Here is a 56795-nt window from a genome sequence, read left to right on the forward strand (position 1 = left end):
CTGTGGGACGCTCCTGTCTGATCGGCAGCAAATCACTGCGTAGCCAGGCCTGAATCTCCCGGGCGCGCGCGCGTTTCTCGCGATCTTTAGGATAGAGCCGTTCAAATTCTGGCGCGGCAAAGCGCTCTTCAAGGTATTCACAAATGGCTGAGGACTCACTCAGCATAAACTCATCAACCTGTAACGTTGGCACACGGCAGGTCAGTGACAGGCTACGGTAGGTGTCGTCAAGCTGCTGGTTTTGGGATAAATCAATGCGCCTGACGCTAAAAGGGATCCCCTTTTCCGTCAGCGCAACGTAAACCGACATCACATAAGGACTGAAAAACGATGAATCTGACCATAGGGTAATGGAGGGGTAATTCATCTGCTACCTCGATATCGCTGACAGGGGTGCATCATGTTTACCGATTTTTATTTCTGAAAACAACCCGGTGCTGGTCCGATGTTTGCCGCCACCGCACGAAATTACGAAGCGGCTCACGCCAGCCGGGAACGACTCTTCTATGATGAAGTAAGCAAAAAATAAAAAATCAGACGGAGCCGCACTATGCATATCTTAATGACCGGTGGAACCGGGCTTATTGGCCGCCATCTTATTCCGCAGTTACAGGCGCGTGGTCACACGATCAGCGTGGTGACCCGCGATGTCGTAGCCGCACGGGAAACGCTGGGCGAAAATATCGCCTTCTGGTCTGGCCTCGCACAGCAGCATTCGCTGGATGGGGTGGATGCCGTGATCAACCTGGCCGGTGAACCGATTGCCGATAAACGCTGGACCGAGCCGCATAAGCAGCAACTGTGCGAGAGCCGCTGGCAAATCACAGAACGTATTGCCTCACTCATCAATGCCAGCACCACGCCGCCGCGCGTGTTGATTTCGGGGTCGGCGACCGGCTTTTACGGCAACAGTGGTGAAGTAGTCCTGACCGAAGAGGATCCCGGCCAGAATGAATTTACGCATACGCTCTGTGCCCGTTGGGAACAGCTGGCACTGACGGCACAAAGTGACCGGACGCGCGTCTGCCTGCTGCGCACCGGCGTGGTGCTGGCGCGTGAGGGCGGCGCCCTGAGCAAAATGAAACTGCCGTTCAGGCTCGGCGTCGGTGGCCCGCTCGGCAGCGGTAAACAGTATATGCCGTGGATCCACATCGATGACATGGTCAACGGCATCCTGTGGCTTCTGGATCATGACGACTGCCAGGGCCCGTATAACATGGTCGCGCCCTATGCGGTGCGCAACGAGCAGTTTGCCGCCACGCTGGGCGAGGTCATGCACCGCCCGGCTTTCATGCGCACGCCCGCCAGCGCCATTAAGCTGATGATGGGCGAATCCTCGGTGCTGGTGCTCGGTGGACAACATGTGCTGCCTAAACGGCTGGAGGCCGCAGGGTTTCGCTTCCGCTGGTATGACCTGCATGATGCCTTAAAGGACGTGGTTAAGGGGTAATGCCGGGGGAGCCTGTGGCTCCCCTTCTTCTATTGCGATGTTACTGCGGACCCTGACTTGCGCGCTGTACGTTGCGCGCCATGATGAGGCTGCGGCACACGGATAATAAACGTCAGCACCCCGGCAAACAGATACAAGCCGGTATAAGCCCACACCACCCCGACGATATCAAAAAACGGCAACAGCATAGAGGCGATGGCCGGCGCGACAAAATTGCTCATCCCCGCTGACAGGTTATAAACCGAGACCGCCGCGCCCTGATGATGCGGCTCCAGCGTGGGAAAGACGGCTGTCATCGGCACAAACGCCGCGACGAAAATCCCCAACATGACGGCCGGAATAAGGGCGACCATGAAGTTATGACCGGCATAAACGGGCAGATAGTAGAATGCCAGACTGGAGAGCGCCATGCCCAGACAGCCAAACCAGCGCACCTGACGGATCCAGCCAATCCGCTCGCCCATGATGCCCCAGAAGATATTGGTGAAGATGGTGACAAAGAAAAACACCGCCCAGATTTGTAACCATTCCGACAAGGTGAAACCCAGCCGATCCACAAACAGCAGCGGCATGATGATGGCAAAACCAAACAGCGACAGCGTATTAATAATGCGGATCAGGCAGGCGTAAAACACATGCTGATTAGTAAACAGGATGGTCACCGCCCGGGACATTTCCGTCATTTTCTCGCGCATCGGTAAGTTCACGCGTGAGCGGTCGACCGGCACATGGCGCAGGCTAAAAAACGCCAGTACGCCACCGCAGGCCACCCAGGCAATCGCCAGCCATAATGTCCCGGTTTCACCAAGAGAGGGAATAATCAGGCTGGGCAGATAGCTCCCTACCACACCAATCCCTACCGAATACATTGCCCAGAACCAGCCCGTCGCCGCCGCGAGGCGTTCACGCGGTAACACCTGGACCAGCAGCATCATAAAAGAATAGATAAACAGCGGATAAGCCAGGCCGCGAATGCCGTAGAACAGCAGCATAAGGGGATAATTACGCAGTCCCAGCCCCAGGCTCATGAACAGGGCATGCATGACAATCCACAAGACAAAACCGATTAACATGGCGCGCTGAGGCGTAATCAGTTCCGCCACCACGCCGGAGGCCCAGGCGGCCAGCGCGACCGCTAAACCGTAACAGGTAAACACCAGCGCCGACTGGCCCGGCGTGAAGCCCATATCGGTGATATGGCGTGACAGAAATGCCATTTCGAAACCGTCTCCTGCCATAAAAATCGCAATGGCGACGAATCCCCAGATCAGCTGTTTAGGCAAGCCAAACCAGTACGCAGTTGCATGCATAACGATGGTCCTTCTCTGTTCGGTTACAGGTGAATCAGGCCAGTGAACGGGTCTGAACTTGTTGGTGATATAGCGCGCGGAATCGTGCCAGACGTTGTTGCAGCACCGCGCGAAATTCGGGGTCCGGCAGATAGCGCGCCTGCACGGACGGTTTGCGGCATACGGTCGCTTCATCACCGCCCGTCGCCAGCCAGGCCAGTCGCGCCGCCCCCAGCGCGCCGGACGCGCTGGCCGGATGCGTCACCACCGGAGAGTCCAGCACATCGGCAATCAGCTGCGCCCACAGGCTGCTGCGCGCGCCGCCACCGGTCAGGCTGAACTGCGTGATGTCCTGCCGTCCGTCGCCCAGAACGGCCAGACCGTCGGCCAGGCCAAACGCGACACCTTCCAGCACCGCGTACCCCATGAGGGCGCGCTGGGTTTCATGGCGCAGGTCATAAAACGCGCCCGTGGCATCAGGGTCGTTATGCGGCGTGCGCTCGCCAGAGAGATAGGGCAGGAAAAGTGGGGCCCGCTGTTTCTGTGTTGGGCTCAGCTCAGCCACGTCCTCAAGCAGTTGATTTTCACTGACCGACAGCAGCTGACATACCCAGCGCAGGCAGCTTGCAGCACTGAGCATGACGCTCATCTGGTGCCAGCGACCAGGCAGCGCATGGCAGAACGCATGCACACCGGACTGCGGATCGGCCCGTAGCCGCTCGTTAACCACAAAAATCACGCCGGAGGTCCCAAGGGAAATAAACGCATCGCCTGGGTGAATGGCACCGACGCCGACCGCTGACGTGGCGTTATCGCCACCGCCGCCGGCAACGATCACCGCTGTCGACAGGCCCCATTCGCGGGCAAGGTCAGGTCGCAACGTGCCGCTGACCGCATTGCCCTCCACGATTTCAGGCAGCTGCTCGCGACGCAGCCCTGTCGCGGCCAGTAGCGCGTCTGACCAGTCGCGCGTCGCCACGTCCAGCCATAATGTTCCGGCGGCATCGGAGGGATCCGTCACCCACCGTCCGGTTAAGCGCCAGCGCAGGTAATCTTTCGGCAATAACACTTTGCTGATGCGGCTAAAGCAGGCGGGCTCATGCTGCGCAACCCAGCGCAGTTTGGGTGCCGTAAAGCCCGGCATGATCATGTTGCCGCTGATTTGCATCATCTCGGGATGGTGCTGATGTAGCCAGTTACATTCCGCCGCGCTGCGCGTGTCGTTCCACAAAATACAGGGCCGCAAAATGTCGCCCTGTTCATCCAGCAGCACCGCACCGTGCATCTGGCCGGACAGGCCTATCGCCGTGACAGCCGACCAGGCCTGAGGCGCCTGCTGGCGCAGACGCGCCATCACCTGTTGGCAGGCGTGCCACCAGTCATGCGGATGCTGCTCTGCCCAGTGCGGATGCGGCCGCTGCACCTGCAAGGTGGCATGTTCAGATGCCACAATGTCGCCCTGCGCATTCAGGATCAGCGCTTTCAGCTCGGATGTGCCAATATCGATACCCAGGTACATGTCGTTCCCCTATGCCACAGCCAGTTTCTGTTCCGGCTGGGCCAGCCATGTCGTGAGCCCGGCCACGGTAGCGGTGAGGCGTGCATGAAAATCGGCGGAAGTCGCCAGCGCCCCAAACAGGGAAGGCTGCGTCATATAGGTCCGCAACGGATCGGGCTGGGTGAACCACTGCTGAATCACGTCGGGTTGCAGAACACCATCCTGATAGTCGTAAGGCAGTTCGCCCAGCGCCCAGCGCTGCAAAAACAGATAAAACAGGGCCGGTAACACCACGCTGGCCGCAGGTGGCGTTCCGCGCTGATAGCACGCCTGCAAAGTGGGCGTGACCATCGCCGGGATTTTCGACAGGCCATCCGCCGCCACACGCTGGTTGGTGTCTTTGATCCAGGGGTTACTGAAGCGCGACAGTACGACATCGCGGTATTCAGCCAGATTTAAGGGACTGGGGGACAACGACGGGATGACATCCCGCGAAACATACTCCCGGGCCATCTGATGAATCGCTTTCTGCCGGGTACTTTCGTCGATGTAGCGCAAGCCGATCAGCGTGCCCGCCCAGGCAATCGCGCTATGGGTGGCGTTGAGGATGCGGATCTTGGCTTCTTCCCAGGGCAACACCGACTCCACCAGCTCAACGCCGACCTGCTCCAGCGCCGGACGCCCGGCAATAAAGTCATCCTCAATCACCCACTGGATAAAGGATTCCGCCATCACCGGCACCGCGTCATCTTTACCCGTGGCCGCCAGCACACGTCCGGCAATATCCGCCGTAGGACGCGGTGTGATCCTGTCCACCATGGTATTCGGCGAGGTGGTGTGAGTCCGCACCCAGTCAGCCAGCGCCTCGTTCCCTTGTGCGTTAAGAAACGCCAAAAAGCCCTGGCGGAAACGCTCACCGTTATGGCGCAGATTATCGCAGTTCAGCAAGGTAACGGGGCCGCCGCCGTTCGCGACGCGCGCTGCCAGGATCCGCGCCAGCGCACCGTAAAGGGTGCGCGCCTCGCCCTGCAGATCCGCGCGAATATCGGGCTGCTGTAGATCCAGCGCATGTTCCGTCGTCAGGTAGTAACCGGCTTCCGTCACGGTAAAAGAAAGGATCCGGGTGGCAGGATCGGCGCCCTGATGCACCAGGGCGCGAAGCGCCTTATCCCAGGGCAGAATCTTGCGAATCGAGGTAATCGTTTCATAGTCGCGTTCGCCCTGCGGCGTGACCGTTTCCAGCACATACTCGCCGTGCTGCGCAGCCAACTGGGTCAACAGCGGTGACGCATCCTCACGGATGTTTCCCAGCGCAATGTGCCACCGACTGTCCCCTTGCTGCATCAGCCGGTGCAGATACCATGCCTGATGAGCGCGATGAAAAGAGCCTGCCCCAATATGCATCCACACGGATGTTGTCATAGTCACCTCAATAAGCATTTGTCATAACAGAGGGCAATTGCCCGAACGCTGTATGTTAATCAGAGGTTACGAGTATTATCTGTGACAGATCTCACGATAAAAGCAATTGCCCAATACCTGAGCTTTTGCCCTGATAGGTTTTTGCCGGCCATACGCGATAAACTAGCGATTCGCTGAGAAGGGAATGCCGTGATGAACAAAGAAGAGAAAAAGCAGGAACTGGCTGCACGCGCCGCCTGGATGTATTACGTGGCCGGGTTAACACAGCAAGAGATTGCCCGGGCGCTGGGACTCTCCAGGCAGGTTGCCCAGCGCCTGATTTCAGGCGCACGCGAAATGGGTATGGTCAGCGTCAAGATTGACCATCCTGTCACGCACTGCCTGCGCCTGGCACACGCGGTGCAGGAAGCCTTTGGCCTGCAGCACTGTCGTGTCGTCCCTTCTGCCGGGCTGGATGACGACGCTATTCAGCAAATGCTGGCGGTCGAAGGCGCAGAGGTTATGTCGCAGTTTATCAACGATGACCAGCCGCAGGTGTTTGGTATCGGTTCGGGTAAAACTCTGCGGGCGATTATTGATGCCCTGCCCTGGGTGGAGCGGCCCCAGCACCAGTGCGTTTCCATGATTGGTGCTATTGCGCGAGACGACTCCGGCACCCGCTATGACGTGCCGCTCAAGCTGTCTGAAAAAATGCAGGGCAAGTATTTCTTTATTCCTGCGCCGCTGTATGCCGACAGTCCGGAAGATAAACAGATGTGGTGCCAGCATCAGGTCTATCAACGCGTGGTCAGTCGGGCCTTACAGGCCAGTATGACCTTTCTCGGCATCGGCGAAGTCACACCCGGCTGTCCGCTCCATGCTGAAGGGTTTATCACCGACAGCCAGGTTCAGGCACTCAACGCGCGCGGCGTCGTTGGCGAAATGCTTGGCCACTTTTTCAATCAACAGGGTGAACGTGTGATGGGCGAGACCGATGCGCTGCTCACCAGCGTCACGCTGGAAAGCCGGACAACGCGTCCGATCATCGGTTTTGCAGGCGGCGAGCGCAAATTTGCCGCCATTCGGGCGGCATTAACAGGCGGCTGGATCTCGGGTCTGGTCACGGACGAATCTACCGCCACGCGCCTGTTAAGCAATGGCTCAACAGGCGCGGATCGGCTTACTTAAGAGAACCTTTCAGGAACTGCTGAAGGCGCGGGCTTTTGGGATTGCCGAACAACTCTGTCGGCGGCCCCTGCTCTTCAATCTTACCCTGATGCAGGAAAATCACATGGCTGGAAACGTGACGGGCAAACTCCATTTCATGCGTCACCACCACCATGGTTTTGCCCTCTTCGGCCAGCTTCTGCATGATGCGCAGCACTTCCCCGACCAGTTCCGGGTCAAGGGCAGAAGTTGGCTCATCAAACAACAGCACCTCGGGCTCCATCGCCAGCGCGCGGGCAATCGACACACGTTGCTGCTGGCCGCCTGACAGGTGCACCGGATACTTTGACTGCGCCCGCTCATCAATGCCGACTTTATTCAAATAGGTGACAGCGCGTTCGCGCGCCTGGGCTTTGCTCAGGCCCAGCACCTGAATCGGCGCTTCCATGACATTTTCCAGCACCGTCATGTGGCTCCATAAATTAAAGTGCTGAAACACCATCGTCAGGCGGGTGCGCAGCAGGCGCAACTGCTCTTTGTCGGCCACCTTTAGCTGACCGTCGGTATCACGGACCAGCGAAATGGCGGTGTTATTGACCGTAATGGTGCCTTCGCTCGGTTTTTCGAGGAAGTTAATACAGCGCAAAAAGGTACTTTTCCCTGAGCCGGACGATCCAATAATACTGATGACATCGCCCGCATTAGCATGTAAAGACACGCCTTTTAATACTTCATGTTCACCGTAACGTTTATGCAGTTCGGTGACGCTTAATTTGTTATCAGCCATAGTCTTACTCAATGCGATGAAGAAGGTTTCACATGGGCCAGCCAGCGACGCTCCGCCAGGCGGAACAGGCTAATCAGTGTGTAGGAAATAATCAGGTACAGGACGGCCGCAATGCCAAACGCGGTAAAGGGCTGATACGTTGCCGCGTTGATGTCCCGGGCGATTTTGAGCAAATCAGGCACGGTTGCCGTAAAGGCCAGCGCAGTCGAGTGCAGCATCAATATCACCTCATTGCTGTAAACCGGCAAGGCGGTGCGCAGCGCAGAAGGCAAAATAATACAGCGATACAGTTTAAACGTTGAGAAACCATACGCGCGCGCGGCTTCAATTTCCCCGTGAGGCACAGCACGAATCGCACCGGCGAAAATCTCCGTCGTATAGGCGCAGGTATTCAGGGTAAACGCCAGTAAGGTACAGTTCAGTCCGCTGCGGAAAAACGCATTCAGCAACTCGGTGCCTTTCACGATCTCCAGCGTATACATGCCGGAATAGAATACCAGCAGTTGAACATACAGCGGCGTACCGCGAAAAACATAGGTAAAGAGCCAGACCGGCAGGCTGATAAAGCGATTCGGCGACACGCGTGCAATCGCCAGCAGTACCGCCATACAGCCGCCCAGCACCACCGAAACAATCAGCAGCCATAGCGTAATCGCCACGCCGGTGAAGCGGTAACCGTCAGTCCAGAGCAATGATTTCCAGTACTCGTGGATAATCTCAATCATAGCTCTGCCCTCTTCACGCCAACCGTGTAGCGGCGATTGAGCCACCACAGCACGCCGTTAGACAGCGTGGTAAACACCAGATAGATCACACCCGCGACGATGGCGAAATAAAACGGCTGCCAGGTGCTCTTGCCCGCCAGCTGCGTGGCTTTAACCACATCTTCCAGCCCCAGCAGCGAGACCAGCGCGGTCGCTTTCAGGATCACCTGCCAGTTATTACCAATCCCGGGCAGCGCATAACGCATCATCGCCGGAAAGAGGATGCGACGGAAAACCTGGGAACCGGTAAAACCAAACGCGGTCGCGGCTTCGATTTGCCCTTTGGGCACGGCCATGAAGGCCCCGCGAAACGTCTCGGTAAAATAGGCCCCGTAGATGAAGCCCAGGGTGATAATGCCCGCGACCATAGGATCGATATCGAACTGCGCCAGACCCAGCGCATCGGTGATGTGGTTCAGCACTATCTGCAGACCGTAGAAGATCAAGAGCATCAGGACGAGATCGGGCACGCCACGAATCAGCGTCGTGTAGCCCTCAAAAATAAGCGACAGCAGGCGATGACGTGACAGCTTCGCGCCTGCGCCAATCAGCCCGAGAATCACCGCCAGCAGCACGGAACTCAGTGCCAGCTCCAGCGTGACCAACGTGCCTTTTAAAATGACATCAGAATAGCCATACAACATGGAAAAGATCCTGTCGTGGGGTTGAAACGGCGCTGAACCCGCCACGTGGGCGGGCAGCGTTGCTTCTGGTAAGGCATCAACCACAACGCAGAGGTTGCCGGGACCAGTGCGGCCAGGGCAACCAGGCGTTATCCGGTCAGGCGATTACCAGAGGCAAAGTCGACAGGTTAGTCACCGTACACGTTGAAATTAAAGTATTTCTTCGCAATTTTGTCGTACGTACCGTCTTTGCGCATGGATTCAAACGCTTTATCAATGGCCGCTTTCAGCTCGGTGTCATCTTTACGTAATCCTATACCGGTACCGACGCCAAAAATCTTGTCATCTTTCACGGCCGGACCGGCAAAAGCGTAGTCTTTACCGACAGGCTGCTTCAGGAAGCCTTCAGCCGCCTGCACTTCATCCTGGAATGCGGCATCAATACGGCCCGCAGTCAGATCCTGGTACACCAGATCCTGGTTCGCATAAGGCGTAACGGTCACACCTTTTGGACGCCAGTACTGGTTAGCATAGGTTTCCTGCGTGGTACCTTGCAGCACACCGACGTTTTTGCCTTTCAGCGATTCAACCGTCGGCAGAATTTTCGAACCTTTAGGCGCGACTAAACGGGCGTTGGCCGCATAGAGTTTGTCAGAGAAAGCAATCTCTTCCTGACGTTTCGCGGTGATAGAGAGCGAGGAGATGATAGCGTCAATTTTTTTAGCTTTCAGCGACGGAATCAGCGCATCAAAGTCGCTTTCCACATAGGTACATTTGGTCTGAATACGTTTACAGATTTCGTTAGCCAGATCGATATCAAAACCGACTAACTGTCCTTGCGCGTTTTTTGACTCAAACGGCGGGTATGTTGGGTCAGTGCCGACACGAATCGAGGCCGGTACGGCTGCAAATACGCTGGCCACACTGGACAGGCCCAACATTAAAGAAAGAGCCAGAACACGCTTCTTCATAGATTACCCTCAGCAAATTATTGTTATGTGATGCATGATGTGTGTTTGCAACGAACACTGCCAGTAACCTGTGCACGTTTCGTGCCAGTTATGCAGGTCTGCCGCGCACCCAGCCCGCCGTTTTTGCCACATAAAGGCTGGGTTTGTGAAAGGAATATATCAGTGAAGTCACAGAGAAAAAGCGATGTTGTGAACTTTTAGTTCATCAAATGCAGGAACAGTGATCGCTCCCGCGCTTTTGCACTAAATAAGTGCACAAGCTGAACCTTATGCACCTTGCCAGCGCACAAACAAATCCTGAGGCAGTTCAATGTCGAACTGATCGATAACCCGGTTAATTGTTTGATCGACCAGTTCGTCAATGGTTGTCGGACGATGATAAAACGCCGGTACCGGCGGCATGATAATCGCCCCTAATTCAGCGGCAGTCGTCATCATCCGCAGGTGGCCAATATGCAGCGGCGTTTCACGCACGCAGAGTACCAGCTTGCGCTGCTCTTTAAGCACCACGTCCGCCGCGCGCGTCAGCAGGGAATCGCTGTAGCTGTGCACAATGCCCGACAGGGTTTTCATTGAACACGGTAAAATCACCATGCCCAGGGTTTTAAACGACCCGGAGGAAATGCTGGCGGCAATGTCGCGCACATCATGAACCACATCGGCCAGCGCCTGAACATCGCGCAGACTGTAGTCACTTTCCAGGCTCAGCGTCTGACGCGCCGCGTGACTGATGACCAGATGGGTTTCCACGTCGCTGACCTGCTGCAAGACCTGCAGTAACCGCACGCCGTAAATCACACCGCTTGCGCCGGAAATACCAATAATGAGTCGTTTCATCGTTCAACCTTGCAGTGGCAAAGTGCACCATAATAGCGCAGCGCGACAAAAAACACAGAGGGCGGGATAAGTCCCGCCCTCTTTTTTTGCATCAGGCCTGATTAGCCTTCGTTATGCAGTTCAAGATTTTCGACTTCGTTCTGCCGCGCAATGGCTTTCGCGTCGTCGTTACGCAGGGATTCCAGATATTCAAGGTAGCCCTGATCCACATCTTTAGTAACGTAAACCCCGTTAAAAACGGAGCACTCGAACTGAACGATATCGGGATTCTCTTCGCGTACGGCTTCGATGAGGTCATTGAGATCCTGGAAAATCAGCGCATCTGCTTTGATAATCTGACGAATCTCTTCGACTTCGCGGCCATGGGCAATCAGCTCAGTGGCGCTCGGCATATCAATGCCGTAGACGTTAGGGAAGCGCACTTCCGGAGCCGCAGAGGCGAGATAAACCTTTTTAGCCCCTGCTTCGCGTGCCATTTCAATAATCTGCTCAGACGTGGTGCCACGCACGATAGAGTCATCGATCAGCAAGACGTTTTTATCGCGGAATTCGGCGCGGTTAGCATTGAGTTTGCGGCGCACGGCGCTGCGGCGCAGCTGCTGACCCGGCATGATAAAGGTACGACCGACATAGCGGTTTTTCACAAATCCCTGGCGGTAAGGCTTATCAAGGATGCGGGCGATTTCCAGTGCCGTATCCATGGAGGTTTCCGGAATCGGAATCACCACATCGATATCCAGATCTTCCCATTCACGGGCAATCTTCTGGCCCAGCTTGGTGCCCATGCGGACGCGCGCGCTGTAGACCGAAATTTTGTCCAGGAAGGAGTCCGGTCGGGCAAAATAGACGTATTCGAACAGGCACGGATTGTTTTTGGGGTTCTCGGCACACTGGCGGGTCGAAAGCTGGCCCTGCTCCGTGATGTAAACCGCTTCACCCGGCGCGACGTCACGGATGAATTCAAAACCCAGTGTATCCAGCGCGACGCTTTCTGAGGCCACCATATACTCGGTACGGCCATCCGCAATGACGCGTTTGCCCAGCACCAGCGGACGAATCCCGTTAGGATCGCGGAAGGCGACCATGCCGTGACCGATAATCATTGAGACCACCGCATACGCGCCGCGAACCTGCTGATGCACGGCGGCGATAGCGGCAAAAATGTTGTCGGCTTCCAGCGGATAGTGCTGAAAACGATCCAGTTCCTGCGCGAAGATATTCAGCAGGATCTCTGAGTCTGACGTGGTGTTCACATGACGGCGGCCTTTTTCGAACAGCTGCTTACGCAGTTCATGTGCGTTGGTCAGGTTACCGTTGTGTGCAAGAGAAATCCCGTACGGCGAGTTGACGTAGAACGGTTGCGCTTCAGAAGCGCTGGAGCTGCCCGCTGTAGGATAGCGTGCATGACCAATCCCCATGTTGCCTTGTAAACGCTGCATATGACGGGCTTCGAAAACATCGCTGACCAGGCCGTTGGCCTTACGCAGGCGAAAGCAGTTGAGCGCATCAATCGTACAAATGCCTGCGGCATCCTGCCCACGATGCTGGAGCACCGTTAACGCGTCATAGATCGACTGGTTTACCGGCATGAAACCGGTGATACCGACAATACCGCACATGTTGTCATTTCCTCATTAAGCCGTACGCCCGATGGTCTCACCGGGGCAAAAAACTCGACGTGCTTTTCAGGTAGTCAAAAAACCACCTGATTATAGAACTGAACTCGGGAATAAGTTGAGACTGCTGCCAGTCCGGGCTTTTTGAAAAACCCGTGAATGTATCCAGGAAGAACAGCAAAGCGGCTACAATAAGCACACCACGCAAGGCCCCGAAACAAACGCCTAATACCCGATCGGTTCCCGACAGGCCGGTTTTTTCTACCAGCGAGCCGATAACGTAGTTCACTATCGCCCCCACAATCAGGGTCGCAATGAACAGCACCGCAATGGCGATTCCGTTCCGAACCAGTTCGTCGTCAAAACCTGTAAACCAGACAGCAAGGTAGGCATAGTAATGACTGGCGACAAAAAACGCGCATCCCCAGGTAACAAGAGATAAGGCTTCGCGGACAAACCCTCGAACCAGGCTGACCAAAGCCGAAAAACCAACTACCGCAATAATGACGTAATCAATCCAGATCATGAACTCTTCCAGCGCCAGTGCCATTGCACCCCTGCATCCAGTTCGGGGCGCATTCTAACAGAAAAAGAAAACGTTTGCGTAGGGGTTTTCAGGTTCTGCATCCATAAAAAAGGCGAAGAAAAAAACGAACTCCGCCTGTGAGATTGTTATCCGGTTAACCCGTTGAAAAGCCGGGATAACCGTTGCCCGCCCCGCTTAGCCAGGGCTGATTGTCGCTGCCTGTTATTCTTATCGGCAGCGCCAATCACGGGTTTAACGCGCGCTGTAGGGTTTAACCACACCGCTTAGACCCGAGACGTTTTTCAGCTCGCCCACTGCCGCCTGCATTTTCGCTTTAGACGCATCCGGTCCCACATAAATGCGGGTGATTTGTCCCTGCACCGGCGTTGACGGCACCGTATAGGCCCGGTAACCCGACAGGCGCAGCTTCGCGACAATCTCGTTGACCTTGCTGGCGTTCTTCAACGCGCCCAACTGGACAACATACGCCTGTCCCGAGGGTTGCGTCTCTTTCGGTTGCTCTGCCGGGGCCGCTTCCTCGGTACGCGCTGCCTGCTCGGCCGGCCTGGTTTTTTCAACGGGCTTCGCTTGCTCAACCGGTTTGGTTTTCTCGACCGGTTTGCTCTGCGTCTGTTCTACCGGCTTCGGTTTAGCCTGCTCGGTATGTTTCGGTTTTGTCGTCTCAGCTGGTTTCTCTTTCGCTGTCGTCGCGTGTACAGGCGGCGGTGATACGACACTCGGCGCACTGTTTTGCCCGGGCTGCGTGCTGCCCTCTTGCGCCTGTGAGTTGCCCCCGTCAGGATGACTTACCGCACTGCCCGCGCCGGCAGGCGGATGGGCTGGCAGCGACTGGGTGACCGGCGGCACCATTTCGCTGTCCTGCTGGTCGTCCGGTTTCGGGACCAGTGGAATCGCCGCAAACTCTTCTTTGTAGTGTTTTTTCTTACCATCCAGCAGCCCCGGCAACACAATCACGCCGATGGCCACCAGAATAACGGTACCGACTAAACGGTTTTGAAACTTACTCGCCACGTCCTCTCTCCGTTTCAATCGATTCCATCACCTGCGCGACGGTCAGGAAAGAGCCGCATACCAGGATGATGTCCTGCGGTTCAGCCTGCTGCCGCGCCTGTTGCCAGGCCTGTTCGACATCTGCGAATGCCCGGGCAGACGTTACGTGTGCCATGAGTTGTTCTGCACTGGCACCGCGCGGGCCGGACAGCGGCGCGCAGTACCAGAAGTCGACCTGCGGAGCCAGCGCGGACAGCGTCCCGGCGATATCTTTATCATGCAGCATCCCGACCACGGCGTGAACGTGCCCCCGCGTCGGCAAGGCAGCCAGGCGCGATGCCAGGTAGCCTGCTGCATGCGGGTTATGCGCCACATCCAGAATCACGCGAGGCGACTCACTGACGGTCTGAAAGCGCCCGGGTAGCACCGCTAGCGGCAGGCTGGCGCGGATATGTGCGTCGCTGACGTTGAGCCCCGAGGCACGCAGCGCCACCAGCGCCGTTGCCGCATTCGGCAGGGGCACCTGCGGCAGCGGTAGATCGCTCAGTTCACCGTGCGCATCGCGCAGAGACCAGCTTTCTGCCTGCGCATGATAGTGCCAGTCACGGCCAAGCTGAATGAGCTGAGCGCCCTTTTCCCTGGCGACATCGGCAATCGTCACCGGCATAGCAGGTTCACCCACCACCGCAGGTTTACCCTGACGGAATACGCCCGCTTTTTCCCGACCAATACTGTCGCGATCCGGGCCAAGCCAGTCGGTATGGTCCAGCGCAATACTGGTCACCACCGCGACATCGGCATCCACAATATTCGTTGCGTCCAGCCGCCCACCCAGCCCGACTTCCAGAATGACCACGTCAAGCTTCGCCTGCTGAAACAGGTTAAGCGCCGACAGCGTGCCGAATTCAAAATAGGTCAGGGAGATAGTACCGCGTCCCGCTTCAATATCAGCGAAACTGGCGCTGTGTTGCGCTTCACTCAGCTCCTGTCCCTGCACCCGGACACGCTCCGTGTAACGCACCAGATGCGGCGAGCTGTAAACGCCCACGCGATAGCCCGCGGCCATCAACAGGGTTTCAAGCGTCCGACAGGTAGTGCCTTTACCATTGGTACCGGCAACGGTGAAAACAAAAGGGGCAGGCTTCAGCAGGTCCAGACGTTGCGCCACCTGGCGAATACGGTCCAGGCCCAGTTCAATTGCCTGAGTGTGGAGGTGCTCAAGATAATAAAGCCACGTGGCCAAAGGCGACGTGGCTTGAGGGAGGTGAAGATTGTCCATATGTCCCGTTTTGCAAATTTATACCCGGTGAAAGCAACAAGGTATAGGGTGCATGGGTGGAAGGCGCGACCGGCGCGCCTTCGGTCTCCTGTCAGGCCTCGTTACTCTCCGGGTGGGACGTCGCAGGTGCGAACTCTTCACCATCGTGCAACGGTGCCGGCAGGTTCATCATTTTTGCCAGCAGACTTGCCAGTTTAAAGCGCATTTCCGGACGACGAATGATCATGTCAATCGCGCCTTTTTCAATCAGAAATTCACTTCGCTGGAAGCCCGGTGGCAGTTTTTCACGCACGGTCTGCTCAATAACGCGTGGACCCGCAAAGCCAATCAGCGCTTTCGGTTCGGCCACGTTCAGATCGCCCAGCATCGCGAAGCTGGCGGAAACACCGCCCATGGTTGGGTCAGTCAGCACCGAAATATACGGCAGACCGCGTTCCTGCATTTTCGCCAGCGCCGCAGAAGTTTTCGCCATCTGCATCAGTGACATTAACGCTTCCTGCATACGGGCACCGCCGCTGGCGGAGAAGCAGATAAGCGGACAGTTGTCTTCCAGCGCCTGCTCGACCGCGCGAACAAAACGCGCCCCGACAACAGAGCCCATTGAACCGCCCATAAACGCGAACTCAAAGGCCGCCGCGACAACCGGCATACCGTGCAGTTGGCCTTTCATGACGATCAGCGCATCTTTTTCATCTGTCGCTTTTTGTGCCGCAACCAGACGATCTTTGTACTTTTTGGAATCCCTGAACTTCAGCAGATCTTTGGGTTCCAGCTCACTGCCCAGTTCAACCAGCGTGCCCTGATCGAGCAGGCTCGCCAGACGCTCACGGGCGTGCATGCGCATGTGGTGGTCGCACTTCGGGCAGACCTCAAGATTACGCTCCAGCTCGGCACGGTAAAGTACCTGGCCACAGCTGTCGCATTTCGTCCACACTCCTTCCGGAATGTTGGCACGACGTGCAGGCGTAATATTGCTTTTATTAAGAATGCGTTCAATCCAGCTCATTGATGACCTTTCTGTTAAAAACTGACCTGGTCCAGTCGTCTTGATGCTGCTGAAAACCGCTTCAGCAGACGGTAAATGTCGCTCATTAAACCACAACCAGTTAAGACTGTGGATAAAAATCTGGTCTTACCCCTGAGCGGTAAGCCTGCTCAGGGTTAATTTTGCTGCTTAGCCTGGCGGCGATGACGCCAGATTTCGATAATGCCCGGCAGAACCGATACCACGATAATGCCCAGGATGAGCAGCTTAAGATTTTCCTGCACCACAGGCAAATCGCCGAACAGATAGCCTGCATAGGAAAACAGCAGCACCCATGCCAGCGCACCGGTAACGTTAAACAGGGCAAAATGCCGATAGGACATGTGGCCCATGCCGGCGACAAAAGGGGCAAAGGTACGCACAATCGGCACGAAACGGGCAAGAATAATGGTTTTTCCACCATGACGGGCATAAAACGCATGGGTTTTATCCAGATAGCTGCGGCGGAAAATTTTCGAGTTCGGGTTGCTGAACAGGCGTTCACCGAACAGTTTACCGATGGTGTAGTTCACCGCATCACCCAGGATCGCCGCGATAACCAGCAGCGCGACCATCAGGTGGACGTTCAGATCGTTACCGGGCAATGCCGCCAGTGCCCCCGCGACAAACAGCAGCGAGTCGCCTGGCAAAAACGGCGTGACCACTAAGCCGGTTTCGCAGAATAAAATCAGGAACAAAATGGCGTAAATCCAGATGCCATACTGCGCGACTAATTCGGCCAGATGCACATCAATGTGCAAAATAAAATCGACCACAAAATGGATGAACTCCATAACGATCCCTTTAGCTAAGGTTGATTAATCCGCGAGGAACAACGGCCCCATCGGCGGCTGAGGTAAAGCAAAGTGCGCGGGATAATCCACCGCCACCAGATAAAGCCCTTCGGCTTTTGCCGTGGCCGCCGCCAGCGTGCGATCTTTGGCGGCCAGCAGTTCTGCCATCCAGGATTCTGGCTGATTACCACAGCCAATTTCCATCAGGCTACCGACAATGTTGCGCACCATATGGTGCACAAAAGCGTTGGCTTTAATGTCCACAATGACATAGGGCCCGTGACGACTGACGTTCAGGTGCATCACGTTGCGCCATGGCGTACGTGACTGGCACTGTACGGCGCGAAACGAGGTGAAATCGTTCTCGCCCAGCAGGCTCTGCCCGGCGCGCTGCATCTTTTCCACATCCAGCGGATAGTAAAAGTGCGTCACGCCCTTGCCCAGGATAGCCGGACGTAAGCGCTGGTTGTAAATCAGGTAACGGTAACGCCGGGCTGTGGCGCTGAACCGTGCATGAAACTCGTCCGGCACGGCTTTCACCCAACGTACAGCGATATCGTCCGGCAGATTGGCATTGACACCCAATGTCCAGGCGGCATCCGCTCGCTGCGCCACGGTCTCAAAATGCACCACCTGTCCGGTGCTGTGCACGCCAGCATCGGTACGCCCGGCGCAAAATACGCTCACCGGATGGTCCGCGACCTTCGACAGCGCCCGCTCCAGCTTTTCCTGCACGCTGCGCACTTCCTGCTGCCGTTGCCAGCCGTAGTATCGGCTGCCGTCGTACTCGATGCCCAGTGCCAGCTTTCTTGTCTGACCTTCCGACATCAGTACATATACTCCTGCACCAGCTTCTCTGCGGTTTTCACCGCCATCAGCGCGCCACCGAAACGAACGTTGTCCGCCACGGACCAGAACTGCAACAGCTCCGGAATACCGTAGTCATTACGTACACTGCCGATACTCAGCTCATTGCTACCTGAGGCATCCGTTACCGGCGTGGGAACGTCCTCTTCGTCGCTCAGGCGAATATCGGCGGCCAGGGCCAGCTCTGCTCTGGCTTCGTCTGCTGACAGCGGGCGCAGATTTTCAATGTGGACGATCTGGGCATTGCCATAAAACACTGGTGCCTGAACGCTGCTGACCGCCACGGGCAAACCGTCGTCCTGCAACACTTTACGCACCTGATCAACCAGGCGACGCTCACTCTCCACGCTGCCCTCTGCATCGGCCTGTTGTGGCAGCAGGTTAAAAGCCAGCTGACGACCAAAATGGTGGTCATCCGCCGGTACGCCGTTCAGCAGGCGGGCGCTCTCCCCGGCCAGCGCATCCACAGCCACTTTGCCGTGCGTGGAGACGGAGATCAGATTGGTGACCTGCAAACGGCCTAAACCAGCGGCATCGACCAGCGGTTTGATAGCCGTCAGCAGCTGGCTCACCAGATTATCGGCCACGCTGATGATATTGCGATTACGGTAATCGGCCAGCACCTGCGGATTCACATCCGGCACCACCAGCGGCACATCCGGCGACAGGGCAAACAGCTCACTGCTGTCGATAACCAGGCAACCCGCACTCGCCGCCTCTTCCGCATAACGCGCCGAGGCGTCACGACCGGCAACAAAGAAGGCCAGCTGCGCCTGTGACCAGTCAAACTCCGCGGCGTTTTCAACCCGTAAAGAGCGCCCTTCAAAACGTTTACTTTCACCGGCGCTGTTATCGCTTGCCAGCAAATACAATTCACCAACCGGGAACTGGCGTTGAGCCAGCAGTTCCAGTACAGCGTTCCCTACTGCGCCTGTTGCGCCAAGAAGCGCAATATTCCAGCCGTCAGACATGTTGGTTTACCTCAGACAATGACATAAAAACAGAAGGCGGTGATGTCACCGCCCAGGGATTCAGATTTATCCCTGCACCTCTACCCGCGTTTTACGCAGGCTGACAATCAGGTGGAGGATAATACGGCGTTAAAGCCCAACTGAGTGAGCATTTCTGCGGTCGCGGCCTCATCGCAGTTCACCTGCAATGATGACCACTCGCGACGCTCTTCATACTGCTTGCGCAGGCGGTCAAATTCACCCGGTTTTGCCGCCACTTTTCGCAGGGGCGCATCATCGCGGCGCACATCATACACCAGATGCACAAGACGTTTCAGCGTTGACTGATCGAGCGGCCCATTCAGGCTGATCTGGCTGAACTCTGGCGTAGGCAACAGGCTGCTCAGGGGCACCTGCTGCGGCTGACCAATAAAGTCGCACCAGGCTTCGAACACCTGGGTGGTGCCGCGCGCCTTGCCCTCAAGGGTGTAACCGGCAATGTGCGCCGTGGCAATATCAACCCGATCCAGCAACGCGAGGGAGAGATCCGGCTCCGGTTCCCAGACGTCCAGCACCACGCTCAGATCGTGACGCAGGTTCAGCACCTCAAGCAGTGCGGCATTGTCGACCACCGGGCCACGGCAGGCGTTAATCAAAATCGTCTTCGGTTTCAGGGCCATCAGCAGCGCGGCATCGGCCAGATGCCAGCTTTTATAGGGGCCCGATTTAAACAGCGGCGTGTGAAAGGTCAGAATATCGGCCTGCTGCACCAGCGCATCAAGCGAAAGAAACTCGCCGTCGTCACCCCGATCGGCACGCGGGGGATCGCATAACAGGGTTTTCACGCCCCAGGCTTCCAGCCGCTTCTGCAGACGTCCGCCCACATTTCCCACGCCCACGATGCCGACAGTACGATCGCGCAACTGGAAACCGTCCCGCTCTGCCAGCAGCAGCAAGGCAGAAAACACATATTCAACCACCGCAATCGCGTTACAGCCGGGGGCCGCAGAGAAGGCGATGCCCGCCTGCTGCAGCCACGCTTCGTCAATATGATCCGTGCCCGCCGTGGCGGTGCCGACAAACTTAACGGGTTTGTCCTGCAACAACGCGGCGTTGACCTGGGTGACGGAACGCACCATCAGACCATCGGCATCCGCCAGTTCGGCTTCAGGAAGCGGTCGGCCAGGTACGGCGACCACATCGCCCGTACGACTAAAGAGTTCACGGGCATACGGCATATTTTCATCGACGAGAATTTTCACCACGGCTTTCCTGTCTGTGTATTGAAGGGCGCTATTCTGGCACAAAAGCCTGACATTCGCCTAACCACGCAGTGCAGGGGCGGGTAAGGCTGGCAGAAAGGGGCATCACAGGCGTACACTGCCGCGGGTCTGAGACGGGAGCCTTGTTATGGTCTTTTTATTTCCGCTGTTTGCGGTGTTGATTTGGTCGGTTAACGCTATCGTGAATAAATTATCGGCAGGTGCCATTGAGCCTGCCGCAATTTCATTCTATCGCTGGCTGCTGGCGTTGCTGGTGCTGACGCCTTTTGTCCTGCCGGGCGTGCTGCGGCAATGGCAGACGATCCGGCCGCATCTGGGACGACTGATGATTCTGGGCCTGCTGGGCATGGCGCTGTATCAGAGTCTGGCCTATTACGCCGCCCATAGCGTGAGCGCCCTGTTTATGGGCATTATCGCCGCGCTGATCCCGCTACTCACCGTGCTGCTCAGTGTCCTTATTCTGCGGATTGCCCCGACCGTGGGGATTCTGGCCGGCAGTCTGATCTCCTTCTGTGGCTTAATCTGGCTGGTCAGTGAAGGCAATCCTGACCAGTTGCTGCATCACGGCATCGGTACGGGCGAAGCTCTGATGCTGGCGGCCTCAGCCTGCTATGCGCTTTACGGCGTGATGACAAAACGCTGGTCGATTCCCCTGCCCGTCTGGCAGAGTCTGTATGTGCAAATTGCCGCTGGCGTGATGCTGTTGCTGCCCGGTTTTCTGATGACACCGGATGTCTCGCTCACGCCACGGAATCTTCCCCTGGTGGCCTTTGCCGGCCTGTTCGCCTCCATTCTGGCCCCCTGGCTGTGGATTCATGGCGTACAAAAGTTGGGGGCCAGCATCACCAGTATTTTTATGAATCTGACACCGCTCTTTACCGCCCTGATTGCGGTGCTGTTTTTGCATGAACATCTGCACAGCTATCACTGGATTGGCGGCGGTCTGACGCTGGCGGGCGTTCTGCTGGCACAGCGTCTGCGCAGGCCGTTAACGCGACGGGAATCGCTTAAGGCCGATCCGCATTAAACCGGATAGTGACACGCAGCCCACCGAGTGACGGGCTGCTATCCAGCGTGACGGTTGCGCCATGCCAGGCGCAAATATCGTGCACCAGCGCCAGCCCGATACCTGCTCCCGTCTGCATCGCGGCGTTATCCAGCCGGATAAATGGCCGTAAAGCGCTTTGCTGCTCTTCCGGGCGAATGCCCGGCCCTGAATCCTCAATGTATAATCTGCCGCTCTCCAGGCGCGCCGTCACCGTACCCTGCACCGGCGTATAGGTAATAGCGTTATCCAGCAGGTTGGCGCACAGCTCGCCCAGCAGCAGCGCATCGCCTTTGACGTCGCCGTGCGCATCACCTTCGTAACCAAGATCAATCTGTTTCGCACGCGCAGCCGCATAGCGGCTCAGGCACGCCTCGCGCACCACCGTCGCCAGATCCACTTTCACCATGGGTTTATCTTCGCCGTGTCGGGCTTTGATACGCGCCAGTTGCAGCAGCCGGTCGGTAAGCAGGATGGTGTCATCCAGCGTGTAGCGCATGCTCTGCAGGCTTTCCCGCCACTGTTCGGGCTGATGGCTGTCCAGCGCTGTGCCGATCTGGGTTTTCAGAATGGTGAGCGGCGTGCGAAGCTGATGAGCGGCGTCGGCGCTGAACCGATCCTGACGCGCCAGCAATCCCCGCAGCCGTTCCAGATAGCGGTTAAATGCCACGATAAGCGGCTGTAGCTCCGACCACGGCAGGGACGGCAGCGGCGTCAGTTCAGCACCATCGCGACGCAGCACAATGCGGGACAGACGGCGTAAAGGCCGCAACACCCGGCGTAGCATCAGGCTTGCCAGCAACACGGCAATTAACACCAGCGCGCTCTGGCTGAGCAAAGCCGTGCGCATCAGCCCTTTCGCGAAAGCCTCACGGGAATGGATGGTTTCCGCGACCAGCACCAGCGCCATACCTTCCGCGCCCGTCTCGCTGACGGGCTGCCACAAGGCCGCCACCCGGATGCGCTGCTTTTGATAATAGCCGTCATAGAAATGGACCAGCGCGGGATAGGTCTCTGACATCGCGCTGGTGACGGGGATCGGGGGAAGCCCGTCATAGCCGGACAGCGTTTTCCCCTGCGGCGAAATCACCTGATAAAACAGGCGATCATTCATGTTGCGCTCAAAGCTGTCGAGCACCACCCAGGGCACGTCGACCTCCAGGTGTTGGTTACGCACCACCAGCCGTTCAGCGACTGTGCGCGCAGAGGCCAGCAGAGAGCGATCGTAGGCCTGATTCGCCGCCGCCAGTCCGCTCTGATAGTGCGTGTAAACAGAAAGCACCCACAGCAGGGAAAGCGGCAGCCCCAGCCAGGCCAGTAACTCGCCCCGTAGCGAGGTGATCAGTCGCATGCCAGGGTTTCCAGGCTGTAGCCCAGTCCGCGCAGCGTCACAATGCCCACGTTACTGCCCGCCAGCTTTTTGCGTACCCGGTGTACATACAGCTCGATGCTTTCCGGGCTGGCGTCATCCGCCAGGGTGAAGGTTTGTTCATACAAATGCTGCCGCGAGACCGGGCGGCCCCGACGCTGCATCAGCGTGGTCAGTACGCTGGATTCACGCGGTGTCAGCGCCAGCGGTTTCTCTGCCAGCAAAAAGTAGCCTTCGCCGTTCAGCACCAACTGGCCCAGCGTCTGGTGCCGGGCCGAGTGTCCCTGCGCACGACGCAGCAACGCACGCAGGCGCGCATCCAGCTCATCCAGTTCGAAGGGTTTGGTCAGATAGTCATCCGCGCCGGTATTCAGGCCGCGCACGCGGTCGTCCAGCGTCGTGCGTGCGGTCAGCAGCAGCACCGGAACATTTTGTCCACGCCGACGTAACCGGGTTAACACCTCAATGCCGTCCAGACGCGGCAGGGAAACATCCAGCACAACCAGCGCGTAATCTTCACTTTGCAGGCTGTGATCCGCCGAAACGCCGTCCGCGACCCAGTCCACAGCAAACCCTTTTTGCGTTAACGCCTTCTGTAACCATCGCGCCAGCTCGGCCGTGTCTTCCACCAGTAAGAGACGCATATCACATCCTTTCACTAAACCTGATGGCTGAAAGGTAAATGAAAGGTTACCGATTTAACAATTCAATAACGCCGAATTGTCGGTAGTAATCACACTCTGAAAGAAAGATGGAGCGCACGATGAAAAAAATAATCCACACCGCCCTCGCCTCTGCCCTGTTGGCTCTCATGTTGCCGTCGCCAGGTAATGCCGCTGCCCCCGACAGGACCGAATGCATTGCCCCCGCCAAACCGGGTGGCGGTTTCGATCTGACCTGTAAGCTGATTCAGGTTTCACTAATGGAAACCAAACAGATCGAAAAACCGATGCGCATTACCTACATGCCTGGCGGCGTGGGTGCTGTGGCCTATAACGCTATTGTGGCTCAGCGCCCGGCTGAAGCAGGCACCGTGGTCGCCTTTTCGGGCGGCTCACTGCTGAATCTGTCGCAGGGAAAATTTGGCCGTTACTCGGTCGATGATGTGAAGTGGTTAGCGGCCATCGGCACAGATTACGGCATGATCGCCGTGCGGGAAGACGCGCCGTGGAAAAATCTGGGCGAATTAATGGCGGCCATGAAGGCAGATCCGACCAAGGTGGTGGTCGGTGCGGGTGCCTCCATCGGCAGTCAGGACTGGATGAAAACCGCGCTGGTGGCGAAAGAAGCCGGTATCGATCCGCGTAAAATGCGCTATGTCGCCTTTGAAGGCGGGGGCGAAGTCGTCACCGCGTTATTGGGCAATCATATTCAGGTGATGTCGGGCGATCTCAGCGAAATGGTGCCGCACCTGCAAGGCGGTAAACTGCGCGTCCTGGCGGTGATGGCCGACAAGCGTCTGCCCGATCAGCTGGCCACGATTCCGACGGCGAAAGAGCAAGGGTTTAACGTGGAATGGCCCATTATTCGTGGCTTCTATCTGGGGCCGAAGGTCAGCGACGCGGATTACCAGTGGTGGCAGAGCGCGTTCGAAAAAATGGTGCAAACGCCCGAATTCAGGCAACAGCGCGAACTGCGTGGCCTGTTTGAGTTCAATCTCTTTGGCGCAGAACTGGATAAATACGTGAAGAATCAGGTGGCCGCTTACCGTGAGCAGGCGAAATCCTTTGGTCTGGCTAAGTAACCGGAGCGCATCATGAGCGATCGTATTTTTGCCACGCTGTGGCTGGTGTTATGTCTGGCAGGGTTGGTTGTCGCCTGGCAAATCCAGAGTGAATACAGTTATGAACCCGTCGGCCCGCGGCCTTTTCCGTTGGCGCTGCTCACCCTGATGGCGCTGTGTGCCGTCATGCTGCTGCTGAGAAAGCCCGATGCTATCCAGTGGCCCGCACCGCAGACGATGAAACGTCTGGTGGCGCTGGCCGTCATGCTGTTCGTGTATGGCTGGCTGTTTGAACGTCTGGGGTTCCCGTTATCCACCGCGCTCCTGACCTTCGGCATCGGCATGCTGTTTGGCGCGCGCTGGTGGGCCGCCGTCCTGTCCGGCGCGGTTATGGGGTGGGCGCTGTTTTACGCCTTTGACCATCTGCTGGATGTCACCCTGCCGGCTGGCAGCCTGATGAGCTAAGGAGAGAAAAATGGATATCTGGTCTTTTCTCATGCAGGGTTTTGCCGTTGCCATGACACCGCAAAACCTGCTGATTGCCTTAACTGGCTGCTTTATCGGAACGATTGTTGGCCTGCTGCCCGGTCTGGGTCCGATCAACGGCGTGGCCATTCTGATGCCGCTGGCCTTTGCGCTGCACCTGCCTGCGGAGTCTGCCCTGATTTTACTGGCAACGGTGTATCTGGGCTGTGAATACGGCGGACGCATCTCGTCGATACTGCTCAATGTGCCGGGCGACGCTGGCGCGATTATGACCGCGCTGGATGGCTACCCCATGGCACAGCAGGGAAAAGCGGGCGTAGCGCTGTCTGTCTCTGCCGTGAGTTCGTTTGTCGGCTCCACCATTGCGATTATCGGCATCATCCTGTTCGCCCCGCTGCTGGCGCGCTGGTCGCTGGCGTTTGGCCCGGCGGAGTATTTTGCGCTGATGGTGTTTGCCATTGCCTGCCTGGGCAGCATGATGAGCCAGAATCCGCTCAAGTCATTTCTGTCCGCCCTGATTGGCTTAAGCATGGCGACCGTCGGCGTGGATGCCAACACCGGCGTTTATCGCTTTACCTTTGACAGCGTTCACCTCTCCGACGGCATTCAGTTTGTCGTGGTGGTCATTGGCCTGTTCTCGGTGAGCGAAATTTTGCTGATGCTGGAATCCACCCATACGGGACAAAAGGTGGTGCGCGCCAGTGGCCGCATGATGTTCAACATGAAAGAAGCCGCCCAGTCGACCGGGGCTACGCTGCGATCATCGTTTATTGGTTTCTTTGTCGGTGTCTTGCCCGGAGCCGGTGCCACCATCGCCAGCGCAATCGCCTACATGACAGAGAAAAAAATCAGCGGCAGCGACCAGTTTGGTAAGGGCGATATTCGTGGTGTTGCTGCGCCGGAAGCCGCCAACAACGCTTCGGCGTGCGGATCGTTTATTCCGATGCTGACGCTGGGCATTCCGGGCTCTGGCACCACCGCGGTGATGGTCGGCGCGTTGACGCTATATAACATCACGCCCGGTCCGGCGATGTTTACCGAACAGCCGGATATCGTCTGGGGGCTCATTGCGGCGCTGTTAATTGGCAACGTGATGCTGCTGATTATGAACATCCCGATGATCAACGTGTTCGCGCGTATGCTGACCATTCCGCTGTGGTTTCTGGTACCGGCCATTGCCGCCATTTCTGCGGTTGGCGTTTACGCCGTACACAGCACCACCTTTGACCTGCTGTTGATGGTCGGGCTTGGTGTTTTTGGCTATATCCTGCGAAAAATGGACTTTCCGATGTCACCGCTGATCTTAGGTTTCGTGTTGGGCGAAATGCTGGAGCAGAACCTGCGCCGTGCGCTGTCTATCAGCAATGGTGAAATGGCGATTTTGTGGGAGAGCCCGATTGCCAAAGTGCTGCTGATCCTGGCCGTGGCGGTATTGATTGTTCCGTTTGTATGGAAACGTCTGCGCCGTAAAGCCACGCCTGCGCATCAGTAAGTAAATCTTTGGTTGAAACACATCAGCCCCGTGGATTTCCAAGGGGCTTTTGTTATCATAGCGTATTCTGTTTCCGGCGCACCCCACGCTAGTCTGTTTTCCAAGGAATCCGCCATGCAACCTGTCAGCGGCCCCGGTGTGCCGGTCGGCGATCGTTCATCTGTTAATCCCCAAACTGACACTTCACGTCCGGGCAGCGTTGCCGGTGAACAACCGCTGTCGCCTGCCCAGCGTACGACGCTTGAGCGTTTGATTGTGCGCATCATGTCCCTCAGCACGTTAAAAGCGCCGGAGCTCTGGGCTGGGCTGCGCCATGAAGTGGGTGTGAAGAGTGAAGCGGAACTGCAGTCGCGCCACTTCCCGGCTGCCGAGCAGTTTCTCAACGCCCGCCTGGCGCAGGTGCAAAATGGCCATGCCACACGTCAGCTGATGACGCAACTGACCGAATTGCTGCCGAAAGGAAACAATCGTCAGGCTGTCAGTGATTTTATCCGTCAGCAGTTTGGTCAGACGGTGCTGAGTGCCCTGACGCAGGACCAGCTGCGTCAGGTGTTAACCATGCTGCAAAATGGTCAGATGGCAATCCCCCAGCCGCAACAGAGTCGCACCAGCGATCGCTCTCTGCTGCCCGCCGAACACCAGGCGCTGAATCAGCAGATCGTCCGCCTGGCGGCCGCCACTGGCGAATCCAGCGGCAAAATCTGGACGGCGGCGCTGAAGCTGGTGAACCTGACCAGTGGCGATCCGATTCCTTCACGCCATTACCCGTTACTGACTCAGTATCTCCAGGTGCGTCAGACGCTGAGCCAGCACAGCGCGCCAACGCTGCAGCTGATTGAAAGCTCACTGAAACATCCTCTGGACAAGCGTGAGCAGCAGATGCTGGAGGATTACAGCCAGCAACGGTTCCAGGCTACCCCGCAGACGGTGTTGACGCCGACCCAGACGCAGGACCTGCTTAACTTCCTGTTTTCACGGCGCGCAGAGCGAGCCCATGAGCAGGCGCTGGCCGACAGTGAGTTGAATCCGCACCCCATCTGGGCACCGATTTCCGCCTCGCTGCCGCCCGCGCTGAAACCGCTGGCTGAGCGCCCCTTACTGGCCGCGGTCGTCGGGCTGATCGTACTGGCCTTTCTGCTCTGGCTGGTGCTGTAAGTCAGCAACCACAGGATGCCGCAGCCGTTGTCTGCGGCCATTCGCCCGCCTCATCGCCCCATGCCATGGGGTGACCATCCCGCTTCCAGAAATCCAGCCCCCCAGTCAGCTCTTTCACCTGAAAGCCCAACAAGGCTAACTGATGCGCCGCTTTGGTTGAGCCATTGCAGCCAATCCCATCGCAGTAGGTGACGTACACTTTATTGCGATCCAGGCGGGCCGTGCTGGCTTCGTTCATTTCCCGGTGTGGGAAAGAGATCGCGCCACAGATATGACCGCCGCGATATGCCTCTGCCTGGCGCGCATCCACGACCACAATCCCCTGAACCTGACGGGAAAGATCCTCAGCCAGATCCCAGGCATCGGTGTAATACGCCAGTTTAGCCTGCAGATACGCCACGCTTTGCGACGGTGAGGCGGGAGGGAAACGTAAAACGGATGACATCGGCATTTCTCCTGTTGTGTGATGACGGCAGTGTACGGCAAAGTGGATGCCTGACTAAGACCCATCTGAACCTGTTGATAAGACCATTATGTCGTCACCGCTTCTGCAACTGTTTCATCATCAGACCACGGGCGGTCTGCGTGACCGCCTGTGCGCCACGCTGCGTCAGTGGATAGAAACCGCGCACCTTCAGGCCGGACAGAAACTGCCCTCTACACGTCAGCTGGCCACGGATTTAACGCTGTCACGCGTGACGGTGGAAGCGGCTTACGCCCAGCTCGAAAGCGAGGGTTATCTGCGGCGGGAAACAGGCCGGGGCAGTTTTGTTGCCATCACTCTCCCTGACAAAGCTCCCCGCATTCGCGCCAGCCGCATGGCCCGGTTGTCACGACGCGGCCAGCAGGTCCTGGCGACAGGCGGCTGCCAGGACGCGCCGTTTCCCTGTGCGTTTGCAGCGGGTTCTCCGGAGTTGCGGGCGTTTCCTCATGCGGTCTGGCGGCGGTTAACCGCACGTATCCAGCACAGCGAAGGCCAGAGCGTGATGGGCTATGGCGATCCGTCAGGCTATATGCCACTGCGCCACGCGCTGGCTGATTACCTTGCGTTGTCGCGCGGCATTCACTGCCAGCCTGAGCAGGTCGTGATTCTGACCAGCTCGCAGCAGGCCCTTCAGCTACTGGCGCTGATGCTGGTCGACCCTGGCGATAACGTGTGGATGGAGGAGCCGGGTTATGCGGGCGCACGCAACGCCTTTCTGGCTGCGGGTGCCCGCGTGAGCGGAATAAGTGTGGATGGCCAGGGCGCCGTCCCTCAGCCTGGCGCGGCAAAGCTGATGTACCTGACGCCCTCCCATCAGTATCCGACAGGTGTTGCCTTGAGTCTGCCACGTCGTCTCGCCTGGCTCGACTGGGCACGCCGCAACGGTAGCTGGCTCATCGAAGACGATTATGACAGTGAGTTTCACTATGATGAGCGCCCCGCTCCCGCGCTGCACGCACTCGACAGGGATCAGCGGGTGATAACCTTAGGCACGTTTTCAAAATCCCTGTTCCCGTCCCTGCGCCTGGCATGGATGGTCGTGCCCGAGGCGCTGGTGGAACCCTCGGGTCGCGTACGCAGCATTCTGGATGGTCACAGCGCCCTGCTTCCCCAGGCGGTGACCGCCGCGTTTATGCAGCAGGGGCACTTCGCCAGTCATCTGCGCCTCATGCGTCAGCTTTACCAGAGCCGTCGCGATCGCTTACTGGAACAGATTGAACAGCGTCTGACGCCGTGGCTCACCCCCTTTCCCTGTCCGGGCGGACTGCAACTGGCTGTTAACCTGTTACAGGGGGATGAAGGCGCTTTGACCGTACAGGCGGCAAACGCGGGCTTACTGTTACCCCGGCTCAGCCCGCTGTATAGCGAAAAAACAAACCGGCAAGGCTGGCTATTAGGTTTTGCGGCGCTCACGCCGGATGAAATTGTGGCGGGATGTGACAGTCTGGTCAGGCTGCTGTCACGCAGCGCATCCCGTCAACGTGACTAATGGACCGAAACAAACAAGGCCGGCAATCGCCGACCTTTTGGATGTGTGTGCGTCATGCTGCGCGCAACATGACGCTTCGCCACACTTATGCCTGGTATTTACGCATGGTCAGGGTGGCGTTGGTGCCGCCGAAACCAAAGCTGTTAGACATCACGGTGGTAAGGGCTTTTTCCGTCGGCTCTGTCACGATGTTCATGCCTTCTGCCGCGGCGTCCAGCGAGCTGATGTTAATGCTTGGGGCGATAAAGCCGTGCTCCAGCATCAGCAGTGAGTAAATCGCTTCCTGCACACCCGCCGCTCCTAAGGAGTGGCCGGTCATGGCTTTGGTCGCAGAGATGTACGGTGTGTTTTCGCCAAACACTTCACGAATAGCACCCAGCTCTTTGACATCGCCCACTGGCGTAGAGGTACCATGGCTGTTCAGATAGTCGATTGGCGTGTCCACGCCCTGCATCGCCATCTTCATGCAGCGTACAGCGCCTTCACCTGACGGTGCGACCATATCAGCACCATCAGAGGTGGCACCGTAGCCCACGATTTCAGCATAGATGTGCGCGCCACGAGCCAGCGCATGTTCCAGCTCTTCCACCACGACCATACCGCCGCCGCCTGCGATAACGAAGCCGTCGCGCTCGTTGTCATAGGTACGTGACGCTTTTTCTGGCGTGTCGTTGTAACGGGTCGACAGGGCGCCCATCGCATCGAACTCACAGGCCATTTCCCAGCACAGCTCTTCGCCGCCGCCGGCAAAAACGATATCCTGCTTGCCCAGTTGAATCTGCTCAACCGCGTTACCAATACAGTGTGCAGAGGTCGCACAGGCTGAACTGATAGAGTAGTTTACGCCGTGGATTTTAAACGGTGTGGCCAGGCAGGCAGAAACACCGGATGCCATCGCCTTGGTCACCACATAAGGGCCAACGGCTTTCAGGCCGCGTGGGCTGCGCATCGCATCCGCGCCAAAAACCTGAAAACGTGGAGAACCGCCGCCGGAACCTGCAATCAAACCTACGCGAGGGTTGTTCTGGTAGGCTTCGTTGCTCAGGCCAGAATCTTTGATAGCTTCTTCCATTGACAGGTAAGCATAGATGGACGCATCACTCATGAACCGCACAATTTTGCGATCAATGAGGCCGGTGGTATCGAGTTTAACGTTACCCCAGACGTGACTACGCATGCCGGAATCTTTCATCTCCTGGGAAAAAGTGATGCCTGAGCGGCCTTCACGCAGAGATGCCAGCACCTCTTGCTGGTTATTACCAATACTGGAAACGATCCCTAAGCCAGTAATCACAGCACGTTTCATTCAATCTTCCTCAACACTTCTGTTATTTGACGAGCACTCTAGCTTACACTTGTACGCCGAACAAGTCCGATCAGCCAATTCCTTTGTAAATTTGCGTCATCTTCCCCCGGCCGATAAACTCCTGCCATTCCCTGAAAAATGAGCCTTTACTGTGAAACTGTCTCCGGTTGAACATGCCCAACTGAGCTGGAATGAACAGGGTACACCTGTTTCCCGAGCCTTCGGCGACGTCTACTTTTCCAACGACAATGGTCTGGAAGAGACGCGCTACGTGTTTCTGGGTGGCAATGATTTCCCCCAACGATTTCACCACCATCCACGCGACCTGCTGATTGTGGCCGAGAGCGGCTTCGGCACTGGCCTTAACTTTCTTACGCTCTGGCAGGCGTTTGACCAGTTCCAGCGTCATCATCCCGATGCGGCGCTGAAGCGACTGCATTTCATCAGCTTTGAAAAATTTCCGTTGACCCAGGCCGATCTGATGGCGGCCCATCAGCACTGGCCTGAACTTGCGCCCTGGGCCGACCAACTCCAGCGTCAGTGGCCATTGGCCCTGCCCGGCTGCCAGCGGCTGTTATTCGATGCCGGCCGCATCACGCTGGATCTGTGGTTAGGCGATATTAATGCGCTAATTAATAATTTTGATGACAGTCTGCATCGTCAGGTCGACGCGTGGTTTTTAGATGGCTTTGCGCCGTCGAAAAATCCCGATATGTGGACGCCGGAACTGTTTCAGTCGATGGCGGCGCTGGCCCGGCCAGGGGGCACATTTGCCACCTTTACGGCCGCCGGTTTCGTACGTCGTGGCTTGCAGGAAGCGGGCTTTGCGGTCACGCGCCGTAAAGGATTTGGTCCAAAACGGGAAATGCTGTGCGGCTCGCTTGAACAGGCACCAGCACAGTACCCGCGCCAACCCTGGTATGCCCGGCCTGCGCCGTCTGAAAAAGAGGTCGCTCTGGTGGGCGGCGGTATCGCCAGTGCGACGCTGGCCCTGGCTTTACTGCGCCGCGGCTGGCGCGTTACGCTGTATTGCGCCGACGAAGCCCCCGCGCTGGGCGCATCCAGCAATCGTCAGGGCGCACTATACCCTTTGCTTAATCAGCACGATCCGGCGCTTGCCACCTTTTTCCCCGCCGCCTTCACGTTTGCCCGTCGCCTGTATGACGCGCTGGATCTGCCGTTCGAACACGACTGGAGCGGCGTCCTGCAGCTCGGCTGGGACGATAAAAGTGCCAGCAAGATTGAACAGATGCTGGCGATGGGATTACCTGAAGAAATTGCCCATGGCGTGACGCAACAGGAAGCCGAGGCGCTGGCGAAGGTTGCGCTGCACTGCGGCGGCATCTATTACCCGATGGGCGGCTGGTTAGCCCCGGCCGAACTGACCTCTTCCCTGCTGTCCAGGGGCGAGCAACTGGGATTGCGTGTACACTGGCTGCATCGCGTCACCGCGCTCAGTCAGAATGCGCAGGGCTGGACGTTAACCTTTAGCGAGCAGCCCGATGTGCATCACGCTGCCGTGGTGTTGGCGAACGGCCATCACCTCACCGACCTGCCCCAGACCGACGCGCTGCCCGTGTATCCGGTGGCCGGTCAGGTCAGCCATGTTCCCGTATCGCCTGCGCTGTCGGCGCTCAGGACGGTGCTCTGCTACGATGGCTATCTCACGCCCGCCAGTCCCCAGTTTGCGACGCACTGTATCGGGGCCAGCTATCACCGGGGCGAGACCTCCACCGCCTTTCGTGAAGCGGATCAGCAGGAGAATCACCGCCGCCTGCAGCATTGCCTGCCGCACAGCGACTGGGTTAATGCGGTGGATGTCAGTCAGAACGCAGCGCGCAGCGGCGTACGTTGTGCCGCGCGGGATCACTTACCGATGGTGGGCTGTGTGCCGGATTACGCAGCGACGCTTGCGCTTTATGCCGATCTGGCGCAGCAGAATGCCCGCGGAGCGGCGATCCCAGCGGCGCCGTACTTTCCCGGCCTTTATCTGTTCGGCGCACTTGGCTCGCGCGGGCTGTGCAGCGCACCGCTGGCGGCAGAAGTCCTGGCGGCACAGCTGAGCGGCGAACCTCAGCCGCTGGATGCCAGCACGCTGGCGGCGCTGAATCCTAATCGTTACTGGGTCAGAAAGCTGCTGAAGGGCAAAAAAGCGGGGAAATAGCACCAGGGCGGCATGCCGCCCTGCTCACTCAGGCAGTCTGCTGACGCGCCTGTAAAAACAGATTATCCCACATGCCAATGACCAGCGCCTGATCCCGTGGCGATAACTCTCCGGCGGCAATGGCATTTTGCAGGCTGCGGGTGACCTGAATCTGCAGCGCCTGCGGCGTGTGGTCATCCAGTTGCTCCACTTCCGCGACTGCCAGGGTTAAATGGCCACGCAGATAACCGCTGGCAAACAGCTCATCGTCACTGGCGTGCTCAACCATATCGTCAATCAGGGCCAGAATACGCGCTTCAAATTCTGCGATCATCTCAATTCCTCTGTTAAATAATCCCTTCTGCATTACACATCTTCCGGCCATGGAAACTGTGATGCGGTCAGAGAAGGCCTGCCATAAAATTCAGCCAGGGCTGAAATAAAGCGTGCGGGACGGGCAGGAATGCCCGACGCCAGGTAGCTCATGACCTGGGCATGAACTTTACGCTGAAAAGCAATGCGATCGGGCTCACAATCGCCATCGAGATTGTCACAACTGACATTGAAGGGAAAGCCTGCGGCAACGCAAAACATCCACTCCAGGGCCTGCGGCTTCACCTCAACCGATTCAAACTGGCTTTGCGTTTGCGCATCCCGCCCGTCCGGGCAATACCAGTAGCCAAAATCGACTAACTTGCGCCGGGCTTCACCGGCAATGCACCAGTGCGAAATTTCATGCAGCGCACTCGCGTAAAAACCATGGGCGAACACCACCCGGTTCCATGGTGATTCGCTGTCTGCAGGAAGATAAATCGGTTCATCATCGCCTTTAATTAGACGGGTCTGAAAGTCTTCGCTAAAGCAGCGGTCAAACAGCGTAATGAGCTGCGGGTAGTCATGTGTTGTCATTCAATATTCACGTAAAGTATTACAGATTCAGCGCCGCCAGCCAGGCCAGAACCTCACTGCCGTGGCTGTCCCAGAGCAATTTCATGCTCATGACCGCCGAAACGATCACCACCATCGGACGAATCAGCTTTTGCCCACGCGCCAGAACCAGCCTTGCGCCCAGTCGTGCGCCACAGACCGCGCCCAGCATCATGATCAGGCCGGTGCCCCACACCACTTTCCCGCCAAAGATAAAGAACAGCAGGCTGCCAAAATTTGAGGTGAAGTTAAGCAGTTTGGCATGCGCAGTCGCTTTCGCCAGGTTAAAGCCACACAGCGTCACAAAGCCCAGCGCATAAAACGAGCCAGCTCCCGGGCCAAAAAAACCATCATAAAAACCGATACAGCCACCGCCGATAAGGGCAAAAGGCAGCCCCCTGAGACGATGCACCCGGTCTTCCTCGCCAATGCGCGGCATTAACAAAAACCACATACCGATAGCGATCAGCAGCAGCGGCAGGATTTGCCGCAGGAAATCGGCCTGAAGATGCTGAATCAGCACCGCGCCGCCCACCGCGCCCAGAAAGGTCATGGCGATATTCAGCCGTTGCTCACGCAACGTAATGGCTCCCCGCCGTACAAAATACAGGCTGGCAGAGAAAGAGCCGCCGACCGACTGGAGTTTGTTGGTCGCCAGCGCCTGCGCCGGCGACAGCCCGGCCGCCAGAAGAGAAGGAAGCGTGAGCAGGCCACCGCCGCCCGCAATCGAATCAATAAATCCAGCCAGTAGCGCAATAAAAAATAGCAGGACAACCGCCAGCGGGCTGGCAATGAACCACTCCATGGGAACCCTTACAGTAAATGTTTATCCAGCAGCGCCTGACAGGCAGGCGGCAGCGGCGGGGGTTCACGCTTCACAGGCGCAGAACCCGGCTGCTTTGGCAGGAACCAGCTCTGCAACTCTGCCCCGCAGCCATCCCCGGGAGGCGGGGGAGCCTGCTCCTCACAATCCGGGCTGCCCTGTGGACAGCGCAAACGGACGTGCATATGGGCGCGGTGCGCGAACCAGGGCCGTACTTTATGTAACCAGCTTCGATCTGTACCCGCATCCGCGCAAAGCTGCTTTTTAATCGCCGGATTGACGAAGATGCGCGTGACATCTTCATCTTTCGCCGCCAGTTTAATCAGACTGGCGATTTCAGGCTGCCAGTGACGCGCAACGACGTTCCTGCCATCGGCGGCCACCAGATCCAGCGGCTGAGGTTTCAGTAACTGCTGTGCGCTCCAGCGGGTTTTCGGCAGTTGTAGCCAGATATCCACGTCGAGTCCGGTCTGGTGGCTGGCATGGCCGCTGCTGAAGCGTCCGCCGGCAGCCATGCCCATATCGCCAATCAGCACGTTGCCCAGTTGCAGATTGTGCGCCTGCATGGCCAGGCGCTGGATAAACAGAATCAGGTCGGGATGACCGAAATAGCGGCGCTGATCCTGACGCATGACCTGATAATCCGGTGAGTTAAGCGGCAGAGTCTGCGCGCCGACAATACAGCCGTTGGCAAAGCCGCCAATCGCATTCGGTGCACCCGCGACAGGGTGCTGAATACGCTGCCATGGCGTCGCCGCCAGGCTTGCCGCGCTGAGTAACAGCGCGCTGAGCATCAGCATCACTTTCATCAGGTTACCAACGTGGCACGGTGGAGTTGACATCGCCACACTGCGCACGCTGGCGCAGCAGATGGTCCATCAGCACAATTGCCATCATGGCTTCGGCAATCGGCACCGCACGAATGCCCACGCAGGGATCGTGACGGCCTTTCGTGATCATCTCCACTTCTTCCCCGTCACGGGTGATGGTTTTGCCTGGCACGGTAATGCTGGAGGTCGGCTTCATCGCCAGATTGGCGCTGATGGTCTGACCGCTGCTGATACCGCCGAGAATGCCGCCTGCGTGGTTACTCTGAAAACCGTTAGCCCGAATTTCATCGCGATGCTGACTGCCGCGCTGATTCACCACGGCAAAGCCGTCGCCAATTTCAACGCCCTTCACGGCGTTAATGCTCATCAGCGCATGCGCGAGATCCGCATCCAGGCGATCAAAGACCGGTTCGCCCAGGCCCGGCGGAACATTTTCCGCCATGACCGTGACTTTGGCACCGACAGAATCGCCCTCTTTTTTCAGCGCGCGCATCAGTTCATCCAGCGCCTCAAGCTTATCGGCGTCCGGGCAGAAGAACGGATTCTCTTCAACGATGGTCCAGTCTTTAAGTTCACAGGCCACGTCGCCGATCTGCGCCAGATAGCCCCGCACCACGATCCCGTGCTGCATGTGCAGGTATTTTTTGGCGATGGCGCCCGCCGCCACGCGCATCGCCGTCTCACGTGCCGATGAACGGCCACCGCCGCGATAGTCGCGCGTACCGTATTTTTGTTCGTAGGTGTAATCCGCATGGCCGGGTCGGAACAGATCTTTAATGGCGCCGTAATCCTGCGAACGTTGATCGGTGTTCTCAATCAGCAAGCCAATCGAGGTCCCTGTGGTGACACCTTCAAACACACCTGACAGAATTTTGACCTGATCCGGTTCACGGCGCTGCGTCGTATAACGCGAAGTGCCCGGACGGCGGCGGTCCAGATCGTGCTGGATATCGGCTTCGGTCAACGGAATGCCGGGCGGCACGCCATCAACAATACATCCCAGAGCAATGCCGTGAGATTCGCCAAAGGTGGTGACGCGAAAGAACTGTCCGATGCTGTTTCCGGCCATTGAGATTCCTTGTTACGGTTTGGCGGGCGAACGCTCGCCCCTCTTTTTAGTCTTTATAGAATGAGAAATGGTGCTGTGCATCAACGATTTGCTGACGGGTGAGCATAAAGACACCGTCACCACCGTTGTTAAACTCCAGCCAGGTGAAAGGCACATCGGGATACTGCTCCATCATGTGCACCATACTGTTGCCGACTTCGCAAATCAGCACGCCGTTTTCGCTCAGGTAACCCGGCGCACAGGCCAGAATACGGCGGACCAGCTTCAGGCCATCGCTTCCGGCCGCCAGACCCAGCTCAGGCTCATGGTGATATTCGCCCGGCAGATCGTCCATATCTTCGGCATCCACATAGGGCGGATTGGTCACGATCAGATCGTATTGCACAGGCGGCAATTCGCGGAACAGATCGGCGCGAATCGGCGTGACATGGTGGATCAAACCATGCTCTTCGATATTTTGTTCCGCCACTGCCAGCGCATCGTGGGAGATATCCACCGCGTCAACTTCGGCGTCCGGGAAGGCGTAAGCACAGGCGATGGCAATACAGCCGCTTCCGGTGCACATGTCCAGAATATGACGCGGCTTTTCAGGAATTAAGCCGGCAAAACGGTTTTCAATCAGCTCCCCAATCGGCGAACGGGGAACCAGAACGCGTTCATCGACATAGAATTCATGGCCGCAGAACCAGGCTTTATTAGTCAGATAGGCAACCGGGATGCGTTCGTTAACGCGACGAATGACGCGTTCGACAATGCGATGACGTTCACTGGCGGTCAGGCGGGCATTGCGCATGTCTTCCGGAATATCAAGCGGTAACCAAAGCGTGGGCAGAACCAGCTGGACGGCTTCGTCCCAGGGATTATCTGTGCCGTGTCCGTACCAGATGCCAGCCGCGGTAAAGCGGCTGACCGACCAGCGCAGCATATCCTGAATGGTGTGCAGTTCGTTCACTGCCTCATCGACGAAAATTTTGTCCACATAGCCCTCCGCAGGCCTTTAACTAAATCGGCCGATAGTTTGCCACGAAGCCGAGCAGAATTCAGCGCAGCAAGGTGAAAAAGCTGACAATTAATGACAGTAAACGGTAAGGTAATGGCTTCTGCTGTTAATCAGCCACCTCATACATGATTCACGACCCATGCGTAAAAAACCGACCCTGAGCCAGGATGATCAAGCGCTGTTCCGTCAGTTAATGACCGGCACGCGAGAACTGAAACAAGATACTATCGTGCATAAGCCGGTGGTCAAAACCCGCGACGTGCCGGTTAAACGCCTGCTGTCTGAGCAAGCGGACAACAGCCATTATTTTTCCGATGAGTTCCAGCCGCTGCTGTCCACAGAAGGGGCGACGCGCTATGTCCGTGCGGACGTAAGCCATTTCGAGCTGAAAAAGCTGCGTCGGGGCGATTACACGCCAGAAATTTTTCTCGATCTGCATGGACTCACACAAATGCAGGCTAAACAGGAACTGGGCGCGTTGATTGCCGCCTGCCGTCGCGAACACCTTTTTTGTGCCAGCGTGATGACCGGACATGGTAAACATATTTTAAAGCAACAAACGCCGCTGTGGCTGGCCCAGCATCCCTGGGTAATGGCGTTTCATCAGGCACCCAAAATGTTTGGTGGCGACGCCGCGCTGCTGGTCCTGATTGAAGTCGAAGAGTGGCAACCGCCAGAGCTGCCTTGATATTCCTGCCCTGAGACGTCTTTTCCACCCCGCCGTTTCGCCCCGTTTCTTCCCCCCCTTTGCCGGGGGAAACCGGTTTAACCGACGCCCGCTTTCTTTCACTTTTGCGCCTGTTTTTGGTCCTCTGTTCTGCCCGTTTTTGTTCAGACTGACGCAGACTATTTGCTTATGTAATTATTTATACTGAATACAATTTACTCGCTGCCGATAACGTCTAAGCATTTAGGCACATTACGTTTGATTATTTCGGCACATTGACCAAGGGAACTTTTTGAATGAGCGGGTTAAGTCATTTTTTTGAGAATTTGAAAGTGGGCAAAAAGCTGATGCTCGGTTTTGGACTGATTTTACTTTTGAGTCTGGCCGTAGCGATATGCGGGATTAAAAATCTGAACGACATCAGCGTCCGGGCCGAAAAGCTCAGGGAGCTGAAAAGCGTTAATGACCGGTTTTCACAGGCCAAAGATGCCCGACTGCAGTTCGTGAAAACGCATGATGAAAAATTCATCGACGTTAACGAAAATCTGCTGAAAGAGGTGGATCAGAATCTGAAAAACCTGGGCGTTTTTCACTGGGATGACAGTCAGCAGGCGATGATTACGGCGATGCCGTCCGCTATTGCCACTTACCGGCAGAAACGCGCCGATACGGTACAGGCTGTCCGTAACGGGGCACAGGCGCTTCAGAACCTGTCCGTGGCGGATGAGATGCGGGATATCAGCCAACTGGCCGCAAGCAACAGCAGTGACCCGCAGACGAGCGCGGCGTTACAGGAAATCAATAAACACCTGGGCGGCGTGGCGGTACGTGTCAAACTCTTTGGCCTTGAGCACAAAGAAGAAGATCGCAACGCCCTGAGCAACTTCCTGTCGGAAACCGTGCAGCTGATGGCTCAGGTCAAACCGCGCCTTAACGCCGCAGACAGTGCTGCGCTTGAAAAAGTCAGCGCACAGCTTGAGACCAAACAGGGCGATATCAATGCGCTGATGGCGTCGGTGGCGGCAGGTGACGCAGCCACTGTGCAACTGGCGGCTGCGGGCAAAATCCTGACCGACATGAGCAACGCCTTGTTTACCCAACAGTTAGATGCGACCAATCACGACGCGAATCAGGCCGTCTGGCTGATGACGGTGATTATCATCGCCGCTATCGTAGCAGGCATTCTTATCGCCCTGTTTATTACCCGCCAGTTGACGCGTCCTCTCGCTGAACTGCTGCACGTCGCTAATCAGATGGCGCGTGGCAACCTCAGCACCGTGCTGAAATCGTCCCGTCGGGATGAGCTGGGCGAACTGATGCATGCAGTCGGTGAAATGAGCGATGAGCTGCGTCGCATTATCAGCGGTATCCGCAGTGGCGTGACCAGCGTCAGTCAGGCTTCAGCGGAGATTGCCTCCGGCAATAATGATCTGTCAGCCCGCACAGAAAGCCAGGCCGCCGCCCTTGCGCAGACCGCAGCCAGCATGGAGCAACTGACCGCAACGGTTAAGCAGAACGCAGACAACATTCATCATTCCAGTCGACTGGCGCAGCAAACCTTCGACACCGCCAGCCGCGGTGGGCAGCTGGTTACGGATGTGGTCAGCACCATGAATGAGATCACCACCAGCTCTGGCAAAATCTCAGAAATCACCTCCGTGATAAACAGTATCGCGTTTCAGACTAATATCCTGGCACTCAATGCCGCCGTAGAAGCGGCACGGGCCGGAGAACAAGGTCGGGGCTTTGCCGTGGTAGCCAGCGAAGTGCGTAATCTGGCACAACGCAGTGCGCAGGCGGCGAAGGAGATTGAAGCGCTGATTCATGATTCTGTGGCGCGTATTAATGCCGGTTCGCAACTGGTGAGTCAGACGGGGAACACCATGGGGGAGATCGTCAACTCGGTCAGTAACGTGACGGATCTGTTGAACGAAATTTCTCATGCGTCGGAAGAGCAGAATCGCGGCATTGCGCAGGTAGGCGTCGCGATTGTTGAGATGGATAACGTGACGCAGCAGAACGCCGCGCTGGTGGAGCAGTCGTCCGCTGCCGCCAGTGCGCTGCACGATCAGGCGCAAACGCTGGCAGGATCGGTGTCGCGTTTTGTGATTGCGTAACGTGTGGAAAGAAAACGGGTGAAGTGAGTCAAACGTTTTCAGTGTCGGGCCAGAGGATGGCCCGACAGCGTTTACATCGCTTTTGCCAGTTTTTTAGGACTGACCTGCCAGAGCAGCTTGCCCTGGCTTTCCGCCGGGTCAAAATCCACGCAGGCAATGGCCGAAGTAGCGAACATCGGTGGCGTTTCCTGAGGGCACAGCTCCGACACCAGATAACCGACCAGCGGCAGGTGAGAGATCACCAGCACCGATTTTACCCCTTCGTTTGCCAGCGTCTGCAAATAGCAGCCCACCAGCCCCGGATCGCCGCCAGGCGTTAACTCCGGCAGGATATCCGCCCCGTCTGGTAAGGGCAGCGCCTCACGAACTGTCGCGAGCGTTTGTTGCGCACGCAGATAAGGGCTGACCAGGACACGTTCAATGTCAACAGCCTGATCTTTTAACCAGTTCGCCATCTGGCGTGATTCATCACATCCACAAAGCGTTAAGGGCCGGACTGAATCACTGGCAGCGTCGAGCGCCGCATCGCCGTGACGCATGATAAAAACTTGCATAAAGCACCGCTGTTGTTTGTCGACATCGCCTGACACCTTCGCGTCAGGCGCTTCATTCTGCGAATGAACGTCGTGTTTTACCCTAATGGCTTCAGTATAGTCAACCGGTTGTTTATTAAATAAGCACCTGCCCGATTACGGCGTCGCATCATGATGGTGCGACACACGACTAACCCCCTGAATCAGGATGGATATTCATATTTATGAAGAAGTGTAAAACTTTGTCTGCTGTTGCGCTGCCCGCTGCAATCTTTCACAGGGTGCAAAGCGGTCACCATATTGCTGCTCAAGCCGCGTTAATCTGTTGACGATTTCCCCAGCACCAAGGCGATCAATATAGTGAAATGGCCCACCCAGAAACGGGGGAAAGCCAATACCAAACACCGCACCAATATCACCGTCACGGGGCGAGCGGATAACCTGCTCATCCAGACAGCGCACCGCCTCATTTAACATCATCATCACGCAGCGCTCTGCGATGTGTGCCCCACTCTGCACGCTTGCGGGTTTAATCTGCAATACGTCGTACACGGTGGGATCCGGCTTTTTACGTTGCAAACGTGACGATCCATACAGATAGAACCCTTTATGATTTTTTCGCCCTTTGCGTCCGTCGTTGATCACAGCCGCCAGAGCAGGCGGTGCCGCAAACCGTTCACCGTAAGCCTGCTGCAACCCGGGCGAGATTTTACTGCCGACATCAATGCCCACCTCATCCAGCAGTTGAACCGGCCCAACCGGAAAGCCAAACGTCACCAGTGCGCGGTCAATATGTTCAACAGGTTCGCCCTCCAGCAGACAGCGCATCGCTTCGTTGATGTAGGGCGTCAGAATACGGTTGACGTAAAAGCCCGGTCTGTCAGCGACCACAATCGGCGTTTTGCCCTGTTTACGTGCCAGCGTGACGGTGCTGGCGAGCGTTTCAGGCGAGGTCGCCGCATGCGGGATAACTTCAACCAGCGGCATTTTCTCCACCGGACTGAAGTAGTGCAGGCCAATAATATTCTCAGGACGCGCGGCCTTCGCCGCAATGTCGGCAATCGGGAGGGAAGAGGTATTGGACGCAAAAATCGTCTGGGGCTGACAGTGCGTTTCCACCTCTGCCACCATTTGCTGTTTCAGCGCCAGATCTTCAAACACCGCCTCGATGACGATGTCACGTTGGGTAAACCCCTGATAGTCGGTACCGCCGCTGATGCGCGCCATCTGCTGCTGGCGCTGCGCCGGGGTGAGCTGACGACGCTGCACTTTTTTACTCAGCAGCGCCCAACTGGTCTGAAGCGCATGATTAATGCCGTTCAGGCTGATGTCTTTGATGCGCACGGGCAGACCGGCATGAATTGCGCTGACGCAGGCAATGCCGCCGCCCATCAACCCGCCGCCCAGCACACCGACACGTTCGACTGGCCGGGGCTGCGCCTCAGTTCCGTTCTCTTTTTTCAGCGCGGTGGAGGCAAAAAACAGGCTGCGTAGCGCCGCCGATTCCGGCGTCATGGCCAGCTCGCCAAAGGCGCGCGCCTCGGCGGCATAACCTGCCTGACTGCTTTGCTCAAGCCCAATGCGTACCACATCGATGATACGTTGCGCGGCCGGATAGTTCCCCTGGGTTTTGCGTTCCGTTTCCCGCCTGACCAGCGCAAACAAGGCCTGGCGGGCGATCGGCCCCTGCAGCAGACGGTCGCGCAGCGGAAGCGGTGCGCGGCGGCGTTTGCCTTTTTTAACGCTTTCGATAGCGGTATCCAGCAGGATCGCCTGCGGCACCGCGTCATCGACAATCCCCAGCTTCTTCGCCTGTTTCGCGCGCAGGCTTTTCCCCGCCAGGATGAGAGGTAAAGCCTTTTGCACGCCAATCAGATGCGGCAGACGCTGCGTGCCACCCGAACCGGGCAGTAATCCCAGTTGCACTTCCGGCAGTCCCAAACGGGTTTTATCATCCAGCGTACAGATGCGTGAATGACAGGCCAGCGCCAGCTCAAGACCGCCGCCTAAGCAGGCCCCGTGAATGGCGGCCACCACGGGAAACGGTAAGGCGGCAATCGCGGCCATTACCTCCTGCCCTTGCCTTGCCAGAGCTTCGGCTTCATCCGCACGCTGACAGCGATCAATCATGCTGATATCGGCACCTGCTACAAAGTTGTCAGGCTTGCCGGAAATCAGTACCAGCCCGAGCAGCTGCGGATGCTGGCGTGCCTCGCTAATCAGGCTGGCAATCTGGACCGCAAATTCCGCCTTCAGCGTATTCATTTTTTCATTGGGCACATCAATGGTGATCACGCCAACATGATCGTCCCGCATCTGCAAAGTAAACGCGCGCTGTTCCATTATTCGGCCTCCAGAACCATGGCTGCACCTAATCCTCCGGCGGCACAGGCCGTGACCAGTCCCAGCCCGCCTCCGCGCCGACGCAATTCATTTAAGGTCTGCGTGATCATGCGCGCGCCGGTCGCCGCAAAAGGATGACCATAGGCGATGGAGCCGCCCAGGACGTTAAAACGTGCATCGTCGATTTCACCCAGCGCGTGCGAGCGGTTTAATACCTCGCGGGCAAAACGTTCGTCACGAAACAGCTTGATATTACTCAAGGTCTGCGCCGCGAACGCTTCATGCATATCAATAAGCGTCAGATCAGCCAGCGTGATGCCAGCACGATCAAGCGCCAGCGGCGAGGCGTAAGCGGGCCCAAGCAGCATGTCCTGCCAGACATCAATGGCGGTAAAGGCGTAGCTGCGCAGATAGCCCAGCGGCTGTAATCCCAGCGCTTTGGCCTGGCCTTCACGCATCAATATCACCGCCGCCGCCCCGTCCGTTAACGGCGTGCTGTTGGCTGCCGTTACCGTGCCGTGCTGGCGATCAAACGCCGGACGTAAACGGGCATAGTCAGCCGCTTTCGCATCCATTCGCACGTTATTATCCTGGTCTATGGGGGCCTTGAAGGGCGGGACGAAGGCGGCCATGACTTCCTGATTCAGCACGCCCGACTGCCAGGCCTGCGCTGCGCGCAGATGCGAACGCAGAGCCAGCGCATCCTGTTCTTCCCGGCTGATGCCGTGCGTTTTCGCCATCTGTTCTGCGGTATCGCCCATGCGTAATCCTGTGGAGTATTCGGCCACGGCAGGCGGCACCGGTAACAGATCGCCGGGACGCAGGCGGCGCAGAATCTGAAACTTTTGGGAAAGGCTTTTTGCTTTGTTCATATCCACCAGCGCACGAGCCAGCGTTTTACTGACGCCAATCGGCAGGACGGAAGAGGAATCCGCGCCGCCCGCAATACCGACCGAAATCGTGCCTGCCAGCAGGCTTTCCGTGACGTTAGCCACCGCCTGGAAGCTGGTCGCACAGGCTCGGCTGACGCTGTACGCATCGGTACTGACGCTGAGGCCACTGCTCAGCACAATTTCCCGCGCGATGTTGGGAGCCTCTGGCATCTGCACCACCTGACCAAACACCAGTTGCTCAATCATCCCGACCGGTAACTCACTCCGGGCCACCATTTCACTGACCACCATCCGGCCCAACTCTACGGCGGGAATGCCATGAAATCCTGCCGCCTGACGGAGAAAAGGCGTACGTAATCCATGAGTGATAGCGATGCGCTCGCCCGTACGCGTCAACAGTGACTGCGCTTTGCTCATTGTATCCACCTGTGCATCGTGACCGGGGCATCATTGCCAAAAGAGGTCTGACCTGATCCACAGTGTTAACCACAAGCGGCTACGCCGCCAACATCAGGAAGAGAAAAGTGAGATGAGAAACACGAAAATGACAAACGCCGCCGGGCAGCGGCGTTAAGCGGTTCAGCGTAAACCTAACTGAAAAATCAGGGTTTCTGCCTGACAGCTAAAAGTAAAAGCAACATCAAGCCGCACGCCGCCCGTCTCTTCTGTGAATCGCGCATCTATGACACAGGGATCGGACTCGACCTGACGCGCCCTTTCGCTCAGTTCAGCCAGTTTGCTGTCGGCTTCCGCGCGCTGGCCAAACCACGCTGACCAACTGGCGGTACAATCGGTGTTGTCCATTACGGTACCGACATCCACACAACAGCATGCCGCCGTTTCGGTCGCGCGACATTTTTTCAGAGCATCCGTCATGGTAATCTCCTGGTTTCACAACTAAAGGGAAAAGCCTTCGCTGCGAAAAATTCTACGCTTTGGATTTCTCCCCCGCTATGCACGCGACGCTAAGTGACGAATATCACAATATAATTTGATCTGAATCAGTTTTGCGCCTGCTGCCTGCCTCGTTTCCCGCAGAGAAGTGTTAAGCAGATCGAATTTTCATCTATCAAATTGGAAATAATTTAAAAACAATATTGCAACATGTGTACAGGTCGGACCTATACTCTCCGCACTGGTCTGATATGTCCGACCGTCATCAGTCCATACAATCCGCCGTTCCTTGTTACACGACGTCACAACGTTAAATAATAATTCACATGAGGTTGTGGTCATGAACCATAAAAACCTGTTCGCAAAGTCAGCCGTGGCAGCTGCGGTAGCGCTTATTTCCTCTAACGTTTACGCAGCCGGATTTCAGTTAAATGAATTTTCTTCCATTGGTTTAGGTCGTGCTTATTCAGGCGAAGGCGCAATGGGTGATACGGCGGCCTCAGCCAGCCGTAACCCGGCGACCATGGCGCTGATGGATCGCCCTGAATTTTCACTCGGTGCGGTTTATATCGATCCTCAAGTGGATATCAGCGGCCAGAGTCCAACAGGACGTAGCCTGGATGCGAAAAACATCGCGCCTAATCAGTGGGTCCCTGATCTGCACTATGTCCAGCCGATTAATGACCAATGGTGGGTAGGGGCCTCTGCCACCTCAAACTACGGTCTGGCGACAGAATTTAATAACGGTTATACCGCAGGCGGATTCGGCGGTAAAACAGACCTGACGACCGTGAATCTTAACCTCAGCACCGCCTACCGCCTGAATGAACACTTCAGCTTTGGTGTGGGTTTTGATGCCGTTTATGCTAAAGCGAAAATTGAGCGTTATGCCGGAGAGTCGTTCTCCGCGCTGGGCATTCCTGCGGATACCCAAATTACCCGACTAAAGGGGAACGAATGGGGTTATGGCTGGAACGCCGGTGTACTTTATGAGGTTGATGATAATAACCGTTTTGGTTTCACCTACCGCTCTGAGGTGAAAGTTGACTTTGATGGGGATTACAAAAGTAATCTTCCTGCGGCCATCAACGCATTTAACATTCCCGGCGCACCTTTTGGCACAAGCGGAAACACGATTCCGGGTTCATTAACCCTGAATCTGCCAGAAATGTGGGAAGTTTCAGGCTGGCATAAAGTCGCGCCACAATGGGCCGTTCACTATAGCCTGGCCTATACCAGCTGGAGCCAGTTCCAGGAGCTGAAAGCGACCGGTTCGAATGGTCAGACGCTGTTCTATAAAGATGAAGGCTTCCATGATGCCTACCGTATCGCCCTGGGTACCACTTACCAGTACGATAAAAACTGGACCTTCCGCAGCGGTATCGCCTTTGATGACAGCCCGGTTCCGGCTGACAAGCGTTCCATCTCCATCCCGGATCAGGATCGCTTGTGGCTGAGTGCGGGTGCCTCCTATGCATTTAATGACGATGCTTCCGTCGATGTCGGCGTCTCTTATATGCATGGTCAGAAAGTTATCATTCAGGAAGGCAATTACACCTTTAATTCCAGTGGTAAAGCCTGGCTGTACGGCGCGAGCTTCAACTACAAATTCTGATATGTTGACCGCATAAAAAAGCGACACACTGTGTCGCTTTTTTTTGCTCCGCCTGGCGAGCCCTGACAGAACATTCGTATAAATCACTTCAGCCTGAAGCCGCCCTTTTCCGGGCGGCCTCACATTACTGAGAATCGATATCTTTGAGATCGTCCTGAATTGCCGCTGCGTTCGGATTATCTTCGGGCTTCAGCTTGCCACCACGCGCCAGGAAGTCATAGCGCTCAAAATAGGCGTTACGCATAAAGGCGTAAGGATCGCGCTGCTGTTTCAGGATGGCATCGGAGTCCAGCAGTTGCGCACGCGTTTCCACCCCTTCAAGTGCCCATTTACCCACGGACATCGGCCAGGTCAACCAGCCCAGCACCGGATAAAGCGTATCCACATAATCGCCGCCGTCCTGACGCACCGTAAAGCTGCCATAGCCAGGCAACTGCACGTAAGGACCGTAGCCCACGCCATAGTGCCCCAGCGTGGTACCGAAGCGTTGCGGCCCCTGGCGCGCCAGCTCAGGGTTCGCTTTGCCTGCAACGTCGATAAAGCCGCCCAGGCCCAGCACGGTATTCAGGAAGAAACGCGTGAAGTGAATACCGGCATTGCGCGGCTCACCGACCAGAATAGCGTTCACCATACTGGCGGGTTCGCTCAGGTTGCCCAGGAAGTTGCTCAGGCCAGCACGTGCCGGGACGGGCACATAGTCGCGCCAGGCCACAGCCACCGGACGCACCACATACGGGTCCAGCACATTGTAGTTAAAGTTAAACATTGTGCGGTTAAAGCCTTCAAACGGATCGCTACGCCCGGCTGGCGCATCGGTCTCCGGCTTTGAACTGGCACAACCCACCAGAAGCACACTGGCCAAGGCCAGGCTGGTCAGGCGGTGATCCATTTTTTTCTCCCTGTGCATATAAGTGATGTATACCCTGCCGCCTTTCTCGGGTAGATCAGCGCGTTAAGCAAGCATAGCTGATATCCACGGTGCGGTTTACAGATTCAGACAGAGCCAGAGAATATCGGTCTAAGGCTGCTGCGCATTAATCTCAACGGTCACATGCTGATGACCGTCCCAGGGCACGACGGCGCTGACACCGAACCAGTCACCCGGCTCAGGGTTCGCGCGGCCATTACGTGAAATCCTGACGCGAACCTGGATCTGTTTCTGCGCCGAAAGACGGCGCCCCTGCATCATGGCATTACTGTCATCCAGCGTCAGCGACACGGGAAAATGCCCGGCAGCAAGACGCTTCACGGCCACCGGCACGGGCGACATACCGTCAGTAACCGAAATATACATGACTCCGCCCGGCGGTAACATGTTTTCTGCCTGGGGAGAAAGCGTCACATCTACCGTCAACTGGCTCGCTTGTTGTCCGGCGTCCGTTCTGGCTTGCTCAATACTGCGCGCAATGTTGTCGCGCCGGGGATCGTCCGCCGGCAGCGCGTTCAGTAAGGTTTGCCAGGCCGCAATCGCCTGAGCATAGTGTTGCTGTTCAAAGGCAGCGTAAGCCAGCAGGCTCAGCGTCCGGGCATTATGCGGATCCTGTTTACGCAGATCCTGCAACACAAGTTCTGCCTGACGGTTTTCCTGTGGATCGCCCGACCGGGCCAGAACCTCGGCGTAATCCTGTTTTAATACCTGATTATTCGGTGCCAACTGCAGCGCGTGCTCGAACGCCTGACGGGCGGTCGTCGCGTTATTCAGCACCATACCAAGACGGCCAAGCATTGCCCAGTCGCTAAGGTTATCAGGCTCGGTTTGCAGATGGCTGCGCAAACCGAGCTGTAAGCGTGAAAGCTGTTCCGGCGTCAGCGGCTTCGCGTGAGGATCCAGCACCTGCGCACGCAGCGCAGGATACGCTTTCTGCACCTGCAGCCAGCCGCTGAACGGCACAAAACCGCCGGTGTTGAGATAGCACACCAGCGGCACGACCAGTAAGACAATAATGCCCGGTAACAATACCCAACGGCGACTGCTGCGCGACTGTGCATCCGGTGCGGGCGGAATATCACTCAACAGTGACTGCTGTAGCTCGCGCGCCATCACGTCCCGCTCGGCAATCACGCCCTGATCCTCATCCTGCGCCAGTTCGGCCAGCCGTTGGTGATAAAAATCCTTATTAAGGCTGTTACGCGTGACTAAGTGGGACGCGCGCGGACGCCAGCCTGCGGCCAGGAACAGCACACAGGCCGCGAACAGCAGTACCAATATCGCGATTAAAAAGGCTGCCATTATGCTTCCCTGTCCGATTTCAAAATGGCTTCAAGCCGCTGTTGCTCTTCATCACTCAGTTCGCTACAGGTCTTACGCTGGCGACTGCGCCAGACGATTACGCCCGCGCCGCCTGCGACAAACAGCGCAGGTCCCAGCCACAGAATCACGGTGGATGGCGTTACGGGCGGTTGGTAGCTGACGAAATTGCCGTAGCGCGCCACCATATAGTCGAGGATCTGCTGACGCGTTTGTCCCTGTTTCATCAGCTGATAAACTTTCAACCGCATATCCGCCGCAATCATGGCGTTGGAATCCGCAATGCTGTTGTTCTGACATTTGGGGCAGCGCAGGGAGGCGGTGATATCACGGTACTGTTCTTCCTGCGCGACGGAGTCAAATGCATAGGTATCGATGGCCGCCCACAGGCTGGCGCTAAACAGCAAGCCGCAAAGCATCGTCACCAGCGCTTTCATGAGCCGCTCTCCGTGTTGTATTTATCCCATAAAGGCTTTACTTCCTGCTGCCAGACGCGCGGATTCAGATCTCCGGCATGGCGATAGCGAATAATGCCGTTGCCATCGATCAGAAAGGTTTCCGGTGCGCCATATACGCCAAGATCCAGGCCCAGCATACCGTCGCCATCATACAGGCTGAGCGCATAAGGATTACCCAGCGTGTTTAACCAGGTCACCGCCTTTTGCCGATCGTCTTTATAATTGAGCCCGACTACCCGCACGCCCTGCTCTGCCAGCGTATTCAGATAGTGATGTTCTGCCCGACAGGTCGGGCACCATGTTGCCCAGACGTTGAGTAAAAGCGGTTTGCCGGTGATAAGCGTTTGCTGGTTGTAGGTTTTACCTGGCGTTTCCAGGGCTTCGAGCCGGAACACCGGCAACGGTTTACCAATTAACGCCGACTCCAGCCGCGTAGGATCGTCGCCCGCCGCATTGCGTGACAGTTGCCAAAGCAGCGCGGCGGCCAGCAGTAAAAACAGGATCAGGGGAATAAACAGAATCTTTTTCATGCCCGCACCTCGCGCTCGCCTTTTTTACGCGCACGATAACGCGGATCCAGTAAACAGAGCAGACCGCCCGCAGCCATAAACAGTCCACCGAACCAAATCCAGCGCACAAAGGGTTTATAGTAAATGCGCACCGCCCAACTGCCGTCATCGAGTTCCTCACCCAGCGCCGCATAGAGATCGCGGGTAAAGCCACCATCAATTGCCGCCTCGGTCATCATGGCGCGCGCCGCTGAATAAAAGCGTTTTTCCGCATACAACATCGCTTCAGGCTGCCCGTCCCGCGTCACATCAATCACCGCCACGCCGCCGCTGTAGTTGGGCCCTTGCAGATCCTGAACATCGCGGAAGACAAAGTGGTAGCGATGGATATCAACACTGTCGCCCGCTTTCATGCGCACATCCCGTTCAACGCTGTATTGCGTGCTAAACGCTATCCCAATCACGGTGACGCCGACACCTAAATGGCCGAGCACCATGCCCCAGTGGCTGCGTGACAAGTGGCGCAGTCCGGTGAAAAAAGAATGACGATGCGTCGCACGTTCATGCAGTTCCATCAGGGTTAATACGATGATCCATACCGCCATCAGCAGGCCCACTACCGTCATTGCCTCTACCCGATCCTGTAGCCACCAGGGCAACAGCACGGAGGCCAGCAGCGTGACGGCCAGTGCTAACAGCAAACGCCGTACCAGCTTCTGGGGTTCATCACGGCGCCAGCGCACTAACGGCCCAATCCCCAACATTAAGGCCAGCGGTGCCATCAGCCAGCTGAACAGCGTATTAAAAAAGGGCTGGCCCACGGAGATGCTGCCCAGACCGAGTTGTTTATGGACCAGCGGTAACAGCGTACCGAGCAGCACCACCAGCATGGCCGCAATCAACAGGACGTTATTGCCCAGCAGAAAGGACTCGCGCGACCACAAGGCGTTTTGTACCCGGCTGCGGACCTGCCCTCCTTTGAGGGCATAGAGCAGCAGCGAGCTGCCAATAACAATCACCAAAAAGGCCAGAATAAACATGCCCCGCGCCGGATCGGAGGCAAACGCGTGCACCGAGACCAGCACGCCGGATCGCACCAGGAAGGTCCCGAGCAGACTCAGGGAGAACGCGGTAATCGCCAGCAATACGGTCCAGGCTTTAAAGGTGCCGCGCTTTTCGGTCACCGCCAGTGAGTGCATTAAAGCCGTGCCAGCCAGCCAGGGCATAAAGGACGCATTTTCAACCGGATCCCAGAACCACCAGCCGCCCCAGCCCAGCTCGTAATAGGCCCACGCAGAGCCCAACACAATACCTATGGTCAGGAACAGCCAGGCTGCGGTGGTCCAGGGACGCGACCAGCGCGCCCAGGCGGTATCCAGTCTTCCGGCCATCAGGGAGGCAATGGCAAAAGCAAAGGCCACCGAGAAACCGACATAGCCCATGTATAACAAAGGCGGATGGAAGATCAGGCCAATATCCTGCAGCATGGGATTGAGGTCGCGGCCATCGACGGGAAAGTCCGGCAGGGTACGGCTGAACGGATTAGAGGTGAGGATGATAAATAACAGGAAGCCCAGCGTAATCATGCCCATCACCGCCAGCACACGCGCCAGTGCGTCCTGCGGCATGCCGCGGCTGAAGATCGCCACGGCCAGCGTCCAGCCACTCAGCAGCAGCACCCACAGCAGCAGGGAGCCTTCGTGCGCCCCCCAGGTGGCCGCAATGCGGTAATAGACCGGCAGCAGGGAATTCGAGTTGTTAACGACATAGCTTACGGTAAAGTCGTTAACGATAAACGCCCAGACCAGCAACCCGAAAGCCCCCGCCACACAGCCGAACAGGCCAACGGCCAGGGGACGCGCCATGCCCATCAGGCGCGCATCCTGACGCCAGGCGCCCCACAGCGGATATACGCTGAGCAGCAGCGCCAACGCGACGCCGAGACAGAGTAAAAAACTGCCCAGTTCTGGCATCATGGTGTCTGTCCTGCCGGGTGAGTCGCGGCCTGTTGCTCGGGTGGTGCGGGCTTCATCGCGGCGGTGATTTCAGGTGGCGTGTAGTTTTCATCATGTTTCGCCAGCACTTCTTTGGCGTTGATCAGGTTGCCGGGTTCAAGGACGCCTTGTGCAACGACGCCCTGCCCCTCGCGAAACAGATCGGGCAAAATGCCCACAAAGTTTACACTGACCACACCACGGCCATCGTAAAGCTGAAAAGAGACGGCCAGTGTTCGGGGATCTCGCGTGACGCTGCCGGGCATCACCACGCCGCCCACGCGCAGACGCTGTCCGGGTTCCGGCCGGATGTGTGCATCACCTTTCCCCTCCAGGATTTCACCGGGCGTATAAAACAGATCGATATTGGACCGCAGCGCATACATTACCAGCGCGGTAGCCAGTCCAAGTCCGGTAAGTATCGCCACGACGACATACAGGCGATTACGACGGCGGGTATTCACTTCGCTTCTCCTGCCGTTTTAGTCCCGGCACGTTTAACACTGGCCGCGCGCAGACGGCGCTCCCGGGCATCACGCTGGCGAATGTCCGCCAGCAAACGTCTGTGTGACCACCAGCTGTGTACAATCAGGCCACAAAGAGGCACCAGCGCCCCTGCCACCGCCAGCCAGACGTAAAAGGCGTAACCGCCCATGGCAATGAAGTCATGCCATGAGGCAAAAGCGGGCGTCATTCTTTGCTCCTTGTCTTTGCCAGGGCAATCGCCCAGGGACGTTTACGTTCCGTCAGCAGAATCAGGTTGCGTAAGCGCATCAGCGTTAACGTGATAAACAACAGCAGGTCACCCAGGATGGCCCAGCGCAGCGGCGTGCGCATCGGCGGCGCGATAGCCTGTTGCAGTAAGCCGGACGATCCCTGATGCAAGGTATTCCACCACTGCACAGAGAAATGAATGATGGGCAGATTGATCACGCCGACCAGAATGAGCACCCCTGCGGCGCGCCCGGCCATGCGACGGTCCTCGAACGCCTGATACAGCGCAATGACGCCCAGATATAAAAACAGCAGCACCAGTTCTGATGTGAGCCTGGCGTCCCATATCCACCAGGTTCCCCACATCGGCTTGCCCCAGGCAGAACCGGTAACCAGCGCAATAAAGGTAAACACCGCACCGATCGGTGCCATCGCCGCTGAGACTAAATCGGCCATTTTCATCTGCCAGACCAGACCAGTAAACGCCGCAACGGCCATCGCGCTGTATATCCCCATCGACCACATGGCCGCCGGAACATGAATATACATAATGCGAAAACTGTCACCCTGCTGGTAGTCTGCCGGTGCATAGCCAAATCCCCATATCCAGGCCAGCAGCAGTACCGCCGCACTGGCCAGGGCGAACCCCGGCACCAGCCGACCGCACAACTGATACAGCCGTTCGGGCTTCGCCAGCTGATGTAATCCTTTCCACATGTTTACTTGCTCACTTTTAAATAAACGCGAATAACACGTCTGATGCGTGCTGATTTAGTGCAGCGTAATCCGCAACGCCGCGGCGGTGGCAAATGGGGCCAGCGTCGCACTCGCGACCAGCATCGCCCCCAGCAACGCCAGGTAACCGCCAATGGCTAACCCCTGACCTGCGGCGTCGATGGCCGCGCTGGCAAAAATCAGTACCGGAATAGCCAGTGGCAGAACCAACAGGCTGAGCAGCACGCCGCCGCGACGCAACCCAACGGTCAGCCCCACGCCAATCGCGCCGAGAAAACTCAGCGTCGGTGTTCCTAACAGCAGCGTCAGTGCCACCGCCCGCCAGCCCGGCATACCCAGGGACAGCAACAGGGCCGCCAGGGGCGAAAGCAGAATTAACGGAAAGCCCGTGACCAGCCAGTGGGCGATGACTTTCCCCAGCACCGTGACCGGCAGCGGTACAGGCGACAATAAAAGTTGCTCCAGCGTGCCGTCGTTAAGGTCATCACGAAACAGCCTTTCCAGCGCGAGCAGCGAAGAGAGCAATGCCGCAACCCAGACAATACCGGGTGCGATCCGTGCCAGCTGATGAGGATCGGGACCGATACCCAACGGGAAGAGCGTGATGACAATCAGGAAAAACCACAGTGGATTCATCACTTCGGCGCCGCGACGACAGGCGATACGTAATTCGCGCTGAATAAGACGACACAACATTACTGCCACTCCACGGCATGCAGGCGGATAGTATTGATCTGCCCCGTCAGCCCCGGTAGCGCCTGATGGCTGGTCACGATGACAGCCCCCCCCTGCTGCGTGTGCGCCACAAAGCGGCTCATTAACGTCTCCACCCCCGTGTGATCGAGGGCGGTTAAAGGTTCGTCCAGGATCCATAAGGTTGCCTGGGTCAGCCACAGCCGGGCCAGGGCGATGCGCCGCTGTTGTCCGGCAGAGAGCTGCGCGGCCGCGACCTCTTCATAACCTGCCAGGCCGACGCTGGCCAGTGCAGTAAAAAGGTGTTCATCGCGGCAGTCTGGATGATAAAAGCGCAGATTTTCCAGCGCCGATAACGCCGATGAGATCCCCGGCAGATGCCCCAGGTAAAGCATGGCCTGATGCCAGGTGTCGCGTTGCCGGTGAACCGGCTGCGACTGCCAGCGCACCTCACCATGTTCAGGCGTGCTCAGTCCGGCCAGGATCCGCAGCAGCGACGTTTTCCCGGCCCCGTTTGGCCCTTCAATTTGTACGATGTCACCTGCCGACACGCGAAACGTAAGCGCCTCAAAGAGCGCGCGCTCATCACGCACACAAAGCAGATTAATGATTTCCAACATGGAGGGGTAAATCGCGCCAGCCAAATAAGGCGCAAATGATAGCACAATGTTACAGCGTGCCGAAGGCTGTGCGCGCTCCCCTTTTGCGCAGGGCTTAGATATTCGTGCTTTTCAGCGCGTCTGGTGGATAAAAAGCGCACCACGACAGAAGGTTGTCACGTTTGTTCGCTGTCGCAGAAACAGTTTCGTTAGCCAAAAAACGACTACGCTTATAACGCATTTGTACTGTTACCAGGAGAAAACATGAAGCCTTCATCAAGCATAAGTCAGGGACCTAACGATGTAGACAGCGAAGAAAAAGAACAGGGAAAGGAGGATATTGAAGTAGATGAAGACGCCCTGCCCTCGCGTGCCGCCGCTATCCACGAAGAGATCCGACAGGACGGGGAGAAAGAGCTGGAGCGGGATGGCATGGCGCTGCTGTGGTCAGCGATTGCGGCCGGGCTGTCAATGGGGGCTTCACTGATGGCCAAGGGCATTTTTCAGGTTCATCTGGACGGCGTCCCCGGCGCCTATTTACTGGAAAACCTTGGCTACACCTTTGGCTTTGTGATTGTGATTATGGCACGGCAGCAGCTTTTCACTGAAAACACCGTGACGGCCGTTCTGCCCGTTATGCACAAACCCACCACAAGCAATCTTGGTTTATTGCTTCGCCTGTGGGGCATTGTGCTACTGGGCAACCTTATTGGTACTGCATTCGCCGCCTTAGCGTTTAACGAAATGCCCATTTTTGATGAAGCCACTCGCCAGGCCTTTACGGATATCAGCATGAAGGTGATGGAACATACGCCAGGCGAGATGTTTGCTAACGCGGTGATCTCCGGCTGGATCATTGCCACAATGGTCTGGATGTTCCCTTATGCGGGAGCGGCCAAACTGTTTGTCATTGTGATGATGACCTGGCTGGTCGCACTGGGCGATCTGGCACATATTGTGGTGGGTTCCGTTGAGGTGCTTTACCTGGTGTTTAACGGCAGCGTGCCCTGGACCGCGTTTCTCTGGCCTTTTGCTGTTCCAACCCTGTTGGGTAACCTGACGGGCGGTACGCTGATTTTCGCCCTGATAAGTCACGCCCAGATTCGCAATGATATGGGCGAAGCTGCTCAGGCAAAGGCGAAGGCAGAACGGCGCAAAGCGGAGAAAAAACGTCAGCAGCAGCAAGAAGAACGCTAAATTGCTGACAGAATGAGCAAACGCGCGGCAGTGTAGTGAATCCTGCCGCTTAACTGCGGTATACTGCGTTGGCGTCTCCTTAGTTAAATGGATATAACGAGCCCCTCCTAAGGGCTAGTTGCAGGTTCGATTCCTGCAGGGGACACCACGTACAGCCTTCTGACATTCACCAAATTCACTCATCCTTCTTATCTTTAATACCGCCTCTGCTCTGCCTGGGTGACGACGGCCAGTTTCTGCGCATTTCAACATGAACGATTACACATACACATTTCCTGTTTAAGCATTCACGCTTTATTAAGGCTCAGAACGGCCGGCACTTTTAGGCAAGCGGTCAACATCTCATCGTGTTTTTTGCGACCAGCTTGCCCCTGTCGACAGACTGAAGAAAAGTGTAACGCCTGGCCGATAACACGCAATCTTCTTAAATAATCAAGTCGGGGACATTCTCAGAATCAGAAAGAAAATGAAGCGCCTTTATGTGGATCGCTACCCACTCGCTTCTTAAGCGCCCTGCGTAAATCAGAAAACCCGACAGAAAACGGCGTGCTCGCTTTGCCAGACGAGAGGTTTTATTTTTCTGCCTGCTGTTTCAGTTCGGCATAGCGGGCTGTCAGTTGTTTCAGGTGCATTTCCAGCTGAGATTGGGCAGCAGCAGGTAACGGTTTCCCCGTTGGGTGTTGCGACAGTACGCGCAGCTGTTCTTCAGCCGGTATGGACTGATTAAAGAACTGCATAGTGGCAAAAACCACTGATTTCAGCTCACTGACCGTTATGTATTTACCCTTCTGTTCATCGAGGCCATTTAATCTGTCGCTCAGTTTTTGTAGTGTCATCATTCCCTGAGACCAGCCATTAAGCTGCTCTGCCGGTAATGCGGCAGCACTGCGTTGTTGTTGCCATTGCTGTGCCAGAGACTTTGCCTGCTCCGGCCAGAGCGCCTGAGCCTGCTCTACAAGTTGTCGGCTGTAGTCAATGCTCCAGCCCGGTGGAAGCTTATCCAGACGGTTCAGCTGTTGCTGTGTTCGGGCGATCACGTTCTGCGGCAAAGCAGTCTGCTGACGCAATAGATCCATCTGTTCTGGCGTGAGCGTTGCAGGTAAAGGTG

Annotated in this window: 56 protein-coding genes and 1 tRNA gene (2 of these 57 cut by a window edge); 14 read left to right on the top strand and 43 right to left on the bottom strand. The window is 56.9% G+C overall.

Annotation, left to right across the window (positions count from 1 at the left end; genetic code table 11):
- Window positions 1–367 carry the 5' portion of a glutathione transferase gene (yfcF, locus tag RAC90_RS10615; RefSeq protein ID WP_205958660.1) on the bottom strand. 275 nt of this gene lie to the left of the window's left edge, so 367 of the gene's 642 nt are visible here — the first part of the coding sequence; it begins with the start codon at window positions 365–367; its stop codon lies beyond the left edge, outside the window.
- A gap of 183 nt (window positions 368–550) precedes the next feature.
- Here yfcF and RAC90_RS10620 point away from each other — a divergent pair, with 183 nt between their 5' ends.
- Window positions 551–1450 (top strand): TIGR01777 family oxidoreductase, encoded by a 900-nt coding sequence (locus RAC90_RS10620; protein WP_033740657.1) that lies wholly within the window; start codon window positions 551–553, stop codon window positions 1448–1450.
- 29 nt (window positions 1451–1479) lie between these two features.
- Here the strand turns inward: RAC90_RS10620 and RAC90_RS10625 are convergent, their stop codons facing one another.
- The 3 genes from RAC90_RS10625 to dalD are packed head-to-tail and all read right to left on the bottom strand — an operon-like array spanning window position 1480 to window position 5659.
- Window positions 1480–2760, bottom strand: a complete 1281-nt coding sequence (locus RAC90_RS10625; RefSeq protein WP_033740658.1) for an MFS transporter — start codon at window positions 2758–2760, stop codon at window positions 1480–1482.
- Window positions 2761–2794: 34 nt separating this feature from the next.
- Window positions 2795–4258 (bottom strand): xylulokinase, encoded by a 1464-nt coding sequence (xylB, locus tag RAC90_RS10630; protein ID WP_375094130.1) that lies wholly within the window; start codon window positions 4256–4258, stop codon window positions 2795–2797.
- A gap of 9 nt (window positions 4259–4267) precedes the next feature.
- Complete coding sequence (gene dalD, locus RAC90_RS10635) at window positions 4268–5659, bottom strand: D-arabinitol 4-dehydrogenase (protein ID WP_375124327.1); 1392 nt, start codon at window positions 5657–5659, stop codon at window positions 4268–4270.
- 192 nt (window positions 5660–5851) lie between these two features.
- Between dalD and RAC90_RS10640 the strand changes: the two genes are divergently transcribed.
- Entirely contained in the window at window positions 5852–6826 is a 975-nt protein-coding gene (locus RAC90_RS10640; protein WP_375094140.1) for a sugar-binding transcriptional regulator, read from the top strand.
- Here RAC90_RS10640 and hisP read toward each other — a convergent pair.
- From hisP to pdxB, 14 genes are all read right to left on the bottom strand, one after another.
- The gene (gene hisP / locus RAC90_RS10645) at window positions 6819–7592 is read right to left on the bottom strand and encodes a histidine ABC transporter ATP-binding protein HisP (RefSeq protein WP_033740666.1); all 774 of its coding nucleotides are present in this window, start codon (window positions 7590–7592) and stop codon (window positions 6819–6821) included. The two genes, RAC90_RS10640 and hisP, sit on opposite strands and share 8 nt — an antisense overlap.
- 8 nt (window positions 7593–7600) lie before the next feature.
- Window positions 7601–8317, bottom strand: a complete 717-nt coding sequence (locus tag RAC90_RS10650; RefSeq protein WP_033740667.1) for an ABC transporter permease — start codon at window positions 8315–8317, stop codon at window positions 7601–7603.
- Window positions 8314–9000: a histidine ABC transporter permease HisQ gene (locus RAC90_RS10655; RefSeq protein WP_033740669.1), complete on the bottom strand. Its 687-nt coding sequence runs from the start codon at window positions 8998–9000 to the stop codon at window positions 8314–8316. Before RAC90_RS10655 ends, RAC90_RS10650 begins: the two co-directional genes overlap by 4 nt.
- A gap of 167 nt (window positions 9001–9167) precedes the next feature.
- The gene (gene argT, locus RAC90_RS10660) at window positions 9168–9950 is read right to left on the bottom strand and encodes a lysine/arginine/ornithine ABC transporter substrate-binding protein ArgT (protein WP_006120054.1); all 783 of its coding nucleotides are present in this window, start codon (window positions 9948–9950) and stop codon (window positions 9168–9170) included.
- Between the two features lie 267 nt (window positions 9951–10217).
- Window positions 10218–10787 (bottom strand): UbiX family flavin prenyltransferase, encoded by a 570-nt coding sequence (locus RAC90_RS10665; protein WP_006120055.1) that lies wholly within the window; start codon window positions 10785–10787, stop codon window positions 10218–10220.
- Window positions 10788–10888: 101 nt separating this feature from the next.
- On the bottom strand, window positions 10889–12406 hold the full coding sequence (purF, locus tag RAC90_RS10670; protein WP_033740671.1) for an amidophosphoribosyltransferase: 1518 nt from the start codon (window positions 12404–12406) through the stop codon (window positions 10889–10891).
- 37 nt (window positions 12407–12443) lie between these two features.
- Window positions 12444–12929: a colicin V production protein gene (gene cvpA / locus RAC90_RS10675; protein ID WP_026021019.1), complete on the bottom strand. Its 486-nt coding sequence runs from the start codon at window positions 12927–12929 to the stop codon at window positions 12444–12446.
- Window positions 12930–13181: 252 nt separating this feature from the next.
- Window positions 13182–13961, bottom strand: coding sequence for a cell division protein DedD (gene dedD, locus RAC90_RS10680; protein WP_375124328.1), 780 nt, complete (start codon window positions 13959–13961; stop codon window positions 13182–13184).
- Window positions 13951–15219 carry a bifunctional tetrahydrofolate synthase/dihydrofolate synthase gene (folC, locus tag RAC90_RS10685; RefSeq protein WP_039339708.1) on the bottom strand — a complete coding sequence of 423 codons (1269 nt, stop codon included), beginning with the start codon at window positions 15217–15219 and terminating at the stop codon, window positions 13951–13953. The genes dedD and folC overlap by 11 nt, the downstream gene beginning before the upstream one ends.
- Before the next feature lie 91 nt (window positions 15220–15310).
- Window positions 15311–16225, bottom strand: coding sequence for an acetyl-CoA carboxylase, carboxyltransferase subunit beta (gene accD, locus RAC90_RS10690; RefSeq protein ID WP_033740674.1), 915 nt, complete (start codon window positions 16223–16225; stop codon window positions 15311–15313).
- 155 nt (window positions 16226–16380) lie between these two features.
- Window positions 16381–17037: a DedA family protein gene (locus RAC90_RS10695; RefSeq protein ID WP_033740676.1), complete on the bottom strand. Its 657-nt coding sequence runs from the start codon at window positions 17035–17037 to the stop codon at window positions 16381–16383.
- Window positions 17038–17061: 24 nt separating this feature from the next.
- The gene (truA, locus tag RAC90_RS10700) at window positions 17062–17865 is read right to left on the bottom strand and encodes a tRNA pseudouridine(38-40) synthase TruA (protein ID WP_375124329.1); all 804 of its coding nucleotides are present in this window, start codon (window positions 17863–17865) and stop codon (window positions 17062–17064) included.
- Window positions 17865–18875: an aspartate-semialdehyde dehydrogenase gene (locus RAC90_RS10705; protein WP_375124330.1), complete on the bottom strand. Its 1011-nt coding sequence runs from the start codon at window positions 18873–18875 to the stop codon at window positions 17865–17867. The genes truA and RAC90_RS10705 overlap by 1 nt, the downstream gene beginning before the upstream one ends.
- A 107-nt stretch (window positions 18876–18982) precedes the next feature.
- Window positions 18983–20116 carry a 4-phosphoerythronate dehydrogenase PdxB gene (pdxB, locus tag RAC90_RS10710; RefSeq protein ID WP_164482328.1) on the bottom strand — a complete coding sequence of 378 codons (1134 nt, stop codon included), beginning with the start codon at window positions 20114–20116 and terminating at the stop codon, window positions 18983–18985.
- Between the two features lie 148 nt (window positions 20117–20264).
- On the opposite strand from pdxB, the gene RAC90_RS10715 reads away from it, so the two are divergent.
- Window positions 20265–21164 carry a DMT family transporter gene (locus RAC90_RS10715; RefSeq protein ID WP_033740681.1) on the top strand — a complete coding sequence of 300 codons (900 nt, stop codon included), beginning with the start codon at window positions 20265–20267 and terminating at the stop codon, window positions 21162–21164.
- On the opposite strand, the gene RAC90_RS10720 is transcribed toward RAC90_RS10715, so the two are convergent.
- On the bottom strand, window positions 21145–22533 hold the full coding sequence (locus RAC90_RS10720) for a sensor histidine kinase (RefSeq protein ID WP_033740683.1): 1389 nt from the start codon (window positions 22531–22533) through the stop codon (window positions 21145–21147). The two genes, RAC90_RS10715 and RAC90_RS10720, sit on opposite strands and share 20 nt — an antisense overlap.
- Window positions 22524–23195, bottom strand: coding sequence for a transcriptional regulator TctD (gene tctD, locus RAC90_RS10725; protein ID WP_033740685.1), 672 nt, complete (start codon window positions 23193–23195; stop codon window positions 22524–22526). The genes RAC90_RS10720 and tctD overlap by 10 nt, the downstream gene beginning before the upstream one ends.
- 119 nt (window positions 23196–23314) lie before the next feature.
- Between tctD and RAC90_RS10730 the strand changes: the two genes are divergently transcribed.
- From RAC90_RS10730 to flk, 4 genes are all read left to right on the top strand, one after another.
- A complete protein-coding gene (locus tag RAC90_RS10730) occupies window positions 23315–24295 on the top strand; it encodes a tripartite tricarboxylate transporter substrate binding protein (RefSeq protein ID WP_033740686.1) in 981 nt (326 codons plus the stop codon).
- 12 nt (window positions 24296–24307) lie between these two features.
- The gene (locus RAC90_RS10735; protein WP_033740687.1) at window positions 24308–24739 is read left to right on the top strand and encodes a tripartite tricarboxylate transporter TctB family protein; all 432 of its coding nucleotides are present in this window, start codon (window positions 24308–24310) and stop codon (window positions 24737–24739) included.
- A 10-nt stretch (window positions 24740–24749) separates the two neighbouring features.
- On the top strand, window positions 24750–26252 hold the full coding sequence (locus RAC90_RS10740; protein WP_033740688.1) for a tripartite tricarboxylate transporter permease: 1503 nt from the start codon (window positions 24750–24752) through the stop codon (window positions 26250–26252).
- A gap of 114 nt (window positions 26253–26366) precedes the next feature.
- Complete coding sequence (gene flk, locus RAC90_RS10745) at window positions 26367–27407, top strand: flagella biosynthesis regulator Flk (protein WP_033740689.1); 1041 nt, start codon at window positions 26367–26369, stop codon at window positions 27405–27407.
- A 1-nt stretch (window position 27408) separates the two neighbouring features.
- Here flk and RAC90_RS10750 read toward each other — a convergent pair whose 3' ends face one another.
- Entirely contained in the window at window positions 27409–27852 is a 444-nt protein-coding gene (locus RAC90_RS10750; protein ID WP_006120072.1) for a rhodanese-like domain-containing protein, read from the bottom strand.
- Between the two features lie 88 nt (window positions 27853–27940).
- Between RAC90_RS10750 and RAC90_RS10755 the strand changes: the two genes are divergently transcribed.
- Window positions 27941–29380, top strand: a complete 1440-nt coding sequence (locus tag RAC90_RS10755) for a PLP-dependent aminotransferase family protein (protein ID WP_054687422.1) — start codon at window positions 27941–27943, stop codon at window positions 29378–29380.
- Between the two features lie 85 nt (window positions 29381–29465).
- Here RAC90_RS10755 and fabB read toward each other — a convergent pair whose 3' ends face one another.
- Window positions 29466–30686: a beta-ketoacyl-ACP synthase I gene (gene fabB / locus RAC90_RS10760; RefSeq protein ID WP_324030254.1), complete on the bottom strand. Its 1221-nt coding sequence runs from the start codon at window positions 30684–30686 to the stop codon at window positions 29466–29468.
- A 151-nt stretch (window positions 30687–30837) separates the two neighbouring features.
- Between fabB and mnmC the strand changes: the two genes are divergently transcribed.
- Window positions 30838–32850, top strand: a complete 2013-nt coding sequence (gene mnmC / locus RAC90_RS10765) for a bifunctional tRNA (5-methylaminomethyl-2-thiouridine)(34)-methyltransferase MnmD/FAD-dependent 5-carboxymethylaminomethyl-2-thiouridine(34) oxidoreductase MnmC (protein WP_375124331.1) — start codon at window positions 30838–30840, stop codon at window positions 32848–32850.
- A gap of 28 nt (window positions 32851–32878) precedes the next feature.
- Here the strand turns inward: mnmC and RAC90_RS10770 are convergent, their stop codons facing one another.
- Genes RAC90_RS10770 through prmB form a run of 6 tightly spaced genes read right to left on the bottom strand, consistent with a single transcriptional unit; the run spans window position 32879 to window position 37457 of the window.
- Window positions 32879–33163 carry a YfcL family protein gene (locus tag RAC90_RS10770; RefSeq protein ID WP_006120077.1) on the bottom strand — a complete coding sequence of 95 codons (285 nt, stop codon included), beginning with the start codon at window positions 33161–33163 and terminating at the stop codon, window positions 32879–32881.
- Between the two features lie 32 nt (window positions 33164–33195).
- On the bottom strand, window positions 33196–33738 hold the full coding sequence (locus RAC90_RS10775) for an elongation factor P hydroxylase (protein ID WP_039339723.1): 543 nt from the start codon (window positions 33736–33738) through the stop codon (window positions 33196–33198).
- 19 nt (window positions 33739–33757) lie between these two features.
- Window positions 33758–34561: a sulfite exporter TauE/SafE family protein gene (locus tag RAC90_RS10780; RefSeq protein WP_006120080.1), complete on the bottom strand. Its 804-nt coding sequence runs from the start codon at window positions 34559–34561 to the stop codon at window positions 33758–33760.
- A gap of 8 nt (window positions 34562–34569) precedes the next feature.
- On the bottom strand, window positions 34570–35388 hold the full coding sequence (gene mepA, locus RAC90_RS10785) for a penicillin-insensitive murein endopeptidase (protein ID WP_375124367.1): 819 nt from the start codon (window positions 35386–35388) through the stop codon (window positions 34570–34572).
- Between the two features lie 4 nt (window positions 35389–35392).
- Window positions 35393–36478, bottom strand: coding sequence for a chorismate synthase (aroC, locus tag RAC90_RS10790; RefSeq protein ID WP_033740703.1), 1086 nt, complete (start codon window positions 36476–36478; stop codon window positions 35393–35395).
- 46 nt (window positions 36479–36524) lie between these two features.
- Entirely contained in the window at window positions 36525–37457 is a 933-nt protein-coding gene (gene prmB, locus RAC90_RS10795) for a 50S ribosomal protein L3 N(5)-glutamine methyltransferase (protein WP_006120083.1), read from the bottom strand.
- Window positions 37458–37617: 160 nt separating this feature from the next.
- On the opposite strand from prmB, the gene smrB reads away from it, so the two are divergent.
- Both smrB and RAC90_RS10805 read left to right on the top strand, forming a co-directional pair.
- Window positions 37618–38166, top strand: a complete 549-nt coding sequence (gene smrB / locus RAC90_RS10800) for an endonuclease SmrB (RefSeq protein ID WP_039339724.1) — start codon at window positions 37618–37620, stop codon at window positions 38164–38166.
- Between the two features lie 275 nt (window positions 38167–38441).
- Entirely contained in the window at window positions 38442–40262 is a 1821-nt protein-coding gene (locus tag RAC90_RS10805; protein ID WP_162286779.1) for a methyl-accepting chemotaxis protein, read from the top strand.
- A 71-nt stretch (window positions 40263–40333) separates the two neighbouring features.
- Here the strand turns inward: RAC90_RS10805 and sixA are convergent, their stop codons facing one another.
- The 4 genes from sixA to RAC90_RS10825 form a co-directional block, all read right to left on the bottom strand.
- Entirely contained in the window at window positions 40334–40816 is a 483-nt protein-coding gene (gene sixA, locus RAC90_RS10810; protein ID WP_006120087.1) for a phosphohistidine phosphatase SixA, read from the bottom strand.
- 201 nt (window positions 40817–41017) lie between these two features.
- Window positions 41018–43138, bottom strand: coding sequence for a fatty acid oxidation complex subunit alpha FadJ (gene fadJ / locus RAC90_RS10815; RefSeq protein WP_375124333.1), 2121 nt, complete (start codon window positions 43136–43138; stop codon window positions 41018–41020).
- Window positions 43138–44448: an acetyl-CoA C-acyltransferase FadI gene (gene fadI, locus RAC90_RS10820; RefSeq protein WP_283786078.1), complete on the bottom strand. Its 1311-nt coding sequence runs from the start codon at window positions 44446–44448 to the stop codon at window positions 43138–43140. The genes fadJ and fadI overlap by 1 nt, the downstream gene beginning before the upstream one ends.
- A gap of 162 nt (window positions 44449–44610) precedes the next feature.
- A complete protein-coding gene (locus RAC90_RS10825) occupies window positions 44611–44907 on the bottom strand; it encodes a YfcZ/YiiS family protein (RefSeq protein WP_006120091.1) in 297 nt (98 codons plus the stop codon).
- Window positions 44908–45265: 358 nt separating this feature from the next.
- On the opposite strand from RAC90_RS10825, the gene fadL reads away from it, so the two are divergent.
- On the top strand, window positions 45266–46540 hold the full coding sequence (fadL, locus tag RAC90_RS10830; protein ID WP_375124334.1) for a long-chain fatty acid transporter FadL: 1275 nt from the start codon (window positions 45266–45268) through the stop codon (window positions 46538–46540).
- Window positions 46541–46664: 124 nt separating this feature from the next.
- Here the strand turns inward: fadL and mlaA are convergent, their stop codons facing one another.
- The 10 genes from mlaA to ccmA all read right to left on the bottom strand — a co-directional run bounded on the left by mlaA (window position 46665) and on the right by ccmA (window position 54511).
- Complete coding sequence (gene mlaA / locus RAC90_RS10835) at window positions 46665–47429, bottom strand: phospholipid-binding lipoprotein MlaA (RefSeq protein WP_033740717.1); 765 nt, start codon at window positions 47427–47429, stop codon at window positions 46665–46667.
- 129 nt (window positions 47430–47558) lie between these two features.
- Window positions 47559–48770, bottom strand: a complete 1212-nt coding sequence (gene ccmI, locus RAC90_RS10840; RefSeq protein ID WP_283786077.1) for a c-type cytochrome biogenesis protein CcmI — start codon at window positions 48768–48770, stop codon at window positions 47559–47561.
- Entirely contained in the window at window positions 48770–49225 is a 456-nt protein-coding gene (locus RAC90_RS10845; RefSeq protein WP_039339742.1) for a cytochrome c-type biogenesis protein, read from the bottom strand. The genes ccmI and RAC90_RS10845 overlap by 1 nt, the downstream gene beginning before the upstream one ends.
- Window positions 49222–49776, bottom strand: coding sequence for a DsbE family thiol:disulfide interchange protein (locus tag RAC90_RS10850; protein ID WP_006120096.1), 555 nt, complete (start codon window positions 49774–49776; stop codon window positions 49222–49224). Before RAC90_RS10850 ends, RAC90_RS10845 begins: the two co-directional genes overlap by 4 nt.
- Entirely contained in the window at window positions 49773–51731 is a 1959-nt protein-coding gene (locus RAC90_RS10855; RefSeq protein WP_375094115.1) for a heme lyase CcmF/NrfE family subunit, read from the bottom strand. The genes RAC90_RS10850 and RAC90_RS10855 overlap by 4 nt, the downstream gene beginning before the upstream one ends.
- Window positions 51728–52213, bottom strand: coding sequence for a cytochrome c maturation protein CcmE (ccmE, locus tag RAC90_RS10860; RefSeq protein ID WP_283786074.1), 486 nt, complete (start codon window positions 52211–52213; stop codon window positions 51728–51730). The genes RAC90_RS10855 and ccmE overlap by 4 nt, the downstream gene beginning before the upstream one ends.
- A complete protein-coding gene (gene ccmD / locus RAC90_RS10865; RefSeq protein ID WP_006120099.1) occupies window positions 52210–52443 on the bottom strand; it encodes a heme exporter protein CcmD in 234 nt (77 codons plus the stop codon). Before ccmD ends, ccmE begins: the two co-directional genes overlap by 4 nt.
- A complete protein-coding gene (locus RAC90_RS10870; protein ID WP_033740732.1) occupies window positions 52440–53180 on the bottom strand; it encodes a heme ABC transporter permease in 741 nt (246 codons plus the stop codon). The genes ccmD and RAC90_RS10870 overlap by 4 nt, the downstream gene beginning before the upstream one ends.
- 54 nt (window positions 53181–53234) lie before the next feature.
- Window positions 53235–53894, bottom strand: a complete 660-nt coding sequence (gene ccmB / locus RAC90_RS10875; protein WP_283786073.1) for a heme exporter protein CcmB — start codon at window positions 53892–53894, stop codon at window positions 53235–53237.
- Complete coding sequence (ccmA, locus tag RAC90_RS10880) at window positions 53894–54511, bottom strand: cytochrome c biogenesis heme-transporting ATPase CcmA (RefSeq protein WP_283786071.1); 618 nt, start codon at window positions 54509–54511, stop codon at window positions 53894–53896. Before ccmA ends, ccmB begins: the two co-directional genes overlap by 1 nt.
- A gap of 243 nt (window positions 54512–54754) precedes the next feature.
- Here ccmA and RAC90_RS10885 point away from each other — a divergent pair, with 243 nt between their 5' ends.
- Entirely contained in the window at window positions 54755–55687 is a 933-nt protein-coding gene (locus tag RAC90_RS10885; protein ID WP_039339756.1) for a formate/nitrite transporter family protein, read from the top strand.
- Between the two features lie 73 nt (window positions 55688–55760).
- A tRNA-Arg gene (locus RAC90_RS10890) sits at window positions 55761–55835 on the top strand.
- Window positions 55836–56259: 424 nt separating this feature from the next.
- Here RAC90_RS10890 and RAC90_RS10895 read toward each other — a convergent pair.
- Window positions 56260–56795 carry the 3' end of a VasL domain-containing protein gene (locus tag RAC90_RS10895; protein WP_283788840.1) on the bottom strand. Its footprint extends 820 nt past the window's final position, so only the last 536 of its 1356 coding nucleotides appear in the window; its start codon lies beyond the right edge, outside the window; its stop codon occupies window positions 56260–56262.

Origin of the sequence: Pantoea sp. CS_6 (assembly GCF_041954745.1) — a bacterium.
Taxonomy (GTDB): Bacteria; Pseudomonadota; Gammaproteobacteria; order Enterobacterales; family Enterobacteriaceae; genus Pantoea; species Pantoea stewartii.

Excerpts from the sequence above, each read along its gene's own strand:
- RAC90_RS10620 (WP_033740657.1), top strand. The coding sequence starts at position 551 with ATGCATATCTTAATGACCGGTGGAACCGGGCTTATTGGCCGCCATCTT.
- RAC90_RS10625 (WP_033740658.1), bottom strand. The coding sequence starts at position 2,760 with ATGCATGCAACTGCGTACTGGTTTGGCTTGCCTAAACAGCTGATCTGG.
- xylB (WP_375094130.1), bottom strand. The coding sequence starts at position 4,258 with ATGTACCTGGGTATCGATATTGGCACATCCGAGCTGAAAGCGCTGATC.
- dalD (WP_375124327.1), bottom strand. The coding sequence starts at position 5,659 with ATGACAACATCCGTGTGGATGCATATTGGGGCAGGCTCTTTTCATCGC.
- RAC90_RS10640 (WP_375094140.1), top strand. The coding sequence starts at position 5,852 with ATGAACAAAGAAGAGAAAAAGCAGGAACTGGCTGCACGCGCCGCCTGG.
- hisP (WP_033740666.1), bottom strand. The coding sequence starts at position 7,592 with ATGGCTGATAACAAATTAAGCGTCACCGAACTGCATAAACGTTACGGT.
- RAC90_RS10650 (WP_033740667.1), bottom strand. The coding sequence starts at position 8,317 with ATGATTGAGATTATCCACGAGTACTGGAAATCATTGCTCTGGACTGAC.
- RAC90_RS10655 (WP_033740669.1), bottom strand. The coding sequence starts at position 9,000 with ATGTTGTATGGCTATTCTGATGTCATTTTAAAAGGCACGTTGGTCACG.
- argT (WP_006120054.1), bottom strand. The coding sequence starts at position 9,950 with ATGAAGAAGCGTGTTCTGGCTCTTTCTTTAATGTTGGGCCTGTCCAGT.
- RAC90_RS10665 (WP_006120055.1), bottom strand. The coding sequence starts at position 10,787 with ATGAAACGACTCATTATTGGTATTTCCGGCGCAAGCGGTGTGATTTAC.
- purF (WP_033740671.1), bottom strand. The coding sequence starts at position 12,406 with ATGTGCGGTATTGTCGGTATCACCGGTTTCATGCCGGTAAACCAGTCG.
- cvpA (WP_026021019.1), bottom strand. The coding sequence starts at position 12,929 with ATGATCTGGATTGATTACGTCATTATTGCGGTAGTTGGTTTTTCGGCT.
- folC (WP_039339708.1), bottom strand. The coding sequence starts at position 15,219 with ATGGACAATCTTCACCTCCCTCAAGCCACGTCGCCTTTGGCCACGTGG.
- accD (WP_033740674.1), bottom strand. The coding sequence starts at position 16,225 with ATGAGCTGGATTGAACGCATTCTTAATAAAAGCAATATTACGCCTGCA.
- RAC90_RS10695 (WP_033740676.1), bottom strand. The coding sequence starts at position 17,037 with ATGGAGTTCATCCATTTTGTGGTCGATTTTATTTTGCACATTGATGTG.
- truA (WP_375124329.1), bottom strand. The coding sequence starts at position 17,865 with ATGTCGGAAGGTCAGACAAGAAAGCTGGCACTGGGCATCGAGTACGAC.
- RAC90_RS10705 (WP_375124330.1), bottom strand. The coding sequence starts at position 18,875 with ATGTCTGACGGCTGGAATATTGCGCTTCTTGGCGCAACAGGCGCAGTA.
- RAC90_RS10715 (WP_033740681.1), top strand. The coding sequence starts at position 20,265 with ATGGTCTTTTTATTTCCGCTGTTTGCGGTGTTGATTTGGTCGGTTAAC.
- RAC90_RS10720 (WP_033740683.1), bottom strand. The coding sequence starts at position 22,533 with ATGCGACTGATCACCTCGCTACGGGGCGAGTTACTGGCCTGGCTGGGG.
- tctD (WP_033740685.1), bottom strand. The coding sequence starts at position 23,195 with ATGCGTCTCTTACTGGTGGAAGACACGGCCGAGCTGGCGCGATGGTTA.
- RAC90_RS10730 (WP_033740686.1), top strand. The coding sequence starts at position 23,315 with ATGAAAAAAATAATCCACACCGCCCTCGCCTCTGCCCTGTTGGCTCTC.
- RAC90_RS10735 (WP_033740687.1), top strand. The coding sequence starts at position 24,308 with ATGAGCGATCGTATTTTTGCCACGCTGTGGCTGGTGTTATGTCTGGCA.
- RAC90_RS10740 (WP_033740688.1), top strand. The coding sequence starts at position 24,750 with ATGGATATCTGGTCTTTTCTCATGCAGGGTTTTGCCGTTGCCATGACA.
- flk (WP_033740689.1), top strand. The coding sequence starts at position 26,367 with ATGCAACCTGTCAGCGGCCCCGGTGTGCCGGTCGGCGATCGTTCATCT.
- RAC90_RS10750 (WP_006120072.1), bottom strand. The coding sequence starts at position 27,852 with ATGTCATCCGTTTTACGTTTCCCTCCCGCCTCACCGTCGCAAAGCGTG.
- RAC90_RS10755 (WP_054687422.1), top strand. The coding sequence starts at position 27,941 with ATGTCGTCACCGCTTCTGCAACTGTTTCATCATCAGACCACGGGCGGT.
- fabB (WP_324030254.1), bottom strand. The coding sequence starts at position 30,686 with ATGAAACGTGCTGTGATTACTGGCTTAGGGATCGTTTCCAGTATTGGT.
- RAC90_RS10770 (WP_006120077.1), bottom strand. The coding sequence starts at position 33,163 with ATGATCGCAGAATTTGAAGCGCGTATTCTGGCCCTGATTGACGATATG.
- RAC90_RS10775 (WP_039339723.1), bottom strand. The coding sequence starts at position 33,738 with ATGACAACACATGACTACCCGCAGCTCATTACGCTGTTTGACCGCTGC.
- RAC90_RS10780 (WP_006120080.1), bottom strand. The coding sequence starts at position 34,561 with ATGGAGTGGTTCATTGCCAGCCCGCTGGCGGTTGTCCTGCTATTTTTT.
- mepA (WP_375124367.1), bottom strand. The coding sequence starts at position 35,388 with ATGAAAGTGATGCTGATGCTCAGCGCGCTGTTACTCAGCGCGGCAAGC.
- aroC (WP_033740703.1), bottom strand. The coding sequence starts at position 36,478 with ATGGCCGGAAACAGCATCGGACAGTTCTTTCGCGTCACCACCTTTGGC.
- smrB (WP_039339724.1), top strand. The coding sequence starts at position 37,618 with ATGCGTAAAAAACCGACCCTGAGCCAGGATGATCAAGCGCTGTTCCGT.
- RAC90_RS10805 (WP_162286779.1), top strand. The coding sequence starts at position 38,442 with ATGAGCGGGTTAAGTCATTTTTTTGAGAATTTGAAAGTGGGCAAAAAG.
- sixA (WP_006120087.1), bottom strand. The coding sequence starts at position 40,816 with ATGCAAGTTTTTATCATGCGTCACGGCGATGCGGCGCTCGACGCTGCC.
- fadJ (WP_375124333.1), bottom strand. The coding sequence starts at position 43,138 with ATGGAACAGCGCGCGTTTACTTTGCAGATGCGGGACGATCATGTTGGC.
- fadI (WP_283786078.1), bottom strand. The coding sequence starts at position 44,448 with ATGAGCAAAGCGCAGTCACTGTTGACGCGTACGGGCGAGCGCATCGCT.
- RAC90_RS10825 (WP_006120091.1), bottom strand. The coding sequence starts at position 44,907 with ATGACGGATGCTCTGAAAAAATGTCGCGCGACCGAAACGGCGGCATGC.
- fadL (WP_375124334.1), top strand. The coding sequence starts at position 45,266 with ATGAACCATAAAAACCTGTTCGCAAAGTCAGCCGTGGCAGCTGCGGTA.
- mlaA (WP_033740717.1), bottom strand. The coding sequence starts at position 47,429 with ATGGATCACCGCCTGACCAGCCTGGCCTTGGCCAGTGTGCTTCTGGTG.
- ccmI (WP_283786077.1), bottom strand. The coding sequence starts at position 48,770 with ATGGCAGCCTTTTTAATCGCGATATTGGTACTGCTGTTCGCGGCCTGT.
- RAC90_RS10845 (WP_039339742.1), bottom strand. The coding sequence starts at position 49,225 with ATGAAAGCGCTGGTGACGATGCTTTGCGGCTTGCTGTTTAGCGCCAGC.
- RAC90_RS10850 (WP_006120096.1), bottom strand. The coding sequence starts at position 49,776 with ATGAAAAAGATTCTGTTTATTCCCCTGATCCTGTTTTTACTGCTGGCC.
- RAC90_RS10855 (WP_375094115.1), bottom strand. The coding sequence starts at position 51,731 with ATGATGCCAGAACTGGGCAGTTTTTTACTCTGTCTCGGCGTCGCGTTG.
- ccmD (WP_006120099.1), bottom strand. The coding sequence starts at position 52,443 with ATGACGCCCGCTTTTGCCTCATGGCATGACTTCATTGCCATGGGCGGT.
- RAC90_RS10870 (WP_033740732.1), bottom strand. The coding sequence starts at position 53,180 with ATGTGGAAAGGATTACATCAGCTGGCGAAGCCCGAACGGCTGTATCAG.
- ccmB (WP_283786073.1), bottom strand. The coding sequence starts at position 53,894 with ATGTTGTGTCGTCTTATTCAGCGCGAATTACGTATCGCCTGTCGTCGC.
- ccmA (WP_283786071.1), bottom strand. The coding sequence starts at position 54,511 with ATGTTGGAAATCATTAATCTGCTTTGTGTGCGTGATGAGCGCGCGCTC.
- RAC90_RS10885 (WP_039339756.1), top strand. The coding sequence starts at position 54,755 with ATGAAGCCTTCATCAAGCATAAGTCAGGGACCTAACGATGTAGACAGC.